This is a genomic window from Parafrankia soli (genome assembly GCF_001854695.1).
GTDB lineage: Bacteria > Actinomycetota > Actinomycetes > Frankiales > Frankiaceae > Parafrankia > Parafrankia soli.
On the sequence record NZ_MAXA01000279.1, the window covers coordinates 1 to 57,671 of the forward strand.

Annotated in this window: 53 protein-coding genes and 1 pseudogene (1 of these 54 running past the window's edge); 29 read left to right on the forward strand and 25 right to left on the reverse strand. The window is 70.4% G+C overall.

The window, feature by feature from the left end:
* Positions 1-392 precede the first annotated feature (392 nt).
* Positions 393-1,169 (reverse strand): enoyl-CoA hydratase/isomerase family protein, encoded by a 777-nt coding sequence (locus tag BBK14_RS33140; RefSeq protein WP_071067081.1) that lies wholly within the window; start codon positions 1,167-1,169, stop codon positions 393-395.
* Between the two features lie 446 nt (positions 1,170-1,615).
* On the opposite strand from BBK14_RS33140, the gene BBK14_RS33145 reads away from it, so the two are divergent.
* Positions 1,616-2,932: an acyl-CoA dehydrogenase family protein gene (locus BBK14_RS33145; protein ID WP_020464321.1), complete on the forward strand. Its 1,317-nt coding sequence runs from the start codon at positions 1,616-1,618 to the stop codon at positions 2,930-2,932.
* A gap of 54 nt (positions 2,933-2,986) precedes the next feature.
* On the opposite strand, the gene BBK14_RS33150 is transcribed toward BBK14_RS33145, so the two are convergent.
* Positions 2,987-4,033, reverse strand: coding sequence for a phosphotransferase family protein (locus BBK14_RS33150; RefSeq protein ID WP_071067082.1), 1,047 nt, complete (start codon positions 4,031-4,033; stop codon positions 2,987-2,989).
* 197 nt (positions 4,034-4,230) lie between these two features.
* On the opposite strand from BBK14_RS33150, the gene BBK14_RS33155 reads away from it, so the two are divergent.
* Both BBK14_RS33155 and BBK14_RS33160 read left to right on the forward strand, forming a co-directional pair.
* Positions 4,231-5,421: an amidohydrolase family protein gene (locus BBK14_RS33155; protein ID WP_071067083.1), complete on the forward strand. Its 1,191-nt coding sequence runs from the start codon at positions 4,231-4,233 to the stop codon at positions 5,419-5,421.
* 211 nt (positions 5,422-5,632) lie between these two features.
* Positions 5,633-6,022 carry a nuclear transport factor 2 family protein gene (locus BBK14_RS33160; RefSeq protein WP_241832057.1) on the forward strand — a complete coding sequence of 130 codons (390 nt, stop codon included), beginning with the start codon at positions 5,633-5,635 and terminating at the stop codon, positions 6,020-6,022.
* A 146-nt stretch (positions 6,023-6,168) separates the two neighbouring features.
* On the opposite strand, the gene BBK14_RS33165 is transcribed toward BBK14_RS33160, so the two are convergent.
* The 6 genes from BBK14_RS33165 to BBK14_RS33190 form a co-directional block, all read right to left on the reverse strand.
* Positions 6,169-6,924: an SDR family NAD(P)-dependent oxidoreductase gene (locus BBK14_RS33165; RefSeq protein ID WP_071067085.1), complete on the reverse strand. Its 756-nt coding sequence runs from the start codon at positions 6,922-6,924 to the stop codon at positions 6,169-6,171.
* Between the two features lie 109 nt (positions 6,925-7,033).
* On the reverse strand, positions 7,034-7,867 hold the full coding sequence (locus BBK14_RS33170) for a TauD/TfdA dioxygenase family protein (protein WP_071067086.1): 834 nt from the start codon (positions 7,865-7,867) through the stop codon (positions 7,034-7,036).
* A 14-nt stretch (positions 7,868-7,881) separates the two neighbouring features.
* Complete coding sequence (locus tag BBK14_RS33175) at positions 7,882-8,226, reverse strand: hypothetical protein (protein WP_071067087.1); 345 nt, start codon at positions 8,224-8,226, stop codon at positions 7,882-7,884.
* 14 nt (positions 8,227-8,240) lie between these two features.
* On the reverse strand, positions 8,241-9,536 hold the full coding sequence (locus tag BBK14_RS33180) for an aromatic ring-hydroxylating oxygenase subunit alpha (protein ID WP_071067088.1): 1,296 nt from the start codon (positions 9,534-9,536) through the stop codon (positions 8,241-8,243).
* Between the two features lie 80 nt (positions 9,537-9,616).
* Entirely contained in the window at positions 9,617-10,807 is a 1,191-nt protein-coding gene (locus BBK14_RS33185; RefSeq protein ID WP_071067089.1) for a CaiB/BaiF CoA transferase family protein, read from the reverse strand.
* Positions 10,808-10,852: 45 nt separating this feature from the next.
* Complete coding sequence (locus tag BBK14_RS33190) at positions 10,853-11,710, reverse strand: enoyl-CoA hydratase/isomerase family protein (protein WP_071067140.1); 858 nt, start codon at positions 11,708-11,710, stop codon at positions 10,853-10,855.
* A gap of 111 nt (positions 11,711-11,821) precedes the next feature.
* Between BBK14_RS33190 and BBK14_RS33195 the strand changes: the two genes are divergently transcribed.
* Positions 11,822-12,799 (forward strand): TIGR03621 family F420-dependent LLM class oxidoreductase, encoded by a 978-nt coding sequence (locus BBK14_RS33195; protein WP_071067090.1) that lies wholly within the window; start codon positions 11,822-11,824, stop codon positions 12,797-12,799.
* An 87-nt stretch (positions 12,800-12,886) separates the two neighbouring features.
* Here the strand turns inward: BBK14_RS33195 and BBK14_RS33200 are convergent, their stop codons facing one another.
* Both BBK14_RS33200 and BBK14_RS33205 read right to left on the reverse strand, forming a co-directional pair.
* Positions 12,887-13,654 (reverse strand): SDR family NAD(P)-dependent oxidoreductase, encoded by a 768-nt coding sequence (locus tag BBK14_RS33200; protein ID WP_049795834.1) that lies wholly within the window; start codon positions 13,652-13,654, stop codon positions 12,887-12,889.
* 265 nt (positions 13,655-13,919) lie between these two features.
* Positions 13,920-14,870, reverse strand: a complete 951-nt coding sequence (locus BBK14_RS33205) for an HpcH/HpaI aldolase/citrate lyase family protein (protein WP_071067091.1) — start codon at positions 14,868-14,870, stop codon at positions 13,920-13,922.
* Positions 14,871-15,792: 922 nt separating this feature from the next.
* On the opposite strand from BBK14_RS33205, the gene BBK14_RS33210 reads away from it, so the two are divergent.
* A complete protein-coding gene (locus BBK14_RS33210; protein WP_071067092.1) occupies positions 15,793-17,244 on the forward strand; it encodes an aldehyde dehydrogenase in 1,452 nt (483 codons plus the stop codon).
* A 446-nt stretch (positions 17,245-17,690) separates the two neighbouring features.
* Here the strand turns inward: BBK14_RS33210 and BBK14_RS33220 are convergent, their stop codons facing one another.
* The 5 genes and pseudogenes from BBK14_RS33220 to BBK14_RS42575 all read right to left on the reverse strand — a co-directional run.
* Positions 17,691-18,062, reverse strand: a complete 372-nt coding sequence (locus tag BBK14_RS33220; protein ID WP_071067094.1) for a hypothetical protein — start codon at positions 18,060-18,062, stop codon at positions 17,691-17,693.
* 633 nt (positions 18,063-18,695) lie between these two features.
* Positions 18,696-20,117 carry a glutamate decarboxylase gene (gad, locus tag BBK14_RS33225; RefSeq protein WP_071067095.1) on the reverse strand — a complete coding sequence of 474 codons (1,422 nt, stop codon included), beginning with the start codon at positions 20,115-20,117 and terminating at the stop codon, positions 18,696-18,698.
* 147 nt (positions 20,118-20,264) lie between these two features.
* On the reverse strand, positions 20,265-22,607 hold the full coding sequence (locus tag BBK14_RS33230) for an ATP-binding protein (protein WP_071067096.1): 2,343 nt from the start codon (positions 22,605-22,607) through the stop codon (positions 20,265-20,267).
* 209 nt (positions 22,608-22,816) lie between these two features.
* Complete coding sequence (locus BBK14_RS42570; protein ID WP_071067097.1) at positions 22,817-23,194, reverse strand: PP2C family protein-serine/threonine phosphatase; 378 nt, start codon at positions 23,192-23,194, stop codon at positions 22,817-22,819.
* Positions 23,195-23,324: 130 nt separating this feature from the next.
* A pseudogene (locus BBK14_RS42575) lies at positions 23,325-23,801 on the reverse strand (PAS domain-containing protein); the annotation flags it as partial.
* A gap of 176 nt (positions 23,802-23,977) precedes the next feature.
* Between BBK14_RS42575 and BBK14_RS33245 the strand changes: the two are divergent.
* Complete coding sequence (locus BBK14_RS33245) at positions 23,978-24,187, forward strand: DUF4236 domain-containing protein (RefSeq protein ID WP_020464302.1); 210 nt, start codon at positions 23,978-23,980, stop codon at positions 24,185-24,187.
* Between the two features lie 31 nt (positions 24,188-24,218).
* On the opposite strand, the gene BBK14_RS33250 is transcribed toward BBK14_RS33245, so the two are convergent.
* A complete protein-coding gene (locus BBK14_RS33250) occupies positions 24,219-25,355 on the reverse strand; it encodes a PP2C family protein-serine/threonine phosphatase (RefSeq protein ID WP_071067099.1) in 1,137 nt (378 codons plus the stop codon).
* 198 nt (positions 25,356-25,553) lie between these two features.
* Positions 25,554-27,008: an amidase gene (locus BBK14_RS33255; RefSeq protein WP_071067100.1), complete on the reverse strand. Its 1,455-nt coding sequence runs from the start codon at positions 27,006-27,008 to the stop codon at positions 25,554-25,556.
* 407 nt (positions 27,009-27,415) lie between these two features.
* Between BBK14_RS33255 and BBK14_RS33260 the strand changes: the two genes are divergently transcribed.
* A complete protein-coding gene (locus tag BBK14_RS33260) occupies positions 27,416-28,063 on the forward strand; it encodes a hypothetical protein (RefSeq protein WP_071067101.1) in 648 nt (215 codons plus the stop codon).
* Between the two features lie 146 nt (positions 28,064-28,209).
* On the forward strand, positions 28,210-28,515 hold the full coding sequence (locus BBK14_RS33265; protein ID WP_020464298.1) for a GlsB/YeaQ/YmgE family stress response membrane protein: 306 nt from the start codon (positions 28,210-28,212) through the stop codon (positions 28,513-28,515).
* Positions 28,516-28,623: 108 nt separating this feature from the next.
* Here the strand turns inward: BBK14_RS33265 and BBK14_RS33270 are convergent, their stop codons facing one another.
* Positions 28,624-30,066, reverse strand: a complete 1,443-nt coding sequence (locus BBK14_RS33270) for a mechanosensitive ion channel family protein (protein ID WP_071067102.1) — start codon at positions 30,064-30,066, stop codon at positions 28,624-28,626.
* A 622-nt stretch (positions 30,067-30,688) separates the two neighbouring features.
* Here BBK14_RS33270 and BBK14_RS33275 point away from each other — a divergent pair.
* The 7 genes from BBK14_RS33275 (at position 30,689) to BBK14_RS33305 (ending at position 38,818) form a co-directional block, all read left to right on the forward strand.
* A complete protein-coding gene (locus BBK14_RS33275) occupies positions 30,689-31,207 on the forward strand; it encodes a GNAT family N-acetyltransferase (RefSeq protein WP_071067103.1) in 519 nt (172 codons plus the stop codon).
* Positions 31,208-31,532: 325 nt separating this feature from the next.
* Entirely contained in the window at positions 31,533-32,309 is a 777-nt protein-coding gene (locus BBK14_RS33280; protein ID WP_041255114.1) for an SCO2525 family SAM-dependent methyltransferase, read from the forward strand.
* 34 nt (positions 32,310-32,343) lie between these two features.
* Complete coding sequence (locus BBK14_RS33285; RefSeq protein WP_071067104.1) at positions 32,344-34,176, forward strand: SCO2524 family protein; 1,833 nt, start codon at positions 32,344-32,346, stop codon at positions 34,174-34,176.
* A gap of 13 nt (positions 34,177-34,189) precedes the next feature.
* Complete coding sequence (locus tag BBK14_RS33290) at positions 34,190-35,110, forward strand: SCO2523 family variant P-loop protein (protein WP_020464293.1); 921 nt, start codon at positions 34,190-34,192, stop codon at positions 35,108-35,110.
* A gap of 5 nt (positions 35,111-35,115) precedes the next feature.
* On the forward strand, positions 35,116-36,132 hold the full coding sequence (locus BBK14_RS33295; RefSeq protein WP_083391422.1) for an SCO2522 family protein: 1,017 nt from the start codon (positions 35,116-35,118) through the stop codon (positions 36,130-36,132).
* Positions 36,133-36,200: 68 nt separating this feature from the next.
* Positions 36,201-37,295: an SCO2521 family protein gene (locus BBK14_RS33300; RefSeq protein ID WP_241832058.1), complete on the forward strand. Its 1,095-nt coding sequence runs from the start codon at positions 36,201-36,203 to the stop codon at positions 37,293-37,295.
* A 578-nt stretch (positions 37,296-37,873) separates the two neighbouring features.
* Positions 37,874-38,818, forward strand: a complete 945-nt coding sequence (locus BBK14_RS33305; protein WP_020464290.1) for a hypothetical protein — start codon at positions 37,874-37,876, stop codon at positions 38,816-38,818.
* Positions 38,819-38,859: 41 nt separating this feature from the next.
* Here BBK14_RS33305 and BBK14_RS33310 read toward each other — a convergent pair whose 3' ends face one another.
* A complete protein-coding gene (locus BBK14_RS33310; RefSeq protein ID WP_071067106.1) occupies positions 38,860-39,447 on the reverse strand; it encodes a GNAT family N-acetyltransferase in 588 nt (195 codons plus the stop codon).
* A gap of 37 nt (positions 39,448-39,484) precedes the next feature.
* Entirely contained in the window at positions 39,485-40,102 is a 618-nt protein-coding gene (locus BBK14_RS33315; protein WP_071067142.1) for a hypothetical protein, read from the reverse strand.
* Positions 40,103-40,356: 254 nt separating this feature from the next.
* Here BBK14_RS33315 and BBK14_RS33320 point away from each other — a divergent pair, with 254 nt between their 5' ends.
* Positions 40,357-41,904, forward strand: a complete 1,548-nt coding sequence (locus BBK14_RS33320) for a toll/interleukin-1 receptor domain-containing protein (protein WP_071067107.1) — start codon at positions 40,357-40,359, stop codon at positions 41,902-41,904.
* Between the two features lie 37 nt (positions 41,905-41,941).
* Here BBK14_RS33320 and BBK14_RS33325 read toward each other — a convergent pair whose 3' ends face one another.
* From BBK14_RS33325 to BBK14_RS33345, 5 genes are all read right to left on the reverse strand, one after another.
* The gene (locus tag BBK14_RS33325; protein WP_020464286.1) at positions 41,942-42,283 is read right to left on the reverse strand and encodes a metallopeptidase family protein; all 342 of its coding nucleotides are present in this window, start codon (positions 42,281-42,283) and stop codon (positions 41,942-41,944) included.
* 56 nt (positions 42,284-42,339) lie between these two features.
* Complete coding sequence (locus tag BBK14_RS33330; protein ID WP_071067108.1) at positions 42,340-42,948, reverse strand: FHA domain-containing protein; 609 nt, start codon at positions 42,946-42,948, stop codon at positions 42,340-42,342.
* A gap of 13 nt (positions 42,949-42,961) precedes the next feature.
* The gene (locus tag BBK14_RS33335) at positions 42,962-43,417 is read right to left on the reverse strand and encodes a Rieske (2Fe-2S) protein (protein WP_071067109.1); all 456 of its coding nucleotides are present in this window, start codon (positions 43,415-43,417) and stop codon (positions 42,962-42,964) included.
* Positions 43,418-43,428: 11 nt separating this feature from the next.
* On the reverse strand, positions 43,429-44,025 hold the full coding sequence (locus BBK14_RS33340; protein ID WP_071067110.1) for a DUF6529 family protein: 597 nt from the start codon (positions 44,023-44,025) through the stop codon (positions 43,429-43,431).
* A 448-nt stretch (positions 44,026-44,473) separates the two neighbouring features.
* Positions 44,474-44,911 carry a hypothetical protein gene (locus BBK14_RS33345; RefSeq protein WP_018501672.1) on the reverse strand — a complete coding sequence of 146 codons (438 nt, stop codon included), beginning with the start codon at positions 44,909-44,911 and terminating at the stop codon, positions 44,474-44,476.
* 830 nt (positions 44,912-45,741) lie between these two features.
* Between BBK14_RS33345 and nifH the strand changes: the two genes are divergently transcribed.
* From nifH to BBK14_RS33410, 13 genes are all read left to right on the forward strand, one after another.
* Positions 45,742-46,611, forward strand: a complete 870-nt coding sequence (gene nifH, locus BBK14_RS33350; RefSeq protein ID WP_020464282.1) for a nitrogenase iron protein — start codon at positions 45,742-45,744, stop codon at positions 46,609-46,611.
* A 46-nt stretch (positions 46,612-46,657) separates the two neighbouring features.
* Positions 46,658-48,118: a nitrogenase molybdenum-iron protein alpha chain gene (nifD, locus tag BBK14_RS33355; RefSeq protein WP_071067111.1), complete on the forward strand. Its 1,461-nt coding sequence runs from the start codon at positions 46,658-46,660 to the stop codon at positions 48,116-48,118.
* Between the two features lie 67 nt (positions 48,119-48,185).
* Positions 48,186-49,742 (forward strand): nitrogenase molybdenum-iron protein subunit beta, encoded by a 1,557-nt coding sequence (nifK, locus tag BBK14_RS33360; protein WP_071067112.1) that lies wholly within the window; start codon positions 48,186-48,188, stop codon positions 49,740-49,742.
* A gap of 314 nt (positions 49,743-50,056) precedes the next feature.
* Entirely contained in the window at positions 50,057-51,430 is a 1,374-nt protein-coding gene (gene nifE, locus BBK14_RS33365; RefSeq protein WP_071067113.1) for a nitrogenase iron-molybdenum cofactor biosynthesis protein NifE, read from the forward strand.
* Positions 51,430-52,881: a nitrogenase iron-molybdenum cofactor biosynthesis protein NifN gene (gene nifN / locus BBK14_RS33370; protein ID WP_071067114.1), complete on the forward strand. Its 1,452-nt coding sequence runs from the start codon at positions 51,430-51,432 to the stop codon at positions 52,879-52,881. Before nifE ends, nifN begins: the two co-directional genes overlap by 1 nt.
* Positions 52,875-53,321 carry a nitrogen fixation protein NifX gene (gene nifX, locus BBK14_RS33375; protein WP_071067115.1) on the forward strand — a complete coding sequence of 149 codons (447 nt, stop codon included), beginning with the start codon at positions 52,875-52,877 and terminating at the stop codon, positions 53,319-53,321. The genes nifN and nifX overlap by 7 nt, the downstream gene beginning before the upstream one ends.
* A 40-nt stretch (positions 53,322-53,361) precedes the next feature.
* On the forward strand, positions 53,362-53,829 hold the full coding sequence (locus BBK14_RS33380) for a NifX-associated nitrogen fixation protein (protein ID WP_071067116.1): 468 nt from the start codon (positions 53,362-53,364) through the stop codon (positions 53,827-53,829).
* Positions 53,819-54,064, forward strand: coding sequence for a CCE_0567 family metalloprotein (locus tag BBK14_RS33385; protein ID WP_071067117.1), 246 nt, complete (start codon positions 53,819-53,821; stop codon positions 54,062-54,064). Before BBK14_RS33380 ends, BBK14_RS33385 begins: the two co-directional genes overlap by 11 nt.
* Positions 54,061-54,441 carry a nitrogenase-stabilizing/protective protein NifW gene (gene nifW, locus BBK14_RS33390; protein WP_071067118.1) on the forward strand — a complete coding sequence of 127 codons (381 nt, stop codon included), beginning with the start codon at positions 54,061-54,063 and terminating at the stop codon, positions 54,439-54,441. The genes BBK14_RS33385 and nifW overlap by 4 nt, the downstream gene beginning before the upstream one ends.
* The gene (locus BBK14_RS33395) at positions 54,438-54,791 is read left to right on the forward strand and encodes a nitrogen fixation protein NifZ (protein ID WP_071067119.1); all 354 of its coding nucleotides are present in this window, start codon (positions 54,438-54,440) and stop codon (positions 54,789-54,791) included. Before nifW ends, BBK14_RS33395 begins: the two co-directional genes overlap by 4 nt.
* Positions 54,788-56,770, forward strand: a complete 1,983-nt coding sequence (nifB, locus tag BBK14_RS33400; protein ID WP_071067120.1) for a nitrogenase cofactor biosynthesis protein NifB — start codon at positions 54,788-54,790, stop codon at positions 56,768-56,770. The genes BBK14_RS33395 and nifB overlap by 4 nt, the downstream gene beginning before the upstream one ends.
* Positions 56,767-57,387, forward strand: coding sequence for an iron-sulfur cluster assembly accessory protein (locus BBK14_RS33405; RefSeq protein ID WP_071067121.1), 621 nt, complete (start codon positions 56,767-56,769; stop codon positions 57,385-57,387). The genes nifB and BBK14_RS33405 overlap by 4 nt, the downstream gene beginning before the upstream one ends.
* Before the next feature lie 65 nt (positions 57,388-57,452).
* A protein-coding gene (locus tag BBK14_RS33410; RefSeq protein WP_241832059.1) for a HesA/MoeB/ThiF family protein crosses the window boundary here: on the forward strand, positions 57,453-57,671 show its 5' portion. 675 nt of this gene lie beyond the right edge of the window; only the first 219 of its 894 coding nucleotides appear in the window; its start codon is at positions 57,453-57,455; its stop codon lies off the right edge, out of view.

Sequence of the window (57,671 nt, forward strand, 5' to 3'; positions counted from 1 at the left end):
CGACGGCCTCCTCGGCAGCACCCGCGACCTCACCCGCCAGGCCGGCGCCCACATCCGCCAGAACAACCACGCCCCACGCCTGGTCAACCTCTGACGCTGACCTGAGAACCGAAGCTGGAGCCCGAGACCGGAATCCGGAAGGAGCGAGGAGCCAGGAGCGGCCAGGACCCGGTGCCGATTTTTCGATGACGACGACCGGGTGACCCCCGCGGTAGCAGTGAATGGTGAGCCAGGGAAAGAATCCTGTCGGAACCGAAACTCTCGAGAATCTGAACCACGCGGATTTCCGTGGAAATCAGAAGGACCCGGGCGCTTCGAGCGCCCGGGTCCTGGCCGACCGGTTTCGGAGAAGCCGGGGCGGTCTGGGCGTGCCGTCCGGGACCGCCGTCCCCTCAGCTCTTCTGCTTCTGCTTCGCGGAGAGCCGCTCGACGATGGAGGCGAAGTCATCGGTCTGGAACGACGCCTCCTCCGCGGTTGTCGCGAAGTCGAGCGAGGCGATCACGGCGCGCTCGACGTGCAGGTTGAGCAGCCGCTTGGTGGTCTCCACCGCCTGCTGCGGCAGCTCGGCGATGCGCTTCGCGCACGCCAGCGCCTCGGCCACCGGATCAGCGGCGATGTGGTTGGCCAGCCCCATCTGAACGGCCCGCTCGGCGGAGATGCGCGCGCTGGTGAACGCGTACTCCTTGGCCAGGTGCATGCTGGTGTGCAGGGGCCAGGTCAGCGGCCCGCCGTCGGCGGCCACCAGGCCGACCTGGATGTGCGGGTCCGCGAGGAAGGCCTTTTCCGCCATGTAGACGATGTCGCTCAGTGCGACCAGGCTGCAACCGAGACCGACGGCCGGGCCGTTCACCGCGGCGACCACGGGAATCCGGCAGCGAACCATGCCGAGGACGATCTCGCGCCCGTGCGCGATGGACAGGGCGCGCAGCTCCTTGTCCTTGAACAGCTCGTTGAGGTAGGCGAAGTCGCCGCCCGCGGAGAATGCCCGGCCGGCCCCGGTGAGCACGGCAGCCCGCGCCGAGCGGTCCTCGTTCAGCTGCGGCCAGAGCTTCGCCAGCCCGACGTGCAGGGGATGGTTGACCGCGTTGAGATCGTCGGGCCGGTTCAGCGTGATGATCCTCAGCGGCCCGTCCGCGCGGACCTCGATCTCCTCCGGCATGTCGTACACGTCATACGTCCAATCGATGATCCGGGTAGCGATGTTGTCGGTGGCCGGCCCCGGTGCGTGACCCTCGACGATGTGCTGCCGGGCGCCGCGGCCACCGCCGTGGCGCCCGGGGATCGCATCTCCTCGTTTCCAACCCCTGCAAACTACATTCTCGTTGGGGGTGAATCAACCAATGACCGGGCAGAATGCCGGGTACGGTCATATCGGAGTCTTGACCCGACGGGTCGGGTGTGCTTGTCCAGTGTGTCGTCGGGGATGAAGGTTTTCGCGCGAACGCAGTGGATGAATGTTGAATCCATGGCAATGTCGATTTTTCTTGATCGTACCGCCTCTGATCGTATGCGGAGATCGTCGCTTCACGGAGTCCGGCCTTCACGGAGTCCGGCCGTCATCGATGCCGACCCGCGCCGCGCGGGTGCGGCCCTGGAACGAGAGCGAGACCGACTGTGTGGGAGTTCGAGACCGACCCGGCCTACCAGGAGCAGCTCGACTGGGTCGACACCTTCGTCCGGGACGTCGTCGAACCGCTGGACTTCGTCCTCGACAACCCGTTCGACAAGCGGGACTCCCGGGCGCAGGCGATCGTCCGGCCGCTCAAGGAGGAGGTGAAGGCACGCGGCCTGTGGGCCTGCCATCTCGGGCCCGAACTGGGCGGTCAGGGCTACGGCCAGGTGCGGCTCGCCCTCCTCAACGAGATCCTGGGCCGCTCCCGGTGGGCGCCGTCGATCTTCGGCTGCCAGGCCCCCGACTCGGGGAACGCCGAGATCCTGGCCCACTTCGGCACGCCGGAGCAGAAGGCCAGGTATCTGGAGCCGCTGCTCGAGGGCGACATCGCGTCCTGCTACTCGATGACCGAGCCGCGCGGCGGTGCCGACCCGACCCTGTTCACCGTCCGCGCCGTGCGCGACGGCGGCGACTGGGTGATCAACGGCGAGAAATGGTTCTCGACGAACGCCCGGCACGCCAGCTTCTTCATCGTCATGGCCGTCTCGAACCCCGACGTGGACGCCTACAAGGGCATGTCGATGTTCATCGTGCCGGCCGAGACGCCCGGGATCACGATCGTGCGCAACCCCGGCGTCGCCACCGAGCCCCCGGAACAGGGCTCGTTGGGGGGCGTCCGGCATGACCACGGCTATGTCCGCTACACCGACGTCCGGGTGCCGGCCGATCACCTGCTCGGCGGGGAGGGCGACGCGTTCGCGATCGCGCAGACCCGGCTGGGCGGCGGGCGGGTGCACCACGCGATGCGGACGGTCGCCCTGGCCCGTCACGCCTTCGACCTGCTCTGCGAGCGGGCCGTCTCCCGCCAGACCCGGACGGGGCCGCTCGCGTCGCTGCAGATGACCCAGGAAAAGGTCGCCGACAGCTGGATCGACATCGAGTGCTTCCGGCTGCTGGTGCTGCGCACCGCCTGGCTCATCGACAAGCACAAGGACTACCGGAAGGTCCGCAAGGACATCTCCGCGGTCAAGGTGATGCTGCCCCGCGTCCTGCACGACGTTGCCCAGCGGGCCCTGCGCATCCACGGGTCGCTCGGGGTGTCCAACGAGATGCCGTTCGTGAGCATGATGGTGACCGCGGAGGCGCTCGGCATCGCCGATGGCCCCACCGAGGTCCACAAGGTCACGCTGGCGCGTCAGGTGCTCCGGCAGTACACCCCGGTCGAGACGCTCTTCCCGTCCGGTCACCTGCCCACCCTGCGGGAACAGGCCTTCGCCGCCTTCGCCGACCGCCTCGAACACGAGGCCGCCGAGCTGTGACGACGCGCCTGACCGAGCGGCGACGGCACCTGGTGGGCCACGCCGCTCGGCAGGCTAGGCCCTCCGAGTGAAGGACACGCCCTGCCGGACGCGTGCCTCGACCTCGGTCGCGAACGTGGGTAGATCGTCGGGCGGTGTGCCCATCTTCCCGTCGAGGTAGCGCCGGTACACGCCGGCCAGGATGGCGGCGGCCCGCCAGGCGGTGAACGCCATCCAGTAGTCGAGCTCCGCGATCGAGCGGCCGGACTGCCGCGCGTAGCGGGCGGCCAGCTCGTCCGTCGTGGGGAACCCTGGCAGCGCGGACGGCAGCCGCTCCTGGCTCGCCCGCGCGTCCGGCGTCGACCAGGTGCGCAGCAGGTAGGCGACGTCGGCGAGCGGGTCGCCCAGGGTGCACAGCTCCCAGTCCAGCAGGGCCAGGACGTCCCCGTCGGGGCCGAGGAGCGCGTTGCCGAGCCGGAAGTCGCCGTGCACGAGGCGCGCGGTGGACTCGGCGGGCCGGTGGGCGACGAGCCAGTCGTGCAGCGCGGCCATGCCACCCATGTCCCCGAGCTCGCAGGCCGCCCACTGCGCCGACCAGCGCCTGAGCTGCCGGTCGAGGAAGCCGTCCCGCCGGGACAGGGCGCCGAGACCGACCGTGTCGACGTCGACGGCGTGCAGCGCGGCGAGGGTGTCGACGAGCGCGTACCCGGCGCGGCGGCGGGCCTGCGGGGAGGGGAGGAGGGCCTCGGAGTCGGCCGCGGTGCGCAGCACGAGCCCGTCCACGTAGGCCATCACGTAGAAGGGCGCGCCGGTCACCTCCGGGTCGTCGCAGACGCCGAGTACGCGCGGCACCGGCACGCCGGAGCCGGCGAGCGCGGCCAGGATCCGCGCCTCGCGGGTGACGTCGTGGGCGGTCGCGAGCAGCGCGCCGACCGGCGGCCGGCGCAGCACGTACCGCTGGTGACCGGCGTCGCCGACGAGGTAGGTGAGGCACGAGTGGCCGCCGGCGACCCGGTCGTAGCGCAGCGGCGGCACCGCGCCCGCCACATGTTCACCGAACCAGCGGTCAAGCGCCCCGGCCTCGATACCGAGGGGTTCGGGTGCCGTCGGGAGGGCATCCATCTGCGACCTGCCTTCGGCTCGGTGCGGAGATCGACGTGGCGAGAGTGCCGCGATTTCCCAGCATCTGACCCTACCGTCACCTTGCACGGTGGCGCTCCCGACGCTGCTCGGTCCGCCGTCGCGATCTGCTGGCGTCGCGGACCACCGAAGTGTAGGGAGGATAGGGACGTCCATCACAGACAAGCAAGGGAGGGCCCGTGGCTCACGCCGGTATCTCGGTGTTCGACGCGGACAACCATCTGTATGAGACGAAGGAGGCGCTGACCAAGTACCTGCCCGCCCGGTACAAGGGCGCGGTCGACTACGTCGAGCTCAACGGGCGCACGAAGATCATGGTCCGGGGCCAGGTGAGCGAGTACATCCCGAACCCCACGTTCGAGGTCGTGGCCCGGCCCGGTGCGCAGGAGGACTACTACCGGAATGGGAACCCCAACGGGCTGTCCCACCGGGAGATCTTCGGCAAGCCGGTGAAGTGCATCGATGCCTGGCGCGAGCCTGCCGCCCGGCTGGCGAAGATGGACGAGCAGGGCCTCGACCGCACGCTGATGTTCCCGACGCTGGCCAGCCTCATCGAGGAGCGGATGCGGGACGATCCGGACCTGATCCACGCGGTCATCCACTCGCTCAACGAGTGGATGTACGAGACCTGGCAGTTCAACTACGAAGGACTCGACCGGATCTTCACGACTCCGGTGATCAGCCTTCCGTTCGTGGACAAGGCGATCGAGGAGCTCGAGTGGGTCCTCGAGCGGGGCGCCAAGGTCGTGCTGATCCGTCCGGCGCCGGTGCCCGGGCTCCGCGGCCCGCGCTCGTTCGGCCTGCCCGAGTTCGACCCGTTCTGGGCGCGGGTGCAGGAGGCCGGCATCCTGGTCGCGCTGCACTCCTCGGACAGCGGCTACGCCCGCTACACGAGTGAGTGGATGGGCGCGAGCACCGAGATGCTTCCCTTCCAGCCGAACACCTTCCGCATGCTGCAGGCCTGGCGTCCGGTCGAGGACGCCGTCTCGGCGCTGGTGTGCCACGGTGCGCTCTCCCGCTTCCCGCAGCTGAAGATCGCCATMGTCGAGAACGGGATGAGCTGGGTCGAGCCGCTGCTCAAGTCCATGAAGAACCTCTACAAGAAGATGCCGCACGACTTCCTGGAGAACCCGGTCGACGTGGTGAAGCGGAACATCTACGTGAGCCCGTTCTGGGAGGAGGACCTCGGCGAGCTGGCGCAGCTCCTCGGTGAGGACCACGTGCTGTTCGGCTCGGACTACCCGCATCCGGAGGGCCTGGCCAACCCGGTGAGCTACATCGACGAGCTGTCGCACCTGCCCGAGGAACTCGTCCGGAAAATCATGGGTGGCAACCTCACCCAGCTCATGGGCATCGGCGTCCCCGCCTAGCGCGGCCGGCGACAGCGCGGCCGGCGACAGAACGAGGAGCACTACCGAGACCGCTGACGAACGCGGTGGGCCCCCTGGGCTCGCCGCGCCGTTCGGCGGTTTTTTCCGGCGCCCGCCGCGGGCGTCATTTCACCGGCGGCGTGCCGCAGCCTGAGCGCGGCATGCCGCAGATGCACGGCGAAGGGGAGTCCGGATGCTCGACGACGGGATAGTGACGGCTTTACGGCGGCACTGGGAGGACGGATTCAACGGGTACGACGTGGATGTGGTGATGGGGGCCGTCGCCCAGGACGTCGTTTTCAGCTCGCCTTTCGTGCCGCGGCTGACCGGTGATCCGCGCAAGGTGACGATCGAGGGCTACGCGCCGTTCCGGGAGTACATCGCGGACTCGATGCGCCGGGTACCGGACATCCGCTATTCGGTCGACGCCGCCTACGTCAGCACGCAGACCGTCATCTTCGTGTACTCCTGCCACTTCTCCGACGGCCAGGTGCGCACGGGCGCCGACTCGATCCGGGTCGACGACGAGGGGAAGATCGTCGAGTGGCGCTGTCACTACACGTTCGAGCCGAAGGCCCTGGACAGCCTCATCGAGGACTGAGCCGCCCGCGGGGCGCGCCGCCAGGCGGCCGCCGAGCGGGCGCCGCGCTCACTTGTCCGCGGGCGGACGGGAACCGGGTCGGCTCCCTCCGTCCGCGACAAGTGGACGAGCAGGCCGCGGTGGTCAGCCCGCGGCCGGCGCAAGGATCAGGTGTTGCGGCCGCCGTTGACGCCGATGATCTGACCGGTGATGTACCCGGCCTCCTCGGAGATGAGGAACGAGGCTGCGGCGGCGATGTCCTCGGGCTTGCCGGGGCGCCGCACCGGGGTGCGCTCGGCGTGGTCGGCGATCGTGCCGCCGATGAAGCCCTTCGCCTCGACGTCGCGCAGCATCGGGGTGTCGACGAAGCCCGGCGGGATCGTGTTGACCGTGATGCCCTTGGGGCCGTACTCCAGGGCCAGCGACTTGGTGAAGCCGATGAGGCCGGCCTTCGTCGACACGTAGTGGACCATGTACTGCTGGCCCGAGTGCGCGCTCGACGACGAGATGTTGACGATCCGGCCCCAGTGGGCACTGATCATGTCCGGGAGGACGGCCTGGGTCAGGTAGAACGGGCCGCTGAGGTTGACGGCGATCATCCGGTCCCAGAGCTCGTCCGTGATCTTCTGGAAGCCCAGGGTGCCGGTGAGACCGGCGTTGTTCACKAGCACGAGGACGGGGCCGAACGTCTCGCGGATGCGGTCGATGGCCGCGTCCACCTGCGCCCGGTCGGAGACGTCGACGCCGCCGAAGGCGGCGGCCTCGTACCCCAGTTCGCGAGCTTCCTTGGCCACCTGCTCGGCGCTTTCGGTGTTGATGTCGAGCACGGCGGTGGCGAAGCCGTCCTTGGCCAGGCGCAGGCTGATCGCGCGCCCGATGCCTGATCCTCCGCCGGTGACTACGGCCGTCTTCCGTTCGGTCACGTGCCGAACCTCCCTCTGGTAGCTGCGTCGCTGGTGATCGGTCGACGGCGCGAGCGCCCGTGAACCGCCTCGTCAGCGGCCCACGGGCGCAAACCCCGTACGAACAGAATTACGCGACCGCTTCCTCACCGGCCAGCGATGCGCGGTGCATCAGCCGGCTCGATGACGGTCCGTAGGGGAGGGCTCGGTGCAGCATCCCGGTGTTGTCCCAGATCACGAGATCGCCCTGGGTCCAGCGGTGCCGGAGGACGAACTGCGGCTGGGTCGCCCAGGCCAGCAGGCGGTCTAGCAGCGCCCGCCCCTCGTCCGCGGGCAGGCCGACGACCTCGCCGGCGGTCGAGCCCACCAGCAGCGACTTGCGGCCGTTGCGGCGGGTCCACACGATCGGCTGCTCCCGGGTCGGGTTGCGATCCCAGGCCGCCCGCTCCTCGGGTGAGGGGTTCGGGTTGGCCACGAGCTGGGAGGCGGTGAAGCTGTGCAGGGCCCGCACGCCCTCCAGCTGCGCCTTCTCCTCGTCGGACAGCGCCTCGTACGCGGCGTAGGTGTTGGCGAACTCGGTGTCGCCCTCCGGGTCGCCCGAGATCTGCCGTGCCGTGAGCAGCGTGGCCTTGTCCGGTACCTCGCCGGTGGTCCCGTCGATGTGCCAGTAGAACGTGGCCTCGCGGTACGCCGCCAGCTTGCTCTGCGACGCGTCACGGGTGATCCGCTGGATTTCCTTGATCTTGTGGCTGCCCATCGGGAGCGGCAGGACGTTGCCGAGCAGCCGGGCGAAGGCGACCAGGCTCTCGTCGTCGATGTCAGCCTCGCGGAAGACGACGACTCCGGTCTCCTCCAGGGCCGCCAGGGCGTCGTCGGCGACGCCCTTGTCGACGAGCTGGGTGCCCGTCAGCCCGCTGAACTCCGTGCCGGTGCTTTCAGTGATCTTCCTGGTGGTGGTGCCCATGGCAGGTCGCCTTCTCAGAGGGCCGGTTCGACGGCGGTGTCGAAGAAAGCCGCGCCGGAGTCCGGGATCCGGGGCTGCTTGAAGATGTTCACCGGGTACGACACGATGATCATCGAGTAGAGCAGGCGCAGCAGCCGGGTGTCCTCGTCGGACAGGGCGTTCACATCGCGCGTGTCGAGGTAGGCGATGGCCTCCTCGGCGAGCGGCGCGATCGCGTCGTAGAAGTCCTGCAGCTCGTCGATGGTCTTCGACAGCCGCTTCTCGTAGCGCTCGACCCGCGTCGCCAGGTCCCAGTCGGCGACCCACGGCTCGAGGGCGCGGAACCGCTCGGGCAGGGATGTGTCCACAGTGGTGGTCATGTCGAGGGGTTCCTCTACTTCTCGCTGCCGGCCTGGTGCGCCGCGACGGCGTCCCGGACGACCTTGTGGAACTGACGGATCATCAGCTCCATGTCGGACAGGTGGAACGTCTGCAGCGCGCGGTTGTTGAGCTGCGACCAGGTCGCCTCGACCGTGTTCGTGTCCTGCATCGCGAACTCGATGGTGCTGTCGACGACCAGCTCCTGGGCCAGCCGCTCGGAGGCGGTCTTCGGCTCCGGGAAGTAGATGTCGACCTCGTAGGCGTGGGTGCCCACCGTCTCCGGGATGTACTGGTAGGTGATGTAGTATCCGCGGCCCCAGAGCTGGACCGACAGGTTCGGGAACAGCCAGTACTGGTCGTTGCTCCAGGACTGGACGTTGCCGGGGTTGCGGTCCGGCGTGAGGTGGCCGAGGTCCTCGCGGACGTCGTCCGGGCCGAACAGGCCGGCGCGGAACAGCCGGTAGGCCCAGTTCATGTCCCGCTTGGCCGGGCCGACCGAGCCCTCCTTCTTCTTCAGGAGCGGYGGGCCGGGCACCGAGGTCAGYATGTGCGGGGTGAACAGGTCGTAGTGGTAGGAGTCCATCGGCGGGACGAGCTTCTCCGCCTCGGCCACGTTGGTGTTGAGGAACCGCCCGTGGACGTACGCCGGGTGGTACCACTCCAGCAGCGCGTCGATGCCGATCTTCCAGTTGCCCTTGACCTTGGTCCGGAACGACCAGTGGTTGGTGAACTTCTCGAACGGCCAGCTCTCCAGCTCGGTGGTCAGCTTCTCACCGAGGAACTGGCGCAGCGGCGGGGCGTCCTGGCTGAAGTTCACGAAGATGAACCCGGCGAAGACCTCGCAGCGCAGCTGCGGCATGGCGAGCTCGTCGTCGGGCAGCGACTCGAAGAACTCGTTCCGCTTGGTGACGTACGTGCACTTGCCGTCGAGGCCGTAGCGCCAGCCGTGGTACTTGCAGGAGAACTGCCGGGCGCTGCCCTGGGTCTCGTTGGTCGGGTGCTCCTGCCAGACGACCTTGTTGCCGCGGTGCGCGCAGATGTTGTGCAGCGCGTACACTTCGCCGTCGGTGTGCCGGGTGATCACGATCGACCCGAGGCCGACGAACTCGCGGGTGAAGAACGTGCCGTTGCGGGGCAGCTGCTCCATCCGGCCGACCTTCAGCCAGGTCCGCTTGAAGATCGCCTCGCGCTCGGCCTGGAAGAACTCCTCGGAGATCGAGTCCTCGTAGTCGACGGGCCCGGTGTCGAGGTTCGGGTAACCCGGTGTGTACTTGCCTCTGCCGGTCGCAAGTTTTTCCTGGATGGCCATCGGCTTCAACCCCTCTCGCAGGATGGTTTCGTTCCCACCGCCGGYGAGCTCACGCTGGGCCGGGGCTTCGACGTCTGGTGTCAGATCACTCCGCCGGCGCGCAGCCGCGCGATGTCCTCCGGGGTGCGGTTCAGTAGTTCGGTGAGGACGTCGTCGGTGTGCGCGCCGAGTTCCGGCCCCAACCAGCGGATCTCACCCGGGGTTTCGGAGAGTGCCGGGATTACTCCAGGCACTGCCAGCGGGCCGATCCGGGATTCCTCGACGGTAATGGTCTCGCGGTGCTTGTACTGCGGATCGTCGAAGATGTCGGCGATGGAGTAGAGCTGGCCCGCCGGAACCTGGGCCTGCTTGCACCGGGCCAGCACCTCGTCGCACGGCAGCGACCCGACCCACCCGCCGACCAGCTCGTTGACCAGGTCCCGGGCGGCCAGGCGTTTCGCCTTCGGGCCCAGTTCGTCCTCGTCGGCCAGCTCGGGGCGTTCCATGGCCCGGGCCAGCCGGGCGAACATGTCGTCGTTCGAGCAGGCGATCGCGATCCAGCGGTCGTCCTTGGTCCGGTAGTGGCTGTGCGGGAGCACGTTGACGGTGTCCGCGCCCATCCGCTCGCGGACGAAGCCGAACTGCTGGTAGGCGGGCGCGATCTCGTCGAGCGCACGGAAGATCGTCTCGTACAGGGCCAGGTCGACGACCTGGCCCTTCCCGGTGCTCTCCCGGGCGCGCAGGGCCATCAGCACGCCGATGACGCCGTACAGCCCCGTCATGTAGTCGGCCAGCGAGGTCGAGCCCGGGGTGACGGGCGTCCCGCCCGGCTCGCCGGCCAGGTAGGCGAGCCCGGAGAAGGCGTGGGCGATCCGGGCGAAGCCGGGGAGGTCCCGGTTGGGCCCCGACTGGCCGTAGGCGGAGACCCGCAGCAGGATCGCGCGCGGGTTCAGCTCCTGGATCACCTCGGGGCCGAGCCCCCAGCGCTCGAGGACGCCGGGGCGGAAGTTCTCGATCACGATGTCGGCGGTGGCGATGAGCTCCCGGAGGATCTCGAGGCCACGGGGATCGCCGAGGTTGAGGGTCACCGACCGCTTGTTGCGGCTCTCGCTGAGCCAGACCAGGGTGTCGCCACAGTCCGTGTCGGTGCCGAAGCGGCGAAGGTTGTCTCCGGTGCCGGGCCGTTCGACCTTGATGATGTCGGCCCCGAACTCGCCGAGCACTGTGGCGCAGAACGGCCCCGCGAGGTAGGTGCCCAGGTCAAGGACCCGGACTCCCTGGAGTGCGTGCATGCTGTCAGCCTCCGGTGGTCGGCGATTCGACGTCGAGGTCGATTCTTAGTCCGACCAGGGCTGTGCGTCCCACGGTCTGTCCAGTGGCTCCATGCCGCCRCCGAACGGGAAGAACTCCCGCTGGGCGTAGGTCTCGCGGCCCAGGCCGTGGCCGAGCTCGTTCAGGAAGGCCCGCTTGAGGTCCTGGGTGAACAGGTCGCGGGTGTAGCGCAGCACGAGCGGTGGCTTGCGCACCAGCTCCCGCGCGAGCTTCCAGGCACGGTCGAGGAGCTGGTCCTTCGGAAGCACCTCGGCGACGGCGCCCCACGAGAGCGCCTCCTGGGCGCCGAGCTTCTTCCCGGTGAGCAGCAGGTAGCGGGCGCGGTTGTGGCCGACGAGGAACGGCCAGATGACGTGCTGTCCGTCGCCGGGGACCTGGCCGCGGGGGAAGTGCGACACGTCCTGGAAGTAGGCGTCCTCGGAGGCCAGCACGATGTCGCCCATCAGCGGGACCTCGGAGTGGATGTTGCAGGGGCCGTTGACCGCRCTGATCATGGGGACGCCGACGTCGAGGACGTTGTTGATCAGGTTGCGGTTGTACCAGGCCTTCTCGTCGAGCTTGCGTAGCCCGCGGTCGCCCGGCATCAGCCGGTACTCGGGCTTCTCCGGGGGCTCGCCGTTGGGGAGGGTGCCCCAGTTGGCGTTGTAGTTCTCGCCGGTGCCGGTGTGGATCAGCACCTTGATCTCGCGGTCGCCCGCGACGTCGGCGAACGCGTCGGCCATGTCGTCGTGGGACTTCCAGTCCCACACCAGGCTGCCGCCGTTGGTGTGGCACTGCATGAGCAGGATGCCGTCCTCGTCTAACTGGAACCGGTAGTTGGCGTACCGGTCCTCGTACTCCTTGAACCTCGTCCGCTTGACCATCCCCATGTCCCTTCGGCGCGGCCGGGAGAACGTCGATCTTCCCTCGCGGAAGTGACGTTACCACATATCTAAGGTCGTCCTATAGTCGGACGCGCATGTTATTCTCCGTCGATGTCAACCTTGCGGCCGTTCCGCTTCGCTGTCCAGGCCACGAAGGCCAAGTCCGGGTCCGAGTGGCGTGACCTCGCCCGCCGGGTCGAGGATCTCGGGTACTCGACGCTCTTCCTGGCTGATCACTACCTGGGGCACGGGCCGGCGCAGAAGGAAGCAAGGTGGCCACCGCAGTACCTGGCACMCATCGCGGCGATGGCCACGGCCGCGGCGGTCACCGAGACGCTGCGGGTGGGCTGCCGGGTCTTCTGCGTCGACTACCACGTGCCCGCGGTGCTGGCGAAGGAGACGGCGACGATCGACCTGCTCTCCGACGGCCGCCTCGAATTAGGGATCGGCGCGGGCTGGAGCGAGCCCGAGTACCGGGCGATGGGCGTCCCCTACGAGACGCCGGGCCAGCGGATCAAGAAGCTGACCGAGGTGATCGCGCTGCTCAGGGCCCACTGGTCCGGGCAGGACCTCAATCAGCACGGGGAGTTCGTCAACGTCACCGGTTACGCCGGCCTGCCGCGCCCGGTGCAGCAGCCGCACCCGCCGATCATGATCGGCGGCGGCCGTCGCCGGGTCCTCTCCCTCGCCGGGCGGGAGGCCGACATCGTGAGCATCTCCACCGTGCCGTTCGCGGCGGTGAACGAGGACGGCCTGACGCCCGCCGAGGAGGCGGCGCGCCGCTTGGGCTACGTCCGCGACGCGGCTGGTGAGCGCTTCGCCGGCATCGACATCGAGACCTCGCCGTTCTTCACCCGGATCACCAAGGACGCCGAGGAGGCCGACGCGGCCGTCGCCCGGGTCGCGGCGGCGATGCGGGTCGACCCGGTGAGCCTGCCGAACCATCCGAACATGCTGGTGGGCTCCCCGGACGAGGTCGCCGAGCGCCTCCAGGAACGCCGCGAGGCGTTCGGGATGAACTACATCACCGTCCAGCAGTCGGAGATCGAAAGCTTCGCTCCCGTCGCCGCGCGGCTGAGCGGGCGTTAGGGGATGGCCGCGGGCCGGCGGACGGGGTCGCGGTGGGACGGGTGACCCGCCACCGGCGCCGCGGCGACCCGTCCGCCGGCCCGCGACTCAACGGGCCACGTACCCGCCGTCCACCGGGATGGCGGTGCCGGTGACGAACGAGGACTCGTCACTGGCGAGGAACAGCGCGGCCGCCGCCAGCTCCTGCGGCCGGCCCCAGCGCCGCATCGGCTGGGGCAGGTTGGCGACGGGGGGCTCGGAGTCGTCGGCCGCGTGCGCCAGACCCGTCCACGTCATGCCCGGGCAGATGGCGTTGACCCGAACGCCGGACTCGGCGAAGTCCAGCGCCGCGGACTTGGTCATCTGGACGACCCCGCCTTTTGCCGCCGAATATATGGCCTGGTCCTTCCAGCCGACGAGACCGGCGGCCGAGGCGGTGTTGATGACTGAACCGCCGTCGCCGCGCAGCATGGCGGCGATTCCGTACTTCATTCCGAGGAAAACGCCCTTGAGGTTGACCGCGATCAGCTTGTCGAAGGTCTCCTCGTCGAACTCGGTGATCGGTTTGCGTGGGCCGCCGCCGCCGGCGTTGTTGAACAGCACGTCGAGCCGCCCGAACTCCTGCACGGCGGTGTCGATCATATTCTGCACATCAGCCGATGATGTGACGTCGACATGTACCGGAACGGCGCCTTCACCGATGATGGTCGAGGTTTCCTTCTCCCGGCCGCTGAGGTCGGCGCAGACCACCCTCGCTCCCTCGCGCGCGAACAGCAGGGCGGCGGCCCGGCCTATGCCGGAACCCGCGCCGGTGACCACCGCGACCTTCCCCTCGAGGCGTCGCGCCGGAATGGAATCTGATAAACGCTCACCCATGGCCGTCAGTCTACACATCATGTCGCGGAGGTAAAGATGCCGCTCGAATAGCCGGGCGGCATGAGGGAAGAGGCCGGCGATGTCCGGTCAACCGCGCGGGGTAACTCCGGTAAAACCTCCGCGCGGTTTTCGGTATGCACGTTTCCGTGCGGACGGGGCAGCCGCCCCACCCACGGGTGAGGGCGGCGCCGACCGTGGGTGAGGGCGGCGCCGACCGTCGGTGAGGTAGCCCGCCACCAGAGACGGCTCAGCTGGGCGGGGCGGCTCAGTTCGCCGGGGCGGTTCCGCTGGCGAGGGCGGCCTTGTGCAGGACGTTCTCGGCGAGACGCATGTGGGCGGCGTCGACGAGCCGGCCGTCGCGGCCGATCGCGCCGACCCCCTCCGCCTCGGACTCGCGGTAGATCTTCATCGCCTCGTGCGCCTCGGCCACCTCCTGCTCGGTCGGCGCGAACACCTCGTTGGCGATGGGCACCTGAGCCGGGTGGATGGCCCATTTCCCGTCGAAGCCGAGCAGGCTCGCGTGGGTGGCCGACCGGCGGTACCCGTCGACGTCCTTGTAGGCGGGGTACGGCGCGTCGATCGCGTCGATGCCCGCCCCGCGCGCCGCCGACAGCACCTGGACACGTGCGAAGTGCCAGAAGTCGCCCGGGTACTCCCCGACGGGGTCGAAGTTGCCGTCCACCCGGGCGCGCAGCGACGCCGAGAGGTCGCCGGCGCCGAAGATTATCGCCTCCAGCCGGCTGCTGGACCGGGCGATCTCGGCGGCGTTGGACAGGCCCTCCGCCTCCTCGATCAGTACTTCCAGCCCGATCCGCCGGGTCAGTCCGAGCTTCGTCTCGAGCTGGGTCAGCAACACGTCGACCCACCAGACGTCACGCGCCGAGCGGGCCTTGGGAACGATGAGCACGTCGAGCGACGCACCCGCCCCGGTGACGACCTCGATGATGTCGTCGTGGCACCAGGGTGTGTCCAGGCCGTTCACCCGGACGGCGCGGACGGTGTGTCCCCAGTCCAGGTCGGTGAGCGCGGCGACGGCGATGCCGCGGGCGGACTCCTTGGCTGACGGCGCGCACGCGTCCTCCAGGTCGAGGAAGACGAGGTCCGCTCCGGAACCGGCGGCCTTCTCACACATCCGCTCACTGCTGGCCGGGGTCGCCAGTTCCGAGCGGCGGGCGCGCGGCCGGGTGACCTTCGGTTCTTCCGCTTTTCCGGGCATAACTGCCTCCTATGTCCGTGAATTCGATGTCAGCCGTGCGCTGTACACGGAGTGCCGCCAATCGCCCCGCAGCCGCCGTCGGTGTCTTCCGGCAGCCCGGCCCAGGGCCGGCCGGGGCTGCCGGCGGAACGGTCTGAGATATTCCTGGGAAAGGCCTGGAGTCACCGCGTGAACTCCATTCCGGTGGCGTCGGGTGTCTTTCTGGACTGTGTTTTCGAAGTCGACGTGGAAAGGTCGCTGTTCCGGCTGGCCGCCGGATTTCACGCCCGCCGCCGGCGGTCGGAGGTCTCCTATTCGGGTCGGGTGCCCGTGGGGCAGCGGTGGCAGCGCCTGGTGAAGGGTTCCGTGACGCGGGTGAAGTGCCGGGAAGCCGGTGTTCGCGCGGGTGTTCGCGCGTGTCGGCTCCCGCCCCGGGGTATTCGCGGCCGGTGTTCTTGGCGCTACGCTGAGTTCGATCTTCGGGTCGGTGTCGGGCGGGACCGGGGATGATGATCAGTCATGCCCGCGTGGCCGGGCGGGCACGGCTGAAATATGCGCCGAGTGGATCACATTCCCGCCCCTGGGGCGTGCTGGATCCGGTTGTTCGATTTAGGCGCCAACGTTAGTGTTGTCGTATGACGACCGCAACTGTCGACGGCCGCGGGGCTCGGGCCCGCACCTGTGTCGTCGACCGCGGCGGCCCCGGCTCGTGAGTTCGATCGCCCGCGGGAGTCGCCGCGGGCCGCGCACAGCCGTCCCACCGCTCGCCGGCCGGCGGGGTGCGTCGGCTGCCCCGGCCACCCGGGTGCCGTGGTGCGCCGGGCGGCGCGGTGCTCCGTCATGCGGGAATTCCGGCCCGCCGGCCCGGGGTTCGTCACCATGCCTGAATCTGTCAGACCACAGCTGATCGTCACATCGTCGCGGGCCGTGTCCGGAGGGACTCATGCAGGAACAAGATCGTCTGTTCATCGGGGGCGAATGGGTCGCGCCCAGCGGCACGCGCACGATCGAGGTGGTCTCGCCGCACAGCGAGCAGGTCATCGCTCGCGTCGCCGCGCCCGGCACCGAGGATGTGGACCGGGCGGTGGCCGCCGCCCGTACCGCGTTCGACGAGGGGCCGTGGCCGCGCCTCGACCCGGCCGAGCGGGTCGCGGTCATCCGGCGGCTGGGCGCGCTGCTCAAGCCGCGGCGCAAGGAGCTCTCCGAGCTGATCAGCGCCGAGATGGGCGCGCCGATCTCGTTCGCCAAGCTGTCGCATGTGACGCTGCCGCTGCTGATGATGGGCGCGTTCGCCGACATCGCGGAGAACCTGGCGTGGGAGGAGCCGCGCAAGGGCTTCTACGGGCAGGACGTTCTGCTGCGCAAGGAGCCGATCGGGGTCGTCGCCGCCATCGTCCCGTGGAACATGCCACTGTTCCTGACCATCGGGAAGCTGGTGCCGGCTCTGCTCGCCGGGTGCTCGGTCGTCCTGAAGCCGTCGCCGGAGACGCCTCTCGACGCCTACGCGCTGGCCGAGAGCCTCGCCGAGGCCGGGCTGCCGCAGGGCGTCGTCAGCGTGCTGCCCGGTGACCGGGAGATCGGCGAGTACCTCGTGGCGCACCCGGGTGTGGACAAGGTGTCCTTCACCGGGTCCACCGCGGCCGGTCGCCTGGTGGCCGCGTCCTGCGGGTCGAACCTCAAGCGGGTCAGCCTCGAGCTCGGCGGCAAGTCCGCCGCGGTCGTGCTCGACGACGCCGACCCCGCCGCCGTGGCCGCGGGCGTGGAGATCGCCGGCCTGATGAACAGCGGGCAGGCCTGTGTCGCCCAGACGAGAATCCTCGTCCCGCGCGCGCGGTACGGCGAGTTCGTCGACGCCCTGGCCGCGATGGTCGAGGCGCTGCCGGTCGGCGACCCGTCCGACCCGGCGACGAAGGTCGGCCCGCTGGTCGCCCGCCGGCAGCAGGAGCGGGTGCGCGGGTACATCGAGGAGGGTCAGAAGGAGGGCGCGCGGCTGGTCGTCGGCGGCAGCGACCTGCCGGCCGGGGTCGACCAGGGCTGGTACGTCCGCCCGACCGTCTTCGCCGACGTCGAGAGCAGCATGCGCATCGCGCAGGAGGAGATCTTCGGCCCGGTGCTGACCGTGCTGCCCTACTCCGACGACGCCGACGCCGTCCGCATCGCGGACGACACCGAGTACGGCCTCTCCGGCTCGGTGTGGACCTCGGACGTCGAACGGGGCCTCGCCGTCGCGCGCCGGGTCCGCAGCGGGACCTTCGGCGTCAACCAGGCGTACAGCATGGACCCGAACGCGCCGTTCGGTGGGGTCAAGGCCAGCGGGATCGGCCGTGAGCTGGGTCGCGAGGGCATCGAGGGCTACCTCGACGTGAAGTCGATCTCGGTGGCGCCGCCCTCCTGACCGGCGGCACCACCGCGGGGGCTCACGGTTGCCTCGGCGACACCGGTCTCTGCCACGTGACCACCGCGGTGGTTGTACCGGACGGCGTTGTCGACGAGGTTGGCGGTCATGCGCTCCAGCGGCGTCGGCTCGCCGTCGACCGGTGCGGGACGCAGCTCGGCTCGGCGCGGCTACGGCTTCCTGGACCGGCGGATCGACGGGATCCGGAAAGCGGGTACGCCGTGGCCATCCTCGCGAATCAGGATCAGGTCCTGCTGCCCGCGCCACAGCGGGCGGAGGAACCGCTGACCTGACAGGACCGGAAGGTCTCGCCGGTTCGTCGCGTGACCGGTCGCGACGAACCCGGTGCGGAACCGCCTCGGCGATCCGCGCTCAGCCGAGCGCGCCGCGGGCCCGGGGCTGCGCCGACACGGGCTCGTGGCCGCGGGACGCCCTGACGGCGGCCGTCACGGCAGGTCTGGACCGGGCTGTTCACGTGCGGGGGTTGCCTGGCCGGGGTGCTCGTGGCCCGGCTGGGGCTCCGGCTCCGCGGTGGCGTCCACGGCCACCCAGCGGCGGGCGTGGGAGAGCGCGGCGCCGACGTCCTGCAGGCGGCGCAGGCCGGCGGTCACCTCGGCGGCGGGCAGGCCCAGGTCGAGGGCGAGGACCCGTGCGCGCACCGGGTGGTCGGCCCGGGCCAGGGCCTCGCGGACCGCGATGACGGTGCGGTCGGCTCGGGTCACCTTGTCCCGGTGCCGGCGCTGGGGCTGGCGCGGGACATCGCCGGTTAACCGGCTCTTGGTCGGGGTGACGTTCGTGGGGGAGGTCACAGAATGCATTGCATCACCTTTCTCGATTTCGCTTAACTCCAACAATGCCTAGTTCTGTCGCCGTCGTCATGGTGAGGTTCGCCGCGTCACGCTAAGTGTTTGCATGAATACAACCTGCCGAAAGGTGTGTCCGTCGCAACACATGCGTTGCTGGTTCCCGCGCGTCGGATGTGTGACGCGCGCGACTCCGGGCGGCCCACCCGGCAGTGGCCCGGAAGTGCCCGGGCCCGGTGGCCGGTGTGCCCGGCCGCGACGTCGCCGGCCGGATGTGGGCACCTGTGCCCGGGCTAGATTTCCCAGTCTTTCCGAGTTGATTCCATCGACCATTCTAGCGGCCCTTTCTCGAACGCCGGAACGTTGTGCCGGCGTCCTGATTGCGACAGTTCCGCCGGAATCGAACGAGTCGGGTCAGGGTTGTCGCGACCGGTGTGGGGCAGGGTGTGTCGTGGCCAGGTGTGGGCCGGTGCGGCTCGGTGCGGCTCGGTGTGGTCTGGTGGGCCCAGGGCGGCCCGCCCGCGGTGGACCTTGTGCGGAGGGCGGTTCGCATCTCCGGCCCCGCGGTCTGTGTTGGCCTGTGTGTGCCCTCATGTTTTCCATACGTCGGGTCGTGTCGGTTTCGGGGCGGCTCGGACGGTGGTTGGATCAATGGTGGAACGACGCGGGATCGGCGCCGCCGGCCGCGGTCCGCCACCGGGGGCCGGAGAGTCGTCCGACCACCCGGTGCAGGTCCTCGACCAGCAGATGCGCCAGATCCCGGCTGAACTCGGCCCGCACGACGATCCGCAGTACCGCCAGCTCGGCCAGATCAGGCGGGAATCGGTATGCGGGCACCAGCCAGCCACGGGCACGCAGCGCCTCGGAGACCTCGAAGACGCTGAACTCGGCCGCATCCCTCGTCGTGAACGCGAAGGCCGGGATCCCCGAACCGTCCGAGATCAGCTCGAACGGGCCGAGCTTCGCGATTTCATCCGCCAGCCAACGCGCATTGTCACGGCACGTGCGGGCGGTATGCCGGTAACCGGCCCGGCCGAGTCGTAGCAGAGAGTAGTACTGCGCGACGACCTGTGCTCCCGGCCGGGAGAAGTTCAACGCGAAGGTGGGCATCGAGCCGCCGAGATAGTCCACGTCGAAGACGAGCTCGGCCGGAAGGTGCCGGGCGTCGCGCCAGAGCGCCCAGCCGACCCCGGGATAGACTAGCCCGTACTTGTGTCCGGAGGCGTTGATGGAGACCACGCGCTCGAGCCGGAAATCCCAGACCAGGTCGGGGTCGCAGAACGGGGCGATGAACCCGCCGGAAGCCCCGTCGACGTGCACCGGGACGTCCGGGCCGCCCGAGGCCGCCAGCTGGTCCAACGCGGCGACGATCTCGGCCACCGGCTCGTATGTCCCGTCGAACGTCGAGCCGAGGACGGCCACGACCCCGATCGTGTTCTCGTCGCAGCGGGCGACGGCCTCCGGGGCGGTGAGGTGGGTCCGCCCGGGCGCGAGTGGCATCAGCCGGGGCTCGACGTCCCAGTAACGGGCGAACTTCTCCCAGCACACCTGCACGTTGGCACCCATGACGATGTTCGGCCGCGCACCGGTGCCGCGTTGCCCGCCGCCCTGTTCCCTGCCGTGGGGCTCCCTGGTCGAGCGCCACCGGCGTAGCATCGCCAGCCCGGCGAGCATGCACGCCTCGGAGGACCCGGTCGTCGAGCAGCCGACGGCGTCGGTGGCGTCGGGGGCGTGCCACAGGTCGGCGAGCATGTTGACGCACCGGGCCTCGAGCTCGGCCGTCTGCGGGTACTCGTCCTTGTCGATCATGTTTTTCGCCGCGCACTCGGCCATCAGCCGGTCGGCGTGCTCGTCCATCCAGGTGGTCACGAACGTGGCCAGGTTCAGTCGGGCGTTGCCGTCCAGCATCAGCTCGTCGCGCACGATCTGGTATGCGGTCTCGGCGGACAGCGAGGAGCGCGGCATGCGGTACCGGGGGACGGGCCCGTCCTCGTCCGGGATGACCAGGTGCGGCCGCACCTCCACGGCCTGGTCGCCGCGCCTGCCTCTCGCCCGGCCGTGTAGGGCCATGGACGTCCCTCCCTCGGCCGCGTCCGTCGTCGACCAGAGTCTGCGACGAGATCGGGAATCACGCCAGGTGACTTTCCGAGTGCGATGCGTAATCGAAGTTGGGTGCTGGAACGCGACCGGTGCCGCGCGTCGGCAGAGGCCCCGCGCTCAGGCGCCGCCGACCCGCTGCGGCGGGCACCAGCGGATCTCGACGCAGAGCTGGCCGTCGCCGCTGTCGTCGATGACCTGCGTCCAGGCGGACGGCGCCGGGGTGACGGGCGGGCCCGCCTCGGCCACCGCCGGGTCGTCGGCGGTGACGAACGCCTCGCCGGTGTCGTCCGTGCCGGTCAGGGTGACCGTGACCGCGGTGGCCGCGGGGGTGACCGTGGCCAGCACCGCCGAGAGCGCGGCGACCACCTCGTCGCGGGCCGTCCCGGGAACGGCGTCGAAGGTGCCGGCGACCTGCATCCGTACCGCCACCCCACGTCGCTCGGCGGCGCGCAGCGCCGGCTCCAGGCCCTCGAGCAGGTCCGAACCGGCGACGGGGCTGGTCATCGCGCGGCGCAGCTCCGCCGCGCTGGACGCGCAGCGCGCGCGCACCTCGTCGGCCGCGGGGTCGAGCCGGCCGTCGCCGATGGCGGCCAGCAGCGGCAGCGTGTCGGCACGGAGCCGGTCGAGCCGGGCCCGGCGATCCTGGGTGATCTTGGCGGAGGCGACCAGGTCGGCGGCGAGCTCGGCGTCGGCGCGGGCGATCTCGGCGGCGGCCGCCGCCGTCCCGCGCCGCATGGGGCCGAGCGCGCCGACAACCGACTGGACGACTGCCTGCGTGTAGAACATCACGCTGAGGTAACCGACGATCCCGGGCCCGCCGCTGTACCTGGTGGCGACGATGCCGCCCGCGCACGCGGCGATCGCCGCCGAGGCGGGCAGCCACTGCCGGGCGGGGCAGGCCGCGGTCAGGAAGGCGCACACCCCCAGCCCGCTGACCAGCACCCAGTTGAGCGGTACCCGCGAGCCCTCCTGGCCGAGGGCCCCGGCGGCGATCTGGGTGACGAGGAACAGCCCGGTCAGCCCGGCCACCGCCGGCCCGCGCAGCGGGCCGCGGCGGCTGGCCCGGCCCGCCCATACCAGCGCCGCCCCGGACGCGGCCCAGGCCAGGGCGACGAGGCCCGGGTGCTGGTAGTAGGAGAGCCGCATCACGAGCACGATCCCGAGCGCGAGCTGCCAGACGACGGCGCCCCGCCCGACGGCCCCGGCCGTGTCGCGGGCCAGCCGCTCCTCGAGCTCGGCGACCTCGACCGCCGGCGCGTCGGGCGAGCGACGGGACCACTGCAAGGTCACGATTGTCGGGCCTCCCGGCGTCGACCGCACGGTCGCGGACCCGCCGACGTCGCCCATCGGGTCGATGATCGACCGGCGCACGCCCAGCTGGTCGGCGCGGTACCGGCCGGGGGTGAAGCCCACGCCGTGGTCGGTCACGGTGACCAGGACTCCGGTGGGGTCGGTGCGCGCGTCCACCCGTGCCCGGGGCAGGCCGGAATGGCGGCGCACGTTAGACAGCGCCTCGCTGACGGCCATGGCCACGGCGGCGGCGACCTCGGCCGGCGTGTCCGTGGAGCCGGTGAAGGAGAACTCCACGCCCAGCCCGGTGGCACGAGCCTGGTCCAGAGCCCGGCCGAGGGCGACCATCAGGCCGTCCTCCCAGTCCCGCCCGCCGGCGAGGAGGTCCTCACAGATCGCCACGCTCTGCCGGCACCGGGCGTGGACGCTCTTCCCGCCCGCGTCACGTGCTCCCCAGGCGATACCGGTGAGCGTGTTCAGGACGGTGTCGTGCACGAGCCGGTCCGACTCGGCCACGTCCTGCCGCCGTGCCGCCACGATGCCGCGCCCGCGGCGCCGCGTGTGGGCCAGCGCGAGCCACTCGTCGCAGCGCCGGGCCCCGCGGCGCATCCGCCCGACGACCGCGGCGAACGCGAGGGGGACGGCGATGACCGCGCCGGCCGGCAGCGCCGCCTCCAAAGCGGACGGCGCGGCGATCTCGTGGACGACGGCCGTGTACAGGGTGACGAACGCCAGCACGGCCGGCAGCCAGACCGCCGGCGGGAAGCACCACACGATGGTCAGGCCCGTCCCGATGAGCCGCAGCAGCACCCAGTTGGGGCCGGTGGCGAGCTCGCCCGGCGGCACGGCCCAGGGCGCGCAGCCCGCCACGACCAGGCCCATCAGGAGCTCGCCGGCGGCGAGGTCCCGACCCAGGCCACGGGTCAGGCAGACCACGCCAAAGACCACGCCCCAGCAGGCGGCGACGGCCGGCAGTGCGAGCCGGGCCGGAGATCCGTACCATCCCGCGTCGGCGAGGAGTACCGCGATGCCGAACAGGACCGCGACCAGGCGCAGGAGCCCGAGGGTCCGCGACATTCTGACGCCGAGCCCGGCCTCGTTCGGGCCGACGTCCCCGCCCGCCGCGCCGCGCCGGTCGCGTCCCCCCTCGCTCCCGGTCCGGCGGGTCACGCGCTGGTCACCGGGCCGCCGGAATACGTGCCAGCGCAATCGTCAGTACCCACGCCGCCCCCCGCGAGCGCTGCCCCCGGCCAGCCGACCGGACAGCAAGATCCATCGACTGGCTTATCACGATAACGGACCCGGACACATCGTCAGGTGCCGACGTCCGTACGGGCGCCCGGCACGGCCCGGCAGGCCTCAGCCGGGCTCGGCAGGCCTCAGCCGGGCCCGGCGAGCACCCGCAGGCCGAGGATCGCGACGTCGTCGTCCTGGCGCCGGCCGGTGAGCATCTGGTCGACGATCAGATCCACCAGGGCCTCGGGCCCGTCCTCGGGGGCGTGCTTCTCCGCGGTGAGCCGCAGCCGCTCGAGGCCGTCGTCCAGGTCGAGATCCCGGGACTCGACCAGCCCGTCGGTGTAGAGGACCAGGTGGGAGCCGGCCGGGGTGCCAGTGGGCGGCGCGCCGGTGGAACCCAGCAGGCGGGCCCGCCCGTCCGGAGTGAGCAGGAGCGGCGGTAGGTGGCCGGCGTTCGCCCACCGCGCACCAGTCCGCGGCGGTGGGCACCACGGCCTTGGTGAGCCGGTCGAGCGCCTCACCCACGTCGAGGGTGCCCGAGAGCAGCTCGCTGACGTCGGCGAGCAGTTGCAGCTGGGCGGTGGCGCGCTCGGCGTCGCCGCGGGCGGCCCGTTCGCGCTCGAACAGCCTGTCCCGCTCGAGCTGGGCCTCGACCCGTTCGGTGACGTCGGTCTGCACGCCCACGAAGTGGGTGATCTCCCCCAGCGGGTCGAACACGGGGCTGATGGCGAGCTCGTTCCAGAACGGCGTGCCGTCCCGCCGGTAGTTGCGCAGCACGACCACCACGTGCCTGCCCGCGGCCAGCCCGGCGCGCAGCTCCGCCAGCGCCGGCTGGTCGTCGTCGCCGTTCTGCAGGAACCGGCAGTTGCGCCCGACCACCTCGGCCAGGCTGTAGCCGGTCACCCGCTCGAACGCCGGGTTCGCCCAGATCAGCGGGTTGTCGGGTTGCCGCGGGTCGGTGATCGTGAAGCACGCCCCGGTGGCCTGCAGCGCACGGTCGCGGATCTGCAGATCCAGCCACTCCGGCACGGGGCCGACTGCCGACGCAGGAAGGTCGGCACAGTCGGTAGCCGGCCGCGGATGGCCGTTACCGGCTCCGTCGGGCGATCCCACGTCGACAGCGTGCATCCCCTGGGCCCTGTCCAGGTCCGGCCCGACAGAACATGTGGATCGCGATAGGTGACCTAAGTCACATGGGGCGACTGGGTAGGCGGGTCATGGACGGCAAGATCGGTGTTCGTGGGTGTAGCGGGGGGCAAAGCCGGAAAGGACCCCCGTGCCCCACATCTTCCCTGGAGGTAGTCATGGGACTGCGTTACACACGCCGGCCGCGCTACGGCCCCTTCCACGTGAACGTCAGCGAGAACGGGGTCTCCTCGGTGACCCTGAAGCTTGGCCGCGTCTCCTGGCGGGTGTGGTCGAAGAACCGCCGCGGCGGGCTCTCCAGCGTCGACCTTCCCGGTCCGTTCTCCTACCGCCGGGACGGCCGCCGCCGAGCCTCCGCCGGCCGCTGACCCGCCTCGCGCGTCCCACGGCGCGCATCGTCTATTCCGACATCGTGGCCGCGCTCGCGTTCGCGGGAGTGGCCGGGAGCGCCCCGGCGGACAACGGCGCCTGGGCCGTGGCGGCCAGCGCCGCGCCCGTCGGGCGCCGCTCGACGAGCAGCAGGGCCAGATCGTCGTGCAGGTTCCCACCCACGTGCCTGGTGAGGGCGCTGGTGAGCCGGTCGAGCGCGGCATCGGGCGGGACGTCGCGCAGCAGGTCGACGTGCCGCTCCAGCGGGAAGAAGGCCCGCTCGCCGTCCCGGGCCTCGATCAGCCCGTCGGTGAACAGCAGCAGGCGGTCGCCGACCGCCCAGTCCGCCGTCGCGGTCGCGAAGCGGTCGCCGAGGCCCAGCGGCGGTGAGGACGGGCAGGTCAGCGTGGTGGTGGTGGTCGCCCCAACCAGCAGCGGCGGATGGTGGCCCGCCGAGCACAGGCTGAGCCGGCCGTCAGGGTAGATGTCGACCAGCAGCGCCGTCACGAAGTCCTCCGGCTCGGCCTCGCGGCCGACCGAGCGGGCGCAGGCGGCCGCGACCTGCCCCTGGTCCAGCCAGGTCACCGCCGCCTCGCGGAAGGCGCCCAGGACCACCGTCGCCAGCCGCACCGCGGGCAGCCCCTTGCCGCGCACGTCACCGATGATCATGCGGATCGTGTGCGGCGTCGCGACCACCTCGTAGAGATCGCCGCCGACCGAGGCCTCCTTGGCGGCGGAGAGGTAGCGGGCCGCGAACCCGGCCCCGTGCAGCGCGATGGGCACCTCGGGCAGCAGAGCCCGCTGGGCGACCTCCGCCACCGCCCGGACCTGCTGGAGCTCCGAGCTGCGCCGGTTACGGCTCACCGACACGTAGACGGCCACCGCGACCTGGGCCGCGACCAGGATGCAGGCCGCGATGTGCTGACCGTTGCCGAACCGGTGGTCCCACCACCCCGAGGCGACGGCCACCACCTCGGCGGCGAGCCCGACACCCAGCGTCGCCGCCGGAGGACAGGTCACCGCGGTCACCAGGGCACCGAGCCCGAAGTAGCCCGCGGTCGACAGGTCGGTGACGGCGCCTACCGCGACCGCGGCACCGAGAACCAGCAGACCAGCCCCCAACTGACCCACGAAGTCCCCGATCCGGGGTACCACGTTGCTGAGCATGCGCCATTGTCCAGGGCGCAGAGGCCCGTTCGCGGGCGACCTCCAATTTTGTACCCCCGATGGCACCTCCGGAGGTCACCTCGAGTGAGCTACAAGGTGCTTCACGTGCCGGTGTCCCGCTGTGTGCATCCGGCGGTGACGATCCGGATCGGCCGCCAGCCTCCGGCCGCAGGCGCCTCCAGCTCAGACGCCTCCGGGTCAGGCGGGCGTCGAAGCCTCCAGGCGGCCCGGCCGGCGCGTGTACCAACGCTCGACGTCCTCCAGCTCGGCGGCCAGGGAGATCAACGGCCCCTCGCCGCCCGCCGGGCCCATGAGCTGGGCGCCGACCGGCAGCCCGGCAGGCGTCAGCCCGGCCGGGACGTTGACCGCCGGCCAGCCGAGGACGTTCCACGGCCAGGTGTACGGGCAGGCCGCGACGATCGCCTGATCGGTCTCCCAGTTCGTCTCCCGGTTCAGTTCGCCGACCCGCGGCGGCGGCACCGCGGTGGTCGGCGCGAGCAGGACGTCCACCGTGCGGAAGACCCGGCCGATCCACGCCCGGGCCGGTGCCTCGGCGGCCCGGGTCAGCCCGAGCACCGGCCGCAGCGCCCGCCCGTTGCGCGCGTTCGCCACTGTCCGCGGATCGAGGAGCTCGGGGTTGGGCACCCGGTGCGACCAGTCCCGGATGCCGTCCATCGAGCGGGGCAGGAACAGCAGGCCGAGCAGGCCGTACGGCGGCTCGACCGGCACCACGTCGTGCCCGAGCCGGGCCAGCACCTCGGCGAGGCGCTCCACGGCGGCGCGGACAGCCGGATCCAGCGCGGCCGACATCCCGCTGTAGGGGACGCGCAGCGACAGGCCGATCCGCAGCCGGGGCGGCGGGTGCTCGGCCGAGCGCAGGAAGGTCTCCGCCGGCACCGGCGGGCGGTCCCGGTCCACCGGGAGGCTTCCGCTGAGCAGGTCCAGCAGGAGGGCGCCGTCCGCGACGGTCCTGGTGAGCGGGCCGAAGGTGGTCAGCCCGTTGAACTGCTCGGTTACCGGCGCGCTGGAGATGCGCCCGCGCTGCGGCTTGATCCCGACGAGATGGGTCCAGGCCGCGGGGATGCGGACCGAGCCGGCGCCGTCCGACCCGATCGCGGCGGGGACCAGCCCGGCCGCGACGGCCGACGCCGCGCCGCCGGACGACCCACCGGGGGAGTAGTCGAGGTTCCAGGGGTTGCGGGTCGCGCCGAACGCCGCCCCCTCGGTGAACGGCCACTGCCCGAACTCGGGCGTGTTCGTCTTGCCGACGATGATCGCGCCGGTGGCCCGCAGCCGCCGGACCATCTCGCAGTCCTCGGTGGCCGGCGGGAAGTCGCCGGCCGCACCGAAGGCGGTGGGGAGGCCGGCCATGTCGGTGTCGTCCTTGATGGCCACCGGGACACCCAGCAGGGGGAGCCGCTCCCCGGCGTCGAGCCGCCGGTCAGCCTCCTCGGCCTCCGCCAGCGCCTCCTCGGCCCGTAGCACCCGGAAGGTGTTCAGGGTCGTGGATGTCGCCTCGATGCGCTCCAGGCAGGCGGCGACGAGCTCCCGGGAGCTCATCGACCCGGCCGCGAGTCGCCCGGCGAGCTCACGCAGGCCGTACAGGCCGTCGAGCCGGCCGTCGTCCGCACCCACACCCGCGGTATCCGACATCAGCCACCTCCTGGACGCGACGCGCGCGGCGGAAGCCGTGGGGGAACGGTAGCCGACCTCGCGCCGCGGCCCCCGCCCTTTGTCCAGCACGAGACGTACATGGCATATGCCGGCCGGCGCCCCGCTCGCCTCCTCCGGTGTGTACTGGGCTACATCGGCCGGTGGACGTCCGGGCCGTGGGCGGGGGCCTCGGGGGCCTCCCAACGGGGCGGAGCCGGTGGCGCGCAGGACATCCGCGTCGGCGGCCATCGCGGACAACGGTGTGTGGTGACGGCGATGCGTGGACACATCGCGTTATCTACGGCGGATCCATGGGTAGTTCGTCGGCAGGACGCGTGCGGGCAACCCAGAAGTCGCCTCCGTTCAGGCACGCGAGAGTCCCCGATTCTGCCGAGGAGAACCAGAAGATGAACGAGGGCATGAATCCCCCGCGTACCGATCTGACAGGCCCCCGACCGCCGGTCGTGGCCGCGCCCGAACCGGCCGCCGTTCCTGGTGCCACGAACACCGTTCCTGGTGCCGCGAACACCGCCCCGGGTGCCACGAATACCGCCCCGGGTACCGCGCACACCGTTCCTGGTGCCGCGAATACCGTGCCCGCAGCCGGAGCCGCGGTCACCGAGGACGCCGCGGTCACCGAGGACGCGGAGGGTGCCGACATCCGCCGCAAGTTCAACGAGATGACCGCCGGGCTCGCGCCGCATGTGGCCTCCGCCACCGAGAAGACGCGCGACGCGGCCGAGAAGGCGGTGGGCGCGGTCCGGGAGAAGGTCGGCCACAACCCCACGCTCGCCTCCGCGGCGGAGAAGACGGTCGAGGTGAAGGACCGGGCGGTCGGCACCGTAAGGGAGCAGATGGAGCAGCACCCGCAGGTCGCGGCCGCCGCGGAGCGTACGGCGGCCTCCAGCGGGAAGGCGGCACGGACGGCCGGCCAGCAGGCTCGCCGGCATCCCGGTGCCACCGGGGGCGCGGTCTTCGGTGGCGCCGTGCTGCTCCTGCTCCGGCGGTCGGTGCGCCGCCGCCGGGCCACGAAGGCGGCGAAGTCCGGCAGCTGAGGCGGCTTCGTGCCGAGCCGGTCCGGCGGCGTGGGCGCTGAAAGCATCCGCAAAGCGGTGGATCCGGTTCTCGCCGGACAAAGTGTTTGCGAGTTCCGGCGCGGGGCAAAAAGCTGCCAACAACCTCGGTAAAGGAGAAACCACTGATGCTGACTTTCCTCGTCGTCATGGTCCTGCTCGGTCTGATCGCCGGCGCGGTCGCGCGTCTGGTTCTCCCCGGCCCGGATCCGATCGGAATTCTCGGCACGATCGCCGTAGGCATCGTCGGGTCTTTCGTCGGGGGTTTCCTCGGCTACGTCCTGTTCAACAAGGACATTGGTGAGGGCGCGCTCCAGCCGTCCGGCATCATCGGTTCCATCATCGGCGCGATCATCGTTCTGGCGCTGTGGAGGGCCTTCAACGGCCGTGGCCTCTCCCGCACCTCGCACAGCCGTCGGTACGCCCGGCGGTAAGTAACGGCGAGCCGGCGACTGACAGCGGTTTGGCGCCTGACGACGGAAAAGGGCCGCTGCCCCGAGATCTCGGGGCAGCGGCCCTTTCGGTGTCCGCCTACCGGCGGCTCACCTCGACGAGGGACGGTCAGGCGCGTGGCTGCCGTCCGCCTCGCGGGGGTTGGGAGCGGTCAGACCGGAGCCGTCGGTCGGGCCGGGGGCGTCGGTCGGGCCGGGGCCGTCAACCAGGCCGGAGCTGTCGGCCGGGGAGTGCTCGCCGGTCTCGCTGAACGCACGGGAACGCTCCTCGGCCTCAGCACTGCCGGCGAAGAGCCGGGCATCGGAGAGATCCTCCGGCTGGGCGGCCGTCGTGCCCGGCTCGGCCCTGCCCCGCTCGGCCTCGCCGGCCCTGGCCTGGCCCAGACCGGCCTTGCCCAGTTCGACGCGGTGCCCGTTGGAACGCGCGCCGCCCTGGACTCCGGCGCGGGCGCCGGCCGCCGTGGCGTCGATCTCGATCCGGGTACGCGGCAGCGCCGCCGCGTGGTTGTGCCGCAACCAGTCGACCAGTGCCTCGCGTACATGGCAGCGCAGGTCGAAGACCGTCGGCCCGTCGTTCCCGCTCACCAGCACCCGGATCCGTACGTGGTCCCCGACCGCGTCGGTGACCTGCAGGACGCTGACCCGCCCGTCCCAGAGGTCGGTGCTCTCGACGATCCGGTGCATCTCGGTCCGCATGTCGGCGACGGGCACCGACCAGTCCAGGTCGAACTCCACCGCGCCGAGCACCGCGGACTCCCGGCGGGTCCAGTTCTGGAACGGGTTGGTGGTGAAGTAGGTCGACGGCAGGATCAGCCTCCGGTCGTCCCAGATGTGCACGACCACGTAGGTGAGGGTGATCTCCTCGATCCGGCCCCACTCGTCCTCGACGACCACCACGTCGTCGACCCGGATGGCGTCGGTGAAGGCGAGCTGCAGCCCGGCGAAGACGTTCGCCAGCGACGTCTGCGCCGCGAGCCCGGCGATGATGCCGACCACGCCCGCCGACGCCACGATGCTCGCGCCGGCGACCCGCACGCTCGGGAAGGTCATCAGCATCGAGGCGACCGCGATCACGGTGATCACGACGACGGTGATCCGGCGCAGCAGGATCACCTGGGTACGGATCCGCCGCGCGTGCCGGTTGTCGGCGACGTCCATCCGGTAGCGCGACAGCGCCAGGTCCTCCACGACGAACGCCAGCACGCCCACCACCCACGCGAGCGCGGCGATCTGCGCGAGGCCGAGCACGCGGATGGTGGCCGGCGTCCACGACTGCTCCACCGTCGCGTTCGCCGCGATGAGCAGCCCCAGAACGACGAGCGTGAGCCGGGCGGGCCGGCGCCCCCGTTCGGCGAGATCCTCCACAATCCGCGAGTGCCGACCGATCCGCCGCAGGATCCGGTGTACGAGCAGGGACGCCAGGTAGCCGATGACGGCCGCCCCAGCCATGATCACGAGTACCGCGAGATCGGAATCCGTGCCATCCATGGTGTCCATGCTGGAGAACGGGTCGAGCGCAGTCCGGTCCGCCACGGGCAAAGCTCCTTCGAATCGGGTGCGTTTCCCGAACCCGTGCCCGTTTCGTTATGGTCTGACCAGGTGATGCCCTTCACAGCTTCGCTGGCGGAGCACCGGCCCGGGGTGGCCGCCGCGGGCCTGGGGCCGGCTCGACCGGCGACGTCGATCGACGGCCTCACCGCGGTCAACCCGGCCGCCTCCCTCTCGGCCCCTCCCCCGGCCGCTCTCAGCCGTCCCCGGGCCCGCCCTTGGCCGCCCGCGGCCTCCAATTCTTGTCAAAAGTTCGTCCTGTTGCTTTAAAGCAGCTAATCCCGCCATTTGGCGGTGACTGTATGTCGGCTGGAAGTCATCTGTTTTACGGATTGTGCGCATCCAGTGAGGCATCATCGTTGTATGCCGTCGTATCCGGTTGGGTCAGCGCCAGGCGCCTTCGTGCCCGCCGAGGACGCCTCCGACCTGCGCGGTAGTCTTCCAAGCGCGGCCCTCCGCCGAGGCGTGGCGCACCGAATGCCGGAAGGCCGCGGGGGTAGCGGGAGTACTGGATGGTCCATGGGCCGTCTCAGGTCGACGGGTTCGCGCTCTTGTCTCCCGCGGGCCGGCATGTCGACAGGCCGGGAAAATCCAGGAGGGGCGAGCCGTGAACACGGTCAAGGTGAGGACGGTCGTCGAGGCGGACCTCTCCGCGCTCAGCCGGATCGACCGGCAGATCTTTGGCCGGCTCGCGTACCCCGAGTTCGTCCTTCGCCAGCTCTTCGACGTCCACCAGCAGGAGATCCTCGTCGCCGACGAGGCGGGCGAGCTGCTCGGGTACTCGATAGCCGTGCGTTCCGGGTCCGATGCCGAAACGGATCTCGCCCACTTCCTGGCCCTTGGGGTGGACGGCTCCCGCCGCTGCCAGGGTGTCGGCCGCCTGCTGGCGCTGGAAACACTCGAAAGTCTCTACCTTCGTGGTGTGCAGCGGGTGCGCCTCGCTGTGGCACGCGACAACCCGGTCGCGATACACCTCTACCGCTCACTGGGCTTCGAGCAGACTGCGGACGTCGACAGCTATTACGGAGCGGACGAGCCGCGCCTTCTGTTCGAACTCAACCTGGACCGGAATCCGCAGGGCGGCGCGGACACGGTCCGTCACGTGCCGCGCTCTGCCACGCACTGACCGAAACGGCACCGACCCGTTCCTGGACGGGTAGCCGAGCCCGGTCTGTTCGGGAGCGCCAGGCGGACCACTGTTCTCCCACGCCCTTTCACCGCCGCCGCTCTGTGTCCGCCGCGGCGCCTGCTGCCGCGATGTTTGGCCGTGGGTGCGGGCCGTCCGCGGTCGGCTGTGGGCGGCCCGCCGCCACGCGGAGCGTGTGTACGCCTGCTCGTGGCCGCTCTTGCTGGCCCTCGGCCGCCGTCCGGCCCGACTGTGGCCCGGTTCAGAACAGTGACGCGCGCAATTCGTGGGAGCCGCTGTGCACGTAGAAGAAAATGAGAACCCGATGGGCAACGCCGGGCAGCGGTGGGACGAGTTCGATCCCGACCTGTACCACGCCCACAACTACGCCGTCCTGCGTGACGACGACCAGGAAATCCTCGAGGGCGTCCGGGATTTCTTCGCGACCTTCGCCGCGGCCGCGGCGACCGCCGCCGATCGCCCGCTCAACGGGCTGGACGTGGGCACCGGCAGTAACCTCTATCCGGCGCTGTCGATGCTGCCCTGGTGCGAGCGGATCACCCTGCGGGAGCATTCCGCCAGCAATGTCACGTGGCTGGAGAACGAGGTCCGGTCCTACGGCACCGCCTGGGACCCGTTCTGGAAGGTGCTGACCCAGGAACGGGCCTACCTCGGTGTGGATGACCCGCGCCGGGCGCTGGCGGAACGGGTGGTGGTCGAACAGGGAAGCGTCTTCGAGTTACCCCGCTCCAGGTGGGACATCGGCACGATGTTCTTCGTGGCGTGTTCCATCTCCGAGCAAAGGGAAGATTTTCACCGCGCCTCCAGGTGCTTCCTCGACGCGCTCATGCCCGGCGCGCCCTTCGCGATGGCATACATGGAGAATTCCAGAGGGTACGAGGTCGGCGAAATCCGCTTCCCGGCGGTCTCGTTGAAGATGGACTACATCGTCGAAAGCCTTGAGGCGACGGCGACCGATGTGAAGGCGGACCGGTTCGTCGGTGCCGAGATGCTGCGCGAGGGATACGAAAGCATGGTCCTCGTCCGCGGCCGCACGAGAAGACGGGAGCCGGACGGCTCCACCACGGCCGCGGACGCCTAGCGGGCCCGGACGTCGAGGAAGAAGGGGGACGGCGTTGGATATCCGACCTAGGCAGCTTCTGCTGGAGATGTGGGAGGCCGCCGCCGAGTACTCGTACCAGGGCGGCGGATGGAAGTTCAGCGGCCGGGCCGAGTCGAACTCCACCAGCGACGCAGAACAGCTGCTCTGCCTCATGTACCCGTCGTACCAGATGCCCGGGATGGAGATCGTAAAGCCGGACGAGACCGCCAAGGACGTGCGAGTGGCGCTGGAACGCATCGGTGATGCGCGCCAGATCCCGCAAGTGCTGGTGCGGGCGCTCAGTGAGTATCTCGAGCGGTATACGAACGAGCGGGGTGCGCCGGTCTTCTCCGGCGGTTCGTATTTTCAGCCGGTCGGCCAGGGCGAGCCACTCACCCCCGAGCAGCGTGCGTTGGAGATAGTCGACTCGTTCTCGATGTCCATCACGCTGTCACTCGCCATTCTCGGTTTCGTCCGCGAGTTCCGGCCGACGGTGCGGCGCGACGCGTTGCTCGCCGAGATGCGGGAGCTGGAGAAGGCCGCATCGCGTCGGCTGACCGCGTCGATGGTGGGAATTCTGCGTAGTTTCACGGTGCGGACCTTCGCGGCCTACTCCGAGGAGGGGCGGGCGTTGTGCGACCTGGTCAACACCGAAGGGAAGTCGACCGAGAAGGTCCTCGACGAGGTCCGCGACGCGCTGGTCCCGGCCCGTACCTCGTTGCGCGAGCTGAAACTCGGTGTGGAACTGTCCGCCGAAGCAGTGGACGACGACAGCGTGCTGTTCGAGTGCGGCTGGTCCTGGGGCATCATCCGGGATGCCCCCCCGGTCGACGCGGGCACGGGCGTCGTGGTCGACCAGTCCCCGGGTGTCGCTCAGGCGAAGCCCTCCCTGTACTTCACGGTGGTCGCACTCGACGGCATCTCCGACCTCTTCTCGGCGCGCACCCGACAGCTCGGCCTGATCAACCCGGATCAGGAGGGCCTGGTGGGTGCCCTCCAGCTGCGTTCGAACCTGGCGCAGCTCTACTGGTCGACCATCGCGCGCCTCGGCCGGTCCCGCTGGCCCGTCGAGGAGGTTCCCTGGCGGAGCGCGAACCCTGCGGATGAGGGGCCTGAGACGGACTACGACACCCTGCTCGCGGCCTCGATCACGATCGAGGCGCTGGCCACCGAGCGAGCCCGGGACGTCGACATCGCGCGTATCGCGGACGTCCTGGCGGAACTGGCCGTGCGGGGTCGGGTCACCAGGCGGGCGAGGCTGCGCGAGCCCGCGATCGAGCTGCACGTCCCGGGGGTACGGCTCCCGCTCACCGGCGCCGAGGACCTCGGGCCGGCTATGGAGTGGCCGGTGGCGGACTTCTCGACCGCGTTGCTCAAGCGGGTGGCGCGGACCGCGGCCGTCACTCGTGACAGCGCGCTGCGAGATCGGTTGGTCGGCCTTGCGGACGAGATCTGGGACCGTCACGTGCGGCTCCGTCAGCTTTCCGACGGTCCCGGCGCCGGGCTGTGGGACGACATCAGCCTGTTCAAGCTGTCGCCAACGGACAAGGGGCCGTCCTGGTACTTCACCGAGCGGGTGATGGAGGCGCTCGTCACCGTCGCGGCGGTCTCCGTCGCGCGTCCGTACAGCGCCCGGCTGGCCGACCTGGCGCTGGACATGCTCGCCGAGGCCGACCACCTGCACACAGCCGAGCTGCTGCGGGAGTCTCCGACATCCACCGTCCCGGCCAGAACCCAGCTGCACGGCATTGGGGCGAACCTGCAGCGGGCGCGTGAGCTGCGTGAACGCCAGCCGGCGACGTCGATCGCGATCGTGCAGGCGGCGCTGCGCGATCTCGACGCGCTCGCCATGGCCCGGCGAGCCTGAGGGCCCGGCTCCGATGATCATATTTGCGACGTCCGACAAAGGCGGCACCGGTCGCTCCGTGACGAGCTGCAACGTCGCCTATCGACGCGCGATGCAGGGCAGCGACGTCTGCTATCTCGACTTCGACTTCGGCTCGCCTACCGCGGGCGCCATCTTCGGTGTGGAGGCGGCAGGGCAGGGCACGGCTACCGGCGGCGGGCTGCACGAATACCTCGCCGGGCGGACGGCCGAAGTGGACCAGCTGGACGTCTGGGGGCAGTCGGAGCTGGGCGGGCCGCGGGCAAGACCGCTCGGAGCCGGCAGGCTCACCCTGCTGCCGGGTGACTCCGGCGGTGGGGAGTTCCCCGTCGACGCGACCATGGCCCGGCGGTGCAGCGATCTGTTCCTGCGCCTCGACGAGGAGTTCGAGCTCACCCTCGTCGACCTCAGCGCCGGCCGGTCGTACGCGACGGAGCTGGTGCTGCGTGCCACGGCCGACCCGGCGCTCGCTGAGAAGACCGCGCGCTGGCTGGTGTTCCACCGGTGGACGCGCCAGCACATCGTCGCCGCCGCCGGCCTGGTGTTCGGCCCGCACGGCATCCTCGAGACGGGGATGGATCGCGGGCACAGGCGCCGCGAGCTGGAGGACACCATCCGGTTCGTCCGCACCGCCGTGCTCGAACCAGACTCACCACAGTTGGCCGTCCTGCGGGCGGAACAGTCGGTGTGGCTGCAGTCGTACAACACCGACCTGCAGAAGCTGGCGGCGAAGCTGCGCCTCGGCCGCAGCGTAATGCTCGGCTCGATCCCGCTCGACCCGGTCCTGCAGTGGCGTGAGCAGATCATCGTCGAGGACGACATCTCGACCACGCGGATCGCCAACGAGGAGACCGGACAGGCGTTCGAGGACCTCGCCAAGCGCCTGACAGACGACAGCGCGTGGGAGGGGCTCTGACACACGTGGAACCATTCTCCGGCGGGCCGACGACCGTGCCCGGGTCCGCGGTGTTCCGTGAGACGAGCGCCGTCGAGCGCACCGTGGAGGTCCCGCTGGCCCATCTGTCGGTGGAACTCGGCCATTTCTACCCGGAAGACCTGGCGGGCGGCGCCGGCGTACTGGCGGAGCATTTCCGGCGGATAGCGCCGTGGGTGGACCGGCCGCGGCTGGGCTCGCTCGCCGGCGGCGCGGGTGGCGCCGCCCGTGCTGGCCGGGCCCCCCGGGTGAGCACCTGCCTGCTCGTCGACGACTACTCCGACCAGGGGAAGATGCCGCCGCCGGCAGCAGTGGTGCCACAGCTGCTCGCCGCCGCGCGAGCCCAGGACATCGTCATCGACTACATCGCGCGGGAGTCGGCGTGCGCCGCCGCCGAGAACGTACCGTTGGCGCGCATCGTCGAGGGAGCGCTCGTCGCGGACCCGCCCTACGGGGCGAACGGCTCGCGTCCGACGCTGAACGAGACTGGCTGGCTGTGTAACGGAGCCCGCTCGCCGTCCACCACCGGGACAAGGGCGATGGGAGTCGCGGAGCCTTGGCAGCCGCCGACGGAAAACGGCTCGCGCCGCCACTCGGTCTTCCTCGATGTGGAGCTGTGGAGCGAACACCGCGGGCACCATGCCTGGTCGTGCGCCTTTCTGGCGGCGGTGTGGCAGCTCCTGCGACTGGGCCTGCTGCGGGCCGGTGGCGAGACGGTGGTCCGCCCGGTGACGGTCGATCCCGCGGACCTGCCGGACCGCTGGGCCGACTTCCCATCGATCGGCCGCCTAACCCCGGCCCCTGCGCCTTTCTGCGCCTACCGGACCTTCTCCGTGCTCGATACCGGCTACCTTCCGGTCGAGCACGCCGTGCGGGTGATCCTCGGCCAGGTGGGGGTCGACTCGGCAGCGCTCTCGGCCACGGAACGTCGTGCGGGAGCCGAGGGCATCGCGCTGCCGCCTGAGCCCGCGGACCGTCTTTCCTACTTTTTTCTGGGCCGTTGATGGCCGCTCCGAAGGCGACGGCTGTTCCGAGGGCGCCCAAGGCGCGCGAGCCCGCCGAAGAGCTGGACATGTTGGTCGGCGAGGTCCGTACCACCCTGCTGCAGAACTCCCACCGCGTCGGCGCCACCACCGTCGCCGCGCTGCTGGACATCGTGCCGGGAGGCCGGGTCCGCAGCGCTACCAGGCCCGTCGCCCATGCGTTCTCGCCCGACGTACGGGTGGGCGTGCACTGCCCGCTCGCCACCATCTCGGGCACCAGAGCAGACGGTGCGGGAACGGCCGTGGCCCGAGCGTCCGTCACCGGGGGCACAGTCCTGCAGGCCTCCACCCGGGCCAGGCTCACCCGAGCCGCGGGCGAGCGCAGACTGCCGTGGTCGCACTATGTGGCGAACCCGGGGATAATCGAGGTCGCCGGGCGCACTGACGCGGACGACCTGGCTGCGGGATTCCTGACAACACAGACCCGGGCATCCCTCGATCTCGGCGCGGTCAGCAGCCGATTGCTCAGCCGCGTTCAGCGCAGGCCGGGTATCGACCGAGTCACCTCGTTGCGGGCGCGCCGAACGCAACTACGATTCGCCGTCACCTGGCGGTCTTCTGATTCGGCCGTGCTGCCACAATTATTGGGTGCGCAGCGGAGGATTTCCGATTTCCCCTCGGTCCCCACCGGGTCGGCGGAGTCGTTTCACCGGAACAGCGAGCCGGCTGCTTCCGTCTCACCGGTGAGCGTCGAGTTCACCATCCAGGATGAAACGCTGCGTACGCTGCGGCTGCGGCTCGGGAGATGCGATCCGTCCGACGTCGTGGCCGCGTGCGAGGACCTCGCCCTTCACGACTGGCTGCTTTCCACGGTGGAGTCCCTGCTCGATAACAGTCGGATCGGGGTTGATTCCGCCCAGGAGGTGGTGCGGCGCTTCCGTCCGGTGATCGATCACCTGCTCCACCTGTGGATGCCCGGGGCGAGGGTCACCGAGGAGCTGGCCGAGGTGTGGGCCGCGCTGGAAAGACGTCCCGGCTTCTCGCGGGAGTGGTCCAGCCTGGTCGGGCGGATCAGGGATCAGCTCGCGCTGGCAGGACTCGAGTCGTCGTCGAGCCTGTCCGCCTTGGCACGGGTCGCGGGCGTCTGCCAGGCGGGAGCTGAGGAGGACTCCGTCGGCGCGTGACCGAGGTCGAACAGGGGGAGGTGCAGGTGAGCGCGGCGTTCGGATGGTTCGGCTTGGCGGTCGCCGTCGGGGGCGCCGTGTTTCTACCGGGTTTTCTGCTCGGTGGGGAGATCGCCTGGGTGGCCATTCTTGCTGTCCATCCAGGCGGCGTCGTACCTGTAGCGCAGCGTAAGGATTTGTCATGCTCAGGTGCGTGCCGGGGTGGAGGTTTGGGCGGTTGACGTGGGCGGGGTGGCGGAGCCGTCCGGCGCGGAAATTCCGGGCCCGATTCCGGACAATTTCATGTTTTTTGATGAAGAAGTGAGTTGTGGGGGCAGTGGTGTCGAAGGCTTGACAATGAAGATCCGCTCCAATCCAATTAATATGCGGGAACGATCGACTCAGTCCTCCTGTCTCTGGGATGCCGCTATCAGTCTCGATCATTTTGGGTGCTCCTCGCCGGACTAGAAGCCAGCTCCTCCTGGATTTCGGGCGGACACCGGCCGAGGAAGGCGTTCGCTGGAGCTTCGGAAACACTCCTACGGCGTGTTGAGAGGAAGGGAAGAGTGTCTGTGGTCAGGATAATCAGGCAGGTTGCGGTGGCGGTCGCGACCGGCGGTGCTACTTTTCTGCTGAGCTATTTACTCGACGGAGAGATGACCTGGACAATGATGCTCTCCGTCTTCATCGGCGGTGTCGTCCTTGTCGTTCAGCACCTGGTAGACGTCGAGAGCAAAGTGGAGGCGGCCGCGGACGCGCAGGCCGAGCGCCTTTCGGGGTTCGAGCGGCGGCTGGACCGGGTCGACCGCGGCGTACGCCTGCTGGAGTCGCTGGAGAGCTCGGCCGTCGAGGCGGCTGTCCCCGGAGCGCGGCCCATCAGCGGGCTGGTCGAGCGGTCCGCGAAGTTCGTTCCCCCGTCGCCCGTTCTGGGCCGGCTCGTGGCCGAGGAGATCCGGGCCATGAACGAGCTTCTTCGCGGCCTCGAGGGCGATTCCGCGACCTGTCAGGGAGAGGACCGCGACTGGATCCTGGCGCTCACCCGGGGAGCCCAGCGGACGATCTCGGCGACCAGCACCACCGCTGCCGACGGTGGGCGACGCAGTTTCAGCGACGGATTCTGGAAGAGTGAGCTGGGCCGCGCGTATCTTGCGGCGCAGCGGGAGGCAGTGGGTCGCGGCGTTAGCGTCCGGCGGGTTTTCATCCTCAACAGCGAGAAGATCCGGCGCAATTCGGATTTCGTCAAGATCTGTGAGGATCAGCGTAACGCGGGAATCATCGTGCACAGTGTCGTGGTGCCCGGCGGCGACCAGCTCGGCAGCGGCGGGACGGGCTGGCGCAAGACGTTCCGTGACTTCATTCTCTTCGATGACGAGGTCAGTTACGAGGTGGAGGTCGGTGCCCTGCAGGGCGCCAGCATCACGAGCACCCACCTGAAGTTCGACCGGACGCGCATCGGTGAGCGCATCGCGCTGTTCAACGAGATCTGGGCCGAGGCGCAGGCGGCCGCGGCCGCGGACGAGGCCGCCCGGCGTTCGGCGAGCTGACGTCGACCGGGGCAGGCAATCCGCCAATCCGCTCAGGCCGCTCAGGCGAGTACGCGGGGCGCGGGGTTGCCGGGTGGGAGGAAGCGGTGCATGACGTAGAGGTCCACGTCGCCGTGCCACGGGTGGCGGTACGCGGCGGGCAGGGTGCCGATCACCCGGAACGCCAGTGATCTCCACAGCGCCACCAGCCGGGTGTTCGCGGCGACCACCGAGTTGAGCTGCATCGCGCGGTAGCCGAGGTCGGCGGCGTAGTCGACCATGCCCTCGGCGGCCGCCCGGCCGATCCCGCGGCTGCTGGCCAGGTCGGTCCCGTAGCCGCCGGGGCCGAACGCGCCCCCGCCGAAGTTGACCACGGTCGGGTCGACCAGCAGCTGGGCCAGCGCCACGTGGTCACCCAGGCCCGGCTGGCTGGGTGTGAGCAGCGCCGTCGCGACGATGCGGGTCGAACCGGGGCCGTCCTCGACCTCCATCACCAGCACGTGCGCGGGTGCCGGCAACATCCACAGGCCCCGCGCGCTCCGCTCGTCGGTGCCCGGTGCCCACATGCACGTCTCACCCTCGGCGACGACGGCCTCCCAGACCGGCCAGATGGCCGGCCAGTCGCCCTCCGCTGCCCGACGTGTCCGCACATACCGATCCTGCCCGTGAACGCACCGAAATGGGACGTCAGCTCTCCGCGGGGGTAGCGCGTTCGACTGAGAATCCCGTGCATCCGCCCACCCCGCGGACGCTGCCTTCGACGCGGTCGGGCGTGCCGGCCCTCGGGGTGCCCGTGAGATTCACCATCTCGTAGCCGGCGGGGCGACTGACCCATTCGTGACCGTCGAGCCTTATCTGACCGCCCTGAACGGAACCGGTCATGGTGAACGAGCCACGGGGAACAGTGGGGTTCTCCGGCAGCGGGTAGAAGTCGAAGGTCGCGGTGAGCGCGGCCGGGCCGGTCCCCGCGATCCGCAGCGACAGACCGGTGGTTCCCTGAGCACAGGCATAGCTTCCCCGCCACGCCCCGTCGACCGCCACCCCGGCCACGACCGGCCCGCCCGCGGACGGCGGCCCGCCGGCGGCGGCCCCCGTCCCGCCCGGACGCGAGTCACCTGGATCCGAGCCGCCGGCGTTGCCGCGGTGTTCCGTGCCCGGCGGCGGAACCGCCGCCGCGCCGACGGGGCCATCGACCCCGGGTGTGGCGCTCCCGCCGCCGCAGCCCGTCAGGGCGAATGCGAGGCCGGCGAACAGAACGACCGCCAGCGATCCCGTATTTCGAAGGCTTCTCGGCTCGCGTCGCATTCGGAGTGCCTCCCATTCGCCAGTACCGCCGTCACCGGTCGTCAGCACGCGCCGATTTCCGGGGCGCCAGACGATCCGCGATGTGACTGTCGCATCCTCGACGCTGCGCCGCACCGAGGTACGGCGCCGGATCGCCCGCGTCGGCGCACTACTATTGTGGTCGACGCCGTTCGGCGGGTAGCCCGGAGGGTCCGCGTGGGCGTCGGAATGCAGCAGGCACCGGCATACGATGCACGAGCCGGACGGGGGAGTCCATGGCCAGGTCCTTTTCCGAATCCGAGCTGGGTGAACTGGCGAGGGTCTACCATCGGCAGCGTTCCGCGACATTGCTGTTGGCGCTCGCGGGTATCGACCGCGAACGCCATCCCAGCTGGGACAGCACCACCTCCCGGGACTTCTGGCAAGCGGTGGGTGAGCAGGTCGCGTCGGGATGGGGCGGGCCGGATGCCGCCGACCGCATCCTGGCCGTCGCGGCCGAGGAGTATCCCGCTAACGACGTCTTCCGCCGCTCGGTGGGAGCCCTGTCGTCCAGCTCCCCGGCCGCGGTCGGGAGCGCCGCCGCTGTGACGGGCACCTCCGCCAGGAGTGGTCGCGTCGCCGACCCCTTCGGGAGTTCCGGCACGTCCGACTCACCCGGTCCGCTCTCAGTCCTGGGGACGATCGTCGTGGTCGACGCGGTGAGCTTCAGCAAGAACGGCGCGCTCGTCCATCTGGAGTGGCGCAGGGGCATCAGCGCCGTCACGGCGCGGGCGGCGTCCGCCGCGGGTATTCCGGCGGAGTTCATGCACTTCAACGACCGCGGTGACGGATTCATGCTGATCGTCGACGGCCGGATACCCGCCGAGACGGTGGTCGCCGACTTCACCCGGGAGCTTCGGATCGACCTCGGCAGATACAACAGCACCCGCAACAGCACCGGCCGGATCCGGCTGCGCATCGCGGTGCACGAGGGCCGGGCGTTCGTGGACGGCACGGGCCTTGCCGGCACGCCCGCGATCAACACGGCGAGGCTGGTCGACGCCGACGAACTGCGCGAAGTCCTCAGGAAGTCCGACGCCCTGGACACCGCACTGATCGTCTCGGACGCGATCTACCAGTCGACGGTCAGTGAGCGGCTGCGCGGGCTCGACCCGGACGACTTCGTGCGAGTCGAGGTCAAGACGGAGAAGTACAAGGGCGTCGCGTGGATCGCGGGGCGCGGGAACGCCGACGCGGCCCGCGCGGCCGGTTCGGGGGAGGAGGCCCGTCTGATGGCGGTCGAACAGCTGTCCGTGCCCGAGGCGACGACCGGCAGGTGGGACTTCCTGATCTCGTGCACGGCCGCCGACGAGGACTGGGGCCAGTGGATCGCCCATCAGCTCCAGACCGCGAAGTACAAGGTGCACCTGGACGCCTTCGACATGGTGGCGGGCAGGGGACGCGTCGCGGAGTGGCACGACGCGGTCCGGTACTCGACCCGGACGATCGCGGTGCTGAGCGAGAACTACCTGACCGCGGCCAGGGAGATCCAGGCCCAGTGGCAGGCAGCCTGGGAGGGCGATGGCACCGGCGCCGGGAACAACTCGGCCGGCGACGGAGGCGGCAAGGGCGGGGAAGGCGGGGTCGAGCGTCGGTTGATCCCGGTGGTGGTCCGGCCGTGCTACCCGGACGGCCTGCTCAAGGGCATCACGCCGATCGACCTGACCAGACTGCGGGACGACCGGGATGCCGCCCGCGACCATCTTCTGGAGGAGGTCGCGGCCTCGCTGAGCGGGCGGCGCAGGCGCTCGGAGGACCCGCCCCCGTTCCCGGGAGAAAGCTGACCGTTCCGGGTGGTGYTGACCACCGGTTCCGGGTGGTTCAGTGCCAGCCGAGTTCGTCCAGGCGGTCGTCGCCTATACCGAAGTGGTGCGCGATCTCGTGGATGACGGTGATCCGCACCTCACGCACGACGTCCGCCTCTGTGGCGCTCATGGCGCAGATCGGGTTGCGGTAGATCGTGATGCGGTCGGGGAGCACGCCGCTGTACCAGTCGCCCCGCTCGGTGAGGGGGATTCCCTCGTAGAGGCCCAGCAGGCCGTCCGCGGAGTCGTCCTCGACGAGGACGGCGACGTTGCGCATCCGTCGTCCCAGCTCGGGCGGCAGGCTGTCCAACGCGGCGACGACCAGTTCCTCGAACCGCTCCGGGCTGACGGTGACCACGGCTCCCATCCTGCCGTGCCGGCACGGTGCCGCCGGCGCGGCAGGACGGCCGGGTGTCAGGAGAGGGCGACCAGGGCGCCGAGGGCGAATCCCACGGCGGCGAGCCAGACCAGGGTCGGCAGCGCGCGCAGCCAACCGCCCAGGGCGGGCCTCGGCGCGGCCCCGCCACCAGCTCCAGCCCCGCCACCAGCGCTGGCCCCGGCCCCGGCGGAGCCGGCCCCGGCACCCACTGGTTCAGGCGTCCGAGCGGCCGGGACGGGCGGCGCGGCCTGCCCGGGGACCGGCCGGCGGCCCTGCCCGGCCAGCATGGTCTCGGCATCGGCGTTGTCGAGCTTCGGCCGCGGCGCCGCGGCCGGCGGGCGCTGGACCGGCCGGAACGCCCGGAGCAGGACCTCCGGACCACTCAGCCCGCCCAGCCGGATGCGGATCTCGCCGTCGACGGCGAACTGCTTCGCCCGCGCCCCCTCGCTCCAGACGCCGTTGGTGCTCAGGTCACGCGCCGTCCAGCCGTCCGGGCCCGGGGCGAGCTCGACGTGCCGGCGGGAGACCTTCGTGTCCTGGACGGTGATGTCCGCCTCGCGGCTGCGGCCGATCACGTAGGACCGGTCCGGGGTCAGCTCGACCGTTCCCGTGGCCGTGGTCACCCGGATGGTGCTCAGGTCCATGTTCTCCCCCTTCTCAGCCGCGGAAGACAGCGTCGTCGCGCACGGTCACCGGGATCGGCGCGAGYGGCTCGCCGGCCGGCCCGGCGACGGGAGCACCGGTCTGCGCGTCGAACTTGCTGCCGTGGCACGGGCAGATGATCTTCCCCCCCTCGACCGAGCTGACGTTGCAGCCCTGGTGCGTGCAGACGGATGTGAACGCCTTGACGCCGTTCCCGCCGTCCCGGGTCAGGACCATGCTGGCGTCCTCGAGGACCAGGCCGCCGTTCGCGGGGATGTCGGCGAGGTTGGCCAGCGGCGTCGCGGTGTCGCCCCCGCCCGCGGCCGTCCCCACCGCGTTGGCCTCGGCGGCGGGCGGCTTGGGGTCGGCCGCGCTACTGCCCGAGGCCACCACATAGCCGGCGGCGGCACCCGCCGCGGTCACGATGAGGCCGGGTACGACCACGCGCCGGGTCGGAGCTTCCTGCGTCATGCCGGCCTTCCTCAGAATTTCGGGATGTCGGTACGGGTGAAAAACCACAGCGACGCGCTCAGCCAGAGCACGACGAGGGAGAGGAGAACCGCCGATCCCAGTACCGGCAGTGCCCATCCCGGGAGTTTTCGCGTCCGCAGGCCGAGCATTTTCGCCGCGTAGGCGCCGTAGAAGACACACCCCGCGAGGCTGTGCACGAGCACGCGAGAATCGCTGCTGGCGAATCCGAGGGCCCAGATGCAGTGGAAGGCGACGGGCAGCGTCAGCACGAACGCGACCGTGCCGCTCCAGCGGTGGACGGGTGCCGTCCAACCGGGTGCCCGGCCGGCTCCGGGCAGCCGTCCCCACATCCACAGGGCGGTCGTGAGCTGGATGAACAGGAGGACGGCCGCGGCCGTGGTGAGCCAGGCCTTCATCGGCAGCATGCCGGAGAAACCCAGGGTGAACAGCGGCCGACGGGCGGGGTCGTGGGTCTTCGAGTAGACCGCCAGCGCCAGTGTGACCGCCACTCCGGTCAACAACGCGACGGCGATACCGAGCCCCGCCGAAGGCGCGCGTGTGCTATCCGGAGCCGTATTCGAACCGGAACTTTCTGTACCCAGTGCCATCCGCCCCCCCGTTCGCCAACATTCCCGCTCGGCGCACTATGCAGCAAAAAGGGGGGTGCGGTCTAGCTTCGTCGCTCGGCTGACAGCCCGCCGGCGGAACAGCGCCGTCGCGGCGGAAAGCGGAATGAGGTTTCCGGAAGGGTCCGGAGACGCGGGCCGAGCGGCTGGCCGGTGGTGCCGACAGGCGAGGCGGTGGGCGGCGGTGCCGACAGGCGACCGGAACGGTCTGCGGCTGCGGCTGCGGGTGACGTGCTCGTGTGCGCGGGTGTGCCGCGCGTGCATACGGGGCGGGAAGGTCCTCCCGGCCGGACGGGCCGATCCGGCCCTTCCGACCCGTCCGGCGGACGTCACGCTCGGGTCGTGACCTTCCGATGCTGACCGAGGGACCGGGAGCGGACCTCCGGGGGAGCCCGGGTGCCCTGCCCCGCCCTACCGCGGGCGGCCGGCGTCAGTGCAGCGGACCCTGGCAGTCCTTGCACCGCTCGCTGAGGATCGACAGGAGCTCGACCGCCTTGATCGAGGCGTCCCGCACCTTGGCGAGGTCCTGCGAGGAGTTCAACCGGAGCAGCGCGGACTCCGCGCCGTCGGTCGCACCCTCGCTGAGCGCGTCGACGATCTCCGCCGCCGGGGTGCCGTACTGGTACAGGAGAACCTGCTTGTCCTGGTAGGACGGCAGCTCGGCGGGGAGGTGGCCGAGGCCCACTCCCGCGAGTTTCCGGCTGAGGATCTGCCGTACATTGGTGCCGAGCCGGCCGTAGCCGCCGATCTCGCGCAGGACTGCCATGTCGATCCGATAGACACCGTTGTTGCCGACGACCGCGGTGCGCAGTTCTTCCCATGTGATGGGCGAGCCGGTCCAGGCGTCGACGGCCTGAGCTTCCGTCACTTCCTACCGTCCTGGCTTTCGGTACCGCTGCTGATGGGACCGAGCTGTTTGCTGGGTGCTGTTTGCCGGGTGTTGACCGGTGCTTTTATCCCGTGTGCGCGAGGCAACGCTATCCGACCTCTCGGACCTGGTCCAGACAGGACCGGCACGGGTGGTTTCGGAAACGTAAAGGCGCGGCCGGCCCGCTTCCGGGGGAGCCCTGCCGAGGGCGCTCGGGAGGGGCCCGCGACCCCCGTTACCCGCAATTAGGACGATAGTCAACCGCGAACGCGGCAAAATCTGGTGGTAGAGTTCCGCAAACACGGATATGTATGGCCTCGCCGGGCGCAGGTGCGGGGGTGACCGAGCACTCAGGGCCCGTGATTCGGTGTTGTACGTCACACCAGAGCCGGTATATCGGGGGCGGTCACCAGGGAGGACACTCCTGATTAACGGCCCGCTGACCCGGCTGAAACCGGATCGGCCGCCGAGTGGGGGTGCCCCCGGTGGGCCTGTGCCGCGCCTTCCGCCGCGGCCCGTGCCGCCGCACGTGCAGGTCGCGGGGCGGCCCAGGAATCGCATCAAAAACTTATCCTCGGAATTATCCTTCAGGCTTTCCTGAGTGGTGAGGTAGCACCCCGTGGGGTCGATTTCTTGTTAACGGAGCGGTTACCGACGTACATGCGTCCGAAATGAATCCCTCCTACGGTTTCTACATATCGCGGCAAGCCGGGAGGGCGAGCTACCAGCGCCCAGTCGGTTCGCGGGGCCACGACCGCAACCGATTTCCGAACCGCGGGACGCACTGCACGAAACCGTGCGTGCGTACGCAGCTCCAGGAGGAGAATGCAATGCGCCAGATCGCGTTCTACGGCAAGGGTGGTATTGGCAAGTCCACCACCCAGCAGAACACCATGGCTGCCATGGCCGAGATGGGCCGTCGCGTCATGATCGTCGGCTGCGACCCCAAGGCTGACTCGACCCGCCTCATCCTGCACTCGAAGGCCCAGACGTCCGTCATCCAGCTCGCGGCGGAGAAGGGCTCGGTCGAGGACCTGGAGCTGGACGAGGTCCTGGTCGAGGGCCAGTGGGGCATCAAGTGCGTCGAGTCCGGTGGCCCGGAGCCGGGCGTGGGCTGCGCCGGCCGTGGCGTCATCACCTCCATCACCTACCTGGAGGAGGCCGGCGCCTACGAGAACCTCGACTTCGTCACCTACGACGTCCTCGGTGACGTTGTCTGCGGTGGCTTCGCGATGCCGATCCGCCAGGGCAAGGCCCAGGAGATCTACATCGTGACCTCCGGCGAGATGATGGCGATGTACGCCGCGAACAACATCGCCCGCGGTGTCCTCAAGTACGCGCACTCCGGTGGCGTGCGTCTCGGTGGGCTCATCTGCAACAGCCGTAACACCGACCGCGAGGACGAGCTGATCATCGAGCTCGCCCGCCGTCTCAACACCCAGATGATCCACTTCATCCCGCGTAACAACGTCGTGCAGCACGCCGAGCTGCGCCGGATGACGGTCATCGAGTACGACCCCGAGAACAGCCAGGCCAACGAGTACCGCCAGCTGGCCAAGAAGATCGACGAGAACGACATGAAGACCATCCCCACCCCGATCAGCATGGACGAGCTCGAGGAGCTGCTGATCGAGTTCGGGATCATGGAGCAGGAAGACGAGTCGATCATCGGCCAGAAGGCCAACGCGACCGTCGCCTGAGGCTCCGGCCACCTGCTCTGACACTGTCGAGGATGAGGTCCCGATCATGACGACGACTCCGGCTCCGCAGCGGGCCGAGACCGAGGCGATGATCGCCGAGGTCCTGGAGCAGTACCCCCAGAAGGCGGCCAAGTTCCGGGCCAAGCACCTCAAGGCCAACGACCCCGAGGGGTCGAAGGAGTGCGAGGTCAAGTCCAACATCAAGTCCCGCCCCGGGGTCATGACGATCCGTGGCTGTGCCTACGCCGGTTCCAAGGGCGTGGTGTGGGGCCCGGTGAAGGACCTGGTCACGATCAGCCACGGCCCGGTCGGCTGCGGCCAGTACTCCTGGGCCACCCGGCGCAACTACGCCCGCGGTCCGTGGGGTGTCACCAACTTCACCGCGATGCAGATCACCACGGACTTCCAGGAGAAGGACATCGTCTTCGGCGGTGACCCCAAGCTGGAGCAGGTCTGCGACGAGATCAACGAGCTCTTCCCGCTGGCCAAGGGCATCTCGGTCCAGTCCGAGTGCCCGATCGGTCTGATCGGCGACGACATCGAGGCGGTTTCCCGCACGGCGTCGAAGAAGCTTGGCAAGCCGGTCATCCCGGTCCGCTGTGAGGGCTTCCGCGGTGTGAGCCAGTCGCTCGGCCACCACATCGCCAACGACGCGGTCCGCGACCACGTGCTCGRCACCGGCGGCGAGTCGTTCAAGGAGACCCCGTACGACGTCGCGCTCATCGGCGACTACAACATCGGCGGCGACGCCTGGGCGTCCCGGCGGATCCTCGAGGACATGGGCCTGCGCGTCATCGCCCAGTGGTCCGGCGACGGCACGCTGAACGAGATGGCCTCGACGCACCTGTCGAAGCTGAACCTGATCCACTGCTACCGCTCCATGAACTACATCTGCACCACCATGGAGGAGCGTTACGGCACTCCGTGGATCGAGTTCAACTTCTTCGGGCCGACCAAGATCGTCAACTCGATGCGGGCCATCGCGGCCAAGTTCGACGAGACGATCCAGGCGAAGACCGAGGCCGCGATCGCGCGTTACCAGAAGCGCTTCGACGAGATCACGGCGGCCTTCAAGCCGCGTCTCGACGGCAAGCGCGTCATGCTCGCCGTCGGCGGTCTGCGCCCCCGCCACACCATCGGCGCCTACGAGGACCTCGGCATGGAGGTCGTCGGTACCGGTTACGAGTTCGCGCACAAGGACGACTACACCCGCACGTACGCCGAGCTCAAGGAAGGCGTCGTGCTCTACGACGACCCGACGGCGTTCGAGCTGGAGGAGTTCGCCAAGCGGCTCAAGCCGGACCTCATGGGTGCGGGCGTCAAGGAGAAGTACGTCTTCCACAAGATGGGCATCCCCTTCCGCCAGATGCACTCCTGGGACTACTCCGGGCCGTACCACGGCGTCGACGGCTTCGCGGTCTTCGCCCGCGACATGGACATCGCGATCAACAGCCCGACCTGGGACCTCATGGAGACCCCCTGGTCGAAGGCCGGAGAGGTGTTCTGACCGGATTTTCCGGTCTCCGCCGGCGATCGCCGGCGGCCATCAGTCACGGTAGAAAGGAGGATGTCCGGTGACGACGACTCCCGAGACAGGCAGTTCCATTCCGTTGCGGGTCCTCGACCACAGCGAGCTGTTCAAGGACGAGGTCTACCAGAAGCAGTTCGAGGGCAAGGCCGAGTTCGAGAACGGCAGTGAATCCGCCGAGGTTTCCCGCGTCCTCGAGTGGACCCGCGGCTGGGAGTACCGGGAGAAGAACTTCGCCCGGGAGGCGCTGACCGTCAACCCGGCGAAGGCCTGCCAGCCGCTCGGTGCGGTGCTCGCGGGCCTCGGGTTCCAGGGCACGCTGCCGCTCGTGCACKGTTCGCAGGGCTGTGTCGCGTACTTCCGCAGCCACTTCGCCCGGCACTTCAAGGAGCCCGTCCCCGCGGCATCCACGTCCATGACCGAGGACGCGGCGGTCTTCGGCGGCCTGAACAACCTGGTCGAGGCGCTGGAGAACGCGACCAGCCTGTACAAGCCGAAGATGGTCGCGGTCAGCACCACCTGCATGGCCGAGGTCATCGGTGAGGACCTCTTCGCCTACATCGGCGCGGCCAAGGACAAGGAGGTGATCACCGCCGACTACCCGGTTCCCTACGCCCACACCCCGAGCTTCGTGGGCTCGCACATCACCGGGTACGACAGCATGCTCAAGGGAATCCTTGAGAACCTGACGAAGTCGGCGGACGCGACGGAGCCGGCGACCGGTGGGAAGCCCCGGCTGAACATCATCCCCGGTTTCGAGACCTACACCGGTAACCTCCGCGAGTACCGGCGCGTGCTCGAGCTGATGGGCGTGGACCCGCTGATCCTCGGCGACCACGCCGACTCGCTCGACTCGCCGGCCGACGGGGAGTACGACCTCTACCCCGGTGGCACGCCGCTGGCCGAGGCGGCGAAGGCGAAGTTCAGCCGCGCCACCGTGCTGCTGCAGGAGTCCGCCACCCGCAAGACCACCGAGCTGATCCGGGACGTGTGGAAGCAGGACACGCTGGTGCTGGAGACCCCGATCGGGGTCCGCGGCACCGACCAGTTCCTGACCGAGATCGCCCGGCTGGCGGGCGTCGAGATCCCGGCCGAGCTCACCGTCGAGCGCGGCCGTCTCGTTGACGCCCTGACGGACTCGCACGCCTACCTCCACGGCAAGAGGGTCGCCATCGCCGGCGACCCGGACCTCGTCGTGGCGCTGACCCGCTTCGTGCTCGAGCTCGGCATGATCCCGGTGCACGTGCTCAGCACGAACGCCGACACCACCTTCAAGGCCCGCATGGAGAAGGTGCTCTCGGCGAGCAAGTTCGGCGAGGCGGCCACCGTCTGGCCGGAGAAGGACCTGTGGCACCTGCGGTCGCTGGTCTTCACCGAGCCGGTCGACCTGCTCATCGGCAGCACCTACCTGAAGTACATCTCCCGGGAGGCGAACGTTCCGCTGGTGCGGGTCGGGTTCCCGATCTTCGACCGGCACCACCTGCACCGCTTCCCGATCGTCGGCTACACCGGCGGGCTGCACCTGCTCACGCAGCTCGTGAACACCGTGCTGGACGAGCTTGACCGGACCAGCCCGGACCATAGCTACGACGCCGTGCGCTAGGCCCCGTCCGGGGGACGCCTCCTGAGCGTCCGGTGTCCCCCGGGCGGCGCGCACGGCCTTCCCAGTGGTCGGCCGGCTGGCGGCCCCGAGCCCCCGCTCCGCCGGGGCCCCCGCCCGCGCGCTGGGACCGCGCCCCCCGCGCCGCGGAGGCAGGTGCCCCGCCACTGCCGGGGCCGGCGCCCCAGCCGGCCGGCCACCATCCCACCGGCACCATCCGCCAGCACCACCCCGGTTCAGAAGAACTGCTGGTCCATCGAACGGCCCGCTCACCCAGCTCACCGAGGGGACGACCCTCCCTAAGCCGAGAGATCGCCATGRCCGCCACTGACCGTGCAACGCTATTCACCGAACCGGCATGTGATCACAACCGCGAGAAGTCCGCCAAGGAGCGCAAGGCCGGGTGCCCCAAGCCCGCGCCCGGCGGCACCAGCGGCGGATGCACCTTCGACGGTGCGATGATCACACTGGTTCCGATCGTCGACAGCGCCCACGTCGTGCACGGCCCGATCGCCTGCGCAGGAAACTCCTGGGACGGGCGGGGGAGCCTCTCCTCCGGCCCCGACCTCTACCGCCGCGGCTTCACCAGCGACGTCGGTGAGCAGGACGTCATCTTCGGCGGCGAGCAGCGCCTGTTCGACACCATTCTCGAAGCCGTCCGCCGGCACCACCCGCCGGCGGTGTTCGTCTACTCGACCTGCGTCACCGCCATGATCGGCGACGACCTCGACGCCGTCTGCGCGGCGGCCGCCGCGCACACCGGCGTCCCGGTCATCCCGGTGCACGCCCCGGGGTTCGCCGGCAACAAGAACCTGGGCAACCGCCTCGCCGGCGAGGCCCTGCTCGAGCACGTCATCGGGACGGTCGAGCCGCCCGACGTGACCGAGCTCGACGTGAACCTGGTCGGCGAGTACAACATCGCCGGCGAGCTGTGGGACGTCCTGCCGGTGCTGGCCAAGATGGGCATCCGGGTCCGGGCCTGCATCAGCGGCGACGCGCGTTACGCGGACGTCGCCGCGGCGCACCGGGCCCGCGCGACGATGGTCGTCTGCTCCCGGGCGCTGCTGGGCCTGGCCCGCGGCCTGGAGGATCGCTACGGCATCCCCTGGTTCGAGGGCAGCTTCTACGGCGTCCGCGCGATGAACGACACCCTGCGCGAGTTCGCCCGCCTGCTCGGCGGCGCGGAGCTGGCCCGGCGCGCCGAGGAGGTCATCGCCCTCGAGCAGACCGCCGTCGACCTGGCCCTGGAGCCCTACCGTGAGCGGCTCGCCGGCAGGCGCGCGGTGCTCTACACCGGCGGGGTCAAGAGCTGGTCGATCGTCTCCGCGCTGCAGGACCTCGGCATCGAGGTCGTCGCGAACGGCATCACCAAGAGCTCCGACGGCGACGTCGAGAAGATCCGCGAACTGCTCGGCCCCGACGCCAGGATCGTCTCCGAGGGCAGCCCGCGAGAGCTGCTGCGCATCGCCGAGGAGACCCGCGCGGACATCCTCGTCGCCGGCGGCCGCAACCAGTACACGGCGCTCAAGGGCCGGCTGCCGTTCCTCGACATCAACCAGGAGCGGCACATCCCCTACGCGGGCTACCGCGGCGCGGTCGAGCTGGCCCGCCGCCTCGACATGGCGCTGTCGAACCCGGTGTGGGAGCAGGTCCGCGCCCCCGCGCCCTGGGACGTCGAGGGGGTGGCGTGATGGCGAGGGTCGTCACGAGTGACCGCCGGCCCGGCCTGGACCCGCTGCGGTTCAGCCAGCCGCTCGGCGGGGCGCTGGTCTTCCTCGGCCTCGCCGCGGCGATGCCCGTCATGCACGGGTCGAAGGGCTGCGCCTCGTTCGCCAAGGCGCTGCTGACCCGGCACTTCAACGAGCCCGTCCCGCTGCAGACCACCGGTGTCACCGAGGTGTCCGCGGTACTCGGTAGCGGCGACGACCTCGTCGCCAACCTGGACGGCATCCGCGCCAAGCAGAACCCGCGGATCATCGGCCTGCTGACCACCGGCGTCACCGAGGTCAGCGGCGAGGACGTCGCCGGCCAGGTGCGCCAGTACATCGCGATGATGAACCACACCACGCCCGAGGGCGCGCCGCTGATCGTGCGGGTGTCCACGCCGGACTTCGCCGGCGGGCTGTCGGACGGCTGGTCGGCCGCGCTGCGCTCGCTGGTCACCACCGTCCCCTTCGACCACGCCGACTCCGACGATTACCCGGGTTCGCGCTCCGGTCCCGGAACCGGTTCCGCGCCCGAGACGGTCGCCGTGCTCGTCGGGCCGTCCCTGTCGGCCGCCGACCTCGACGAGCTCTGCGCGCTGATCCGCTCCTTCGGGATGGCGCCGGTGCTGGTCCCGGATCTCTCCGGCTCCCTCGACGGGCACYTGGCCCCGTCCTGGCAGCCGACGACGACCGGTGGCACGGGGCTCGCGCAGCTGCGCCGCCTCGACGAGGCCGGACTGATCATCACCGCCGGCGCGACCGCCGCGGAGGCCGGGGTTGACCTGGCCGCGCGGACCGCCGCCGACCTGATCCACCACGACCACCTCAGCGGCCTCGCCGCGGTGGACAGGCTGGTCACCGAGCTGATGGCCTACTCGGGACGCGGACCGGCGCCCGAGGTGCGGCGGGCCCGCGCCCGGCTGGCGGACGGCCTGCTCGACACCCACTTCGTCCTCGGCGGGGCGCGGATCGCGCTCGCGATGGAGCCCGAGGCGCTGGTCGCCGTCGGCTCCCTGCTGCACGACGTCGGCGCGGAGATCGTCGCGGCGGTGTCGCCGACGGACGCTCCCGTGCTCGCCACCGCCCCCTGGGACGAGATCGTCATCGGCGACCTGACCGAGCTGGAGGAACGCGCCCTCGAAGGCGGCGCGGAACTGCTCATCGGGTCGAGTCACGTCCGCACGGTCGCCGACCGCATCGGCGCCGCCCACCTGGCCGTCGGATTCCCGATCTACGACCGGCTCGGATCGGCGCTGCGCACGACCGCCGGGTACGGGGGCAGCCTGCGGCTGCTCGTCGACGCGGCGAACCGGCTGCTCGACCACCACCAGGCGGATCACCGGGCCGATCACCGCCCGGGGCGCCACGACGTCCGCGAACATCCGCTCGACTCGTTCGACCAGCTCGACGTTCTGTGCCAGGAGTCCCCATGTTGAAGATCGCTTTTGCGACGAGCGACGGCCACGCCGTGGACCAGCACTTCGGCTGGTGCCGCCGGTTCGACGTCTACGAGGTCGGGCCCGAGGGCTTCCACCTGTTCGAGACCAGAGAGCTCGGGCCCGCGGAGGACGACGAAGAGGACAAGATCGCCTCGAGGCTCGCGGCGGTCGTCGACTGCGCGATCCTCAACGTCTGCGACATCGGAGGGACGGCGGCGGCGAAGGTCGTCAAGGCCCGGATCCACCCGATGAAGGTCCCCGTGGGCACCGAGATCGACGCCCTGCTCGCCAAGTTCGTCGGCGTGCTCGCGGGCAACCCGCCGCCCTGGCTGCGCAAGGTCCTTCGGGCGCACAGCCCGCAGGTGGCGCCCGCCTGGACCCCGACCTCCTCGCCGTCGGCCACCGCCGCGCCGGTCGCGCCGGCCAGGCCGCAGTAGACCCCGCCACCTCGAACCCGATGACCATGGGAGGAACGGCATGACCACACCGGCCCCCAGCGCAGGCGGCCAGCTCGAGGGGTTCCTGCGGGACCTCGTCGATCAGCTCCGCGCCGGCGACACCTACGGCAACCTCGACCGGCTGCCCGACGAGCAGCTGCTCGGCCCGTTCATCCTGACCCGCGAGCAGCGGCGGCAGATCGCCTCCAACTGCGACATCGACGCCGTCATCGAGGGGCGCGTGCGCTCCTTCTACCAGGCCGTCGCCGCCTCGGTGGAGAAGGCGACCGGGGTCATCACCACCACCGTGCTCGACCTCAACCACGAGGGCTTCGGCCGGGTGATCGTCTTCGGCGGGCGGCTGGTGGTGCTCTCCGACGTCCTGCGCGACGTCCAGCGCTTCGGCTTCAACTCGCTCGAGGACCTCGCCGCCCGTGGCGAGGCCATGGTCACCGCCGCCGCCAAGCTCGTCGAGCAGTGGAGGGAGGTCGCCCGCGATGACTCCTGAGACCAGCACCAGCACCGATGTCGCCGCCGTCACGACCCGGCTGCGCAAGCTGAACAGCAAGGCCTCGCAGCTCAAGCTCGACCTGCACGACCTCGCCGAGGACCTCCCGATCAACTGGGAGAACATCCTCGACCTCGCCCGCCGTACCTACGACGCCTACGCCGAGATCGCGCTGCTGGAGAACGAGCTGCGCGCCGGCGCCGCCGGTGGCACCGGGAAGGGAGCGGGAGCATGAGCGCGCTCACCAGCCAGCTCGAGGAGTTCCGCCGCTGCTCGACCGCCGAGCAGTACTTCGAGCTGCTCGACGTCGACTACGACCCGCGGGTGGTGGCCGTCAACCGGCTGCACATCCTGCGCTTCTTCGCAGAGGAGATCGCCGGCCTGCACGAGGGGGCCGACGCCGAGGTGTCCCCCGAGGCGCTGCTGCGGGACTACCGGGCAGCCCTCGTCCGCGCCTACGAGGCCTTCACCACGGCCACCGCGCTGGACCACCGCCTGTTCAAGGTGCTGAAGGACCGCGCGCCAGAGCCCGCCGGGTTCGTCCCCATGTCCGAGATCACGGTCGAGCGACCGGCGACCACCCAGACCGACGAGAAGGGCCAGCAGCGATGAAGTCGACCTTCGACGTAGGTGACGTCGTCGCCACCACCAAGGCCCTGCGCCAGGACGGGACCTTCCCGGACCCGAACATCGCGACCGGCCAGATCCTGGTCGAGCCCGGCACCCGGGGCGAGGTCATCAACGTGGGCCTGTACCTGCAGGAGCACATCGTCTACGCCGTCGCGTTCGAGAACGGCCGGGTCGTCGGCGCCCTCGAGCGCGAGCTCGAGGCCGCGGTGCGGGAGACCTCCCCGTCCAGCCGGGCCGCCGCCACCGCCACCGCCCATGCCACAAGTTCCGCGGCTGACAGCAGCGCCGCCGTGACCAGCGGGACCACCGACAAGGAGGAGGGGCTGTCGTGAACAACGAGCCCGTCATGCTTCCGGTGCTGCCCGCCGCCACGGCGGAGCTGCTGACCGGTCGGACGGCCACCCCTGGTCAGAACGGCTCGCCCGCCCAGGGCGCGGCGCCCGCCCCGGGTGGCGGCTGCGCGTCCAAGAAGAGCTGCGGCAGCAGCACTCCGGCCACCGATCCGGAGATCGCCGAGAAGATCGCCAACCACCCCTGCTACAGCTCCGAGGCGCACCAGTACTACGCCCGGATGCACGTGGCGGTGGCGCCCGGCTGCAACATCCAGTGCAACTACTGCAACCGCAAGTACGACTGTGCGAACGAGAGCCGGCCCGGCGTCACCAGCGACCTGCTCACCCCCGAGGACGCGCTCGCCAAGGTCAAGCTGGTCGCCAGCGAGATCAAGCAGATGAGCGTGCTGGGCATCGCYGGCCCCGGCGACCCGCTCGCCAACCCGAAGCGCACCTTCCGCACCCTGGAACTGGTCGCCCGGGACTGCCCCGACATCAAGCTGTGCCTGTCGACGAACGGGCTCACCCTGCCCGACCACGTCGACCGCATCGCCGCGCTGAACGTCGACCACGTCACGATCACGATCAACATGATCGACCCCGAGGTCGGCGAGCGGATCTACCCCTGGGTCGCTTACAAGGGCAAGAAGTACACGGGCCGGGAGGCGTCGAAGATCCTCTCCGAGCGCCAGCTCGAGGGCCTCGCCATGCTGGCCGAGCGCAAGATCCTCGCCAAGGTCAACTCGGTGATGATCCCGGGGGTCAACGACGAGCACCTCGTCGAGGTCTCGAAGACCGTCCGCGGGCTCGGTGCCTTCCTGCACAACGTGATGCCGCTGGTCTCCGCCCCGGAGCACGGCACCGTGTTCGGCCTCGCCGGCCAGCCGGGCCCGACGCCCCAGCAGCTCAAGGCCCTGCAGGACCGCTGCGAGGGCGAAGACGGCGCCGACATGAACATGATGCGGCACTGCCGGCAGTGCCGGGCGGACGCCGTCGGCCTGCTCGGCGAGGACCGCGGTGACGAGTTCACCCCGGAGACCTACCAGGGCCGCGAGATCGCCTACGACCTGGAAGGCCGCCTCGCCGCCCACGCCGAGATCGAGCGGTGGCGCCAGGAGACCCGCGCCGAGCGCGAGACGGTGACCGTCGCCGGCCCGGCGACCAGGCCCGACGACGTCGTCCTGGTCGCCGTCGCGACCAAGGGCAGCGGCGTGGTCAACCAGCACTTCGGCCACGCCTCCGAGTTCTGGATCTACGAGGCCGGCCGCAGCTGGGCCCGGCTCGTCCAGACCCGCGACGTGCAGCGCTACTGCGAGGGCCCGACCGAGTGCGGGGACGGCGCCTCGGTGCTCGACAAGACCATCGAGATGCTCTCCGACTGCTCCGCCGTCCTGTGCAGCAAGATCGGCCCGGGGCCGTACGACGCGCTCGAGGCCGCCGGGATCGAGCCGGTCGAGGTCTACGAGCTGATCGAGAAGGCCGTCGCCACCGTCGGCGGCCGGCTCACCGCGGCCGCCCGCGCGGCCGTCCCGGTGAACCCCGACCCCGCCGGCACCGGTTTCACGGACCTCGACGAGATCGACCTCGACGAGGTGGAGGCCGAGATGGCCGAGGCCGAGCTGGTGCGCGCCGAGCTGGTGCAGGGCGAACTGGTGGACGTCGACCTGCTCGACCCGGACCTCATGGACGACGACCCGTTCGAGTTCGCCGTCACCGTCCGGCCCGGCTCCTGCTCGGGTGAGGGCGGCAAGTCCGGCTCCTGCTCCGGCGGCGGCCACCGCCACGACGCCGGTTCCGGCCACCGCCACGACGCCGAGCACGCCCGTACCGACCCGCGCACCGAGAAGTCCCGCGCGGAGCGGACCACCCCGGAGAAGGCGCGCGCCGACGGTGCCCGCCCCGCCCACACCCGTTCCGTCGGCACCGGCTCCCACAGCGCCGGCACCGACGTCACAGACCTGGAGGTAGCGCGGTCATGACCCTCGTCCAGAGCACCATCGAACTGACCGAGCGCGCCCGCGCCCAGGTGCGGACCCTGCTCGGCGGCAGCGCGGAGACGGCCGGCTTCGGCCTGCGTGTGGGCGTGAACCCGGGCGGCTGTTCCGGCCTCACCTACAACCTGGCGCTCGCCCCAGGAGCCGAGAGCGACGACATCGTCATCCACTCCGACGGGTTCGACGTCTTCGTCAACTCGTCGATGATGGGGCACCTGCGGGGGCTGCGGATCGACTATGTCGAGTCGCTGACCTCCTCCGGGTTCACCTTCACCAACCCGAACGCGACCAGCTCGTGCGGCTGCGGCAACTCGTTCGGCACCCCGGAGGAGCCCGAGCGCGCCGAGGCCGACGACCGGCTGCGCGGCCAGGTCGAGGACGTCATCGCCGAGATCCGGCCGTTCCTGCAGGGCGACGGCGGCGACGTGCAGCTCGTCACCGTGCTCGCGGGTAACGGGGAGCCGGGCACCGCCGAGGTCCACATCCGGCTTGTCGGCGCCTGCAACGGCTGCTCCAGCGCCTCGGCCACCGTCACCGCGGTGATCGAGAAGCGCATCAAGGAGAGCCTGCCCGAGATCGGCCGCGTCGCCCTCGTCTCCTGACGGCGAACCCCGGCCCACCACACCGACCCCCCGACGGAACACACGGACCAGTCATGGAGCGCAGCATGATAGTGACCCGGCGTAGTTCTCCGCCGGCGTCCGGCCCGGTCGGTCCGGTCGATGCCCGCGGGGCGTCCGAGGCCGCGGTGCCAGCAACGGCGCTGGCACCGACGGCCCTGGCCCCGGCGCAGCGCAGCGGGGGAGCGAGCCCGCCCGGTCGGTACGACCGGCAGCTCGACCTGCCGGGCTTCGGCCCGGCGGCCCAGGAGCGGCTGCGCGGCGCG

Bases quoted from the DNA above. Each gene is read 5' to 3' on its own strand.
- BBK14_RS33150 (WP_071067082.1), bottom strand. From the start codon at position 4,033: ATGGATGCCCTCCCGACGGCACCCGAACCCCTCGGTATCGAGGCCGGG.
- BBK14_RS33170 (WP_071067086.1), bottom strand. From the start codon at position 7,867: ATGGGCACCACCACCAGGAAGATCACTGAAAGCACCGGCACGGAGTTC.
- BBK14_RS33175 (WP_071067087.1), bottom strand. From the start codon at position 8,226: ATGACCACCACTGTGGACACATCCCTGCCCGAGCGGTTCCGCGCCCTC.
- BBK14_RS33185 (WP_071067089.1), bottom strand. From the start codon at position 10,807: ATGCACGCACTCCAGGGAGTCCGGGTCCTTGACCTGGGCACCTACCTC.
- BBK14_RS33200 (WP_049795834.1), bottom strand. From the start codon at position 13,654: ATGGGTGAGCGTTTATCAGATTCCATTCCGGCGCGACGCCTCGAGGGG.
- BBK14_RS33205 (WP_071067091.1), bottom strand. From the start codon at position 14,870: ATGCCCGGAAAAGCGGAAGAACCGAAGGTCACCCGGCCGCGCGCCCGC.
- BBK14_RS33210 (WP_071067092.1), top strand. From the start codon at position 15,793: ATGCAGGAACAAGATCGTCTGTTCATCGGGGGCGAATGGGTCGCGCCC.
- BBK14_RS33220 (WP_071067094.1), bottom strand. From the start codon at position 18,062: ATGCATTCTGTGACCTCCCCCACGAACGTCACCCCGACCAAGAGCCGG.
- gad (WP_071067095.1), bottom strand. From the start codon at position 20,117: ATGGCCCTACACGGCCGGGCGAGAGGCAGGCGCGGCGACCAGGCCGTG.
- BBK14_RS33245 (WP_020464302.1), top strand. From the start codon at position 23,978: ATGGGACTGCGTTACACACGCCGGCCGCGCTACGGCCCCTTCCACGTG.
- BBK14_RS33250 (WP_071067099.1), bottom strand. From the start codon at position 25,355: ATGCTCAGCAACGTGGTACCCCGGATCGGGGACTTCGTGGGTCAGTTG.
- BBK14_RS33255 (WP_071067100.1), bottom strand. From the start codon at position 27,008: ATGTCGGATACCGCGGGTGTGGGTGCGGACGACGGCCGGCTCGACGGC.
- BBK14_RS33260 (WP_071067101.1), top strand. From the start codon at position 27,416: ATGAACGAGGGCATGAATCCCCCGCGTACCGATCTGACAGGCCCCCGA.
- BBK14_RS33265 (WP_020464298.1), top strand. From the start codon at position 28,210: ATGCTGACTTTCCTCGTCGTCATGGTCCTGCTCGGTCTGATCGCCGGC.
- BBK14_RS33280 (WP_041255114.1), top strand. From the start codon at position 31,533: ATGGGCAACGCCGGGCAGCGGTGGGACGAGTTCGATCCCGACCTGTAC.
- BBK14_RS33290 (WP_020464293.1), top strand. From the start codon at position 34,190: ATGATCATATTTGCGACGTCCGACAAAGGCGGCACCGGTCGCTCCGTG.
- BBK14_RS33300 (WP_241832058.1), top strand. From the start codon at position 36,201: ATGTTGGTCGGCGAGGTCCGTACCACCCTGCTGCAGAACTCCCACCGC.
- BBK14_RS33315 (WP_071067142.1), bottom strand. From the start codon at position 40,102: ATGCGACGCGAGCCGAGAAGCCTTCGAAATACGGGATCGCTGGCGGTC.
- BBK14_RS33320 (WP_071067107.1), top strand. From the start codon at position 40,357: ATGGCCAGGTCCTTTTCCGAATCCGAGCTGGGTGAACTGGCGAGGGTC.
- BBK14_RS33330 (WP_071067108.1), bottom strand. From the start codon at position 42,948: ATGGACCTGAGCACCATCCGGGTGACCACGGCCACGGGAACGGTCGAG.
- BBK14_RS33340 (WP_071067110.1), bottom strand. From the start codon at position 44,025: ATGGCACTGGGTACAGAAAGTTCCGGTTCGAATACGGCTCCGGATAGC.
- nifH (WP_020464282.1), top strand. From the start codon at position 45,742: ATGCGCCAGATCGCGTTCTACGGCAAGGGTGGTATTGGCAAGTCCACC.
- nifX (WP_071067115.1), top strand. From the start codon at position 52,875: ATGTTGAAGATCGCTTTTGCGACGAGCGACGGCCACGCCGTGGACCAG.
- BBK14_RS33380 (WP_071067116.1), top strand. From the start codon at position 53,362: ATGACCACACCGGCCCCCAGCGCAGGCGGCCAGCTCGAGGGGTTCCTG.
- BBK14_RS33385 (WP_071067117.1), top strand. From the start codon at position 53,819: ATGACTCCTGAGACCAGCACCAGCACCGATGTCGCCGCCGTCACGACC.
- nifW (WP_071067118.1), top strand. From the start codon at position 54,061: ATGAGCGCGCTCACCAGCCAGCTCGAGGAGTTCCGCCGCTGCTCGACC.
- BBK14_RS33395 (WP_071067119.1), top strand. From the start codon at position 54,438: ATGAAGTCGACCTTCGACGTAGGTGACGTCGTCGCCACCACCAAGGCC.
- BBK14_RS33405 (WP_071067121.1), top strand. From the start codon at position 56,767: ATGACCCTCGTCCAGAGCACCATCGAACTGACCGAGCGCGCCCGCGCC.